The organism is Paenibacillus sp. FSL R7-0302, assembly GCF_038006885.1.
Classification (GTDB): domain Bacteria; phylum Bacillota; class Bacilli; order Paenibacillales; family Paenibacillaceae; genus Paenibacillus_AQ.
In genome coordinates this window covers 4,668,006-4,725,676 of the sequence record NZ_JBBOWB010000001.1, presented here as the reverse complement: position 1 = coordinate 4,725,676, position 57,671 = coordinate 4,668,006, and the positions used below count along the sequence as shown (strand labels likewise).

Annotated in this window: 43 protein-coding genes and 1 tRNA gene (2 of these 44 cut by a window edge); 35 read left to right on the top strand and 9 right to left on the bottom strand. The window is 54.9% G+C overall.

Features of this window, described 5'->3' with window-relative positions; all coding sequences use genetic code 11:
* A protein-coding gene (locus tag MKY96_RS20365) for a beta-galactosidase (protein WP_340942764.1) crosses the window boundary here: on the bottom strand, positions 1–1,280 show its 5' portion. 709 nt of this gene lie to the left of the window's left edge; only the first 1,280 of its 1,989 coding nucleotides appear in the window; the start codon lies at positions 1,278–1,280; its stop codon lies off the left edge, out of view.
* Between the two features lie 515 nt (positions 1,281–1,795).
* On the opposite strand from MKY96_RS20365, the gene MKY96_RS20360 reads away from it, so the two are divergent.
* The 12 genes from MKY96_RS20360 to MKY96_RS20305 all read left to right on the top strand — a co-directional run bounded on the left by MKY96_RS20360 (position 1,796) and on the right by MKY96_RS20305 (position 19,581).
* Positions 1,796–2,767 carry an ABC transporter permease gene (locus tag MKY96_RS20360; RefSeq protein WP_340942761.1) on the top strand — a complete coding sequence of 324 codons (972 nt, stop codon included), beginning with the start codon at positions 1,796–1,798 and terminating at the stop codon, positions 2,765–2,767.
* A 16-nt stretch (positions 2,768–2,783) separates the two neighbouring features.
* Positions 2,784–3,668 carry a carbohydrate ABC transporter permease gene (locus tag MKY96_RS20355; protein WP_036722627.1) on the top strand — a complete coding sequence of 295 codons (885 nt, stop codon included), beginning with the start codon at positions 2,784–2,786 and terminating at the stop codon, positions 3,666–3,668.
* Positions 3,669–3,704: 36 nt separating this feature from the next.
* Positions 3,705–5,312: an extracellular solute-binding protein gene (locus MKY96_RS20350; protein WP_340944665.1), complete on the top strand. Its 1,608-nt coding sequence runs from the start codon at positions 3,705–3,707 to the stop codon at positions 5,310–5,312.
* A 90-nt stretch (positions 5,313–5,402) separates the two neighbouring features.
* Positions 5,403–7,769: an AraC family transcriptional regulator gene (locus MKY96_RS20345; RefSeq protein WP_340944663.1), complete on the top strand. Its 2,367-nt coding sequence runs from the start codon at positions 5,403–5,405 to the stop codon at positions 7,767–7,769.
* Positions 7,770–7,887: 118 nt separating this feature from the next.
* Positions 7,888–10,719, top strand: a complete 2,832-nt coding sequence (locus MKY96_RS20340) for an exo-rhamnogalacturonan lyase family protein (RefSeq protein WP_340942759.1) — start codon at positions 7,888–7,890, stop codon at positions 10,717–10,719.
* The gene (locus MKY96_RS20335) at positions 10,716–11,411 is read left to right on the top strand and encodes a DUF1961 family protein (RefSeq protein ID WP_340942757.1); all 696 of its coding nucleotides are present in this window, start codon (positions 10,716–10,718) and stop codon (positions 11,409–11,411) included. Before MKY96_RS20340 ends, MKY96_RS20335 begins: the two co-directional genes overlap by 4 nt.
* A gap of 99 nt (positions 11,412–11,510) precedes the next feature.
* Positions 11,511–12,311, top strand: coding sequence for a polysaccharide deacetylase family protein (locus MKY96_RS20330; protein WP_340942754.1), 801 nt, complete (start codon positions 11,511–11,513; stop codon positions 12,309–12,311).
* Positions 12,312–12,354: 43 nt separating this feature from the next.
* Positions 12,355–13,620, top strand: coding sequence for a hypothetical protein (locus tag MKY96_RS20325; protein ID WP_340944662.1), 1,266 nt, complete (start codon positions 12,355–12,357; stop codon positions 13,618–13,620).
* Positions 13,620–16,178 (top strand): glycoside hydrolase family 88/105 protein, encoded by a 2,559-nt coding sequence (locus MKY96_RS20320; protein ID WP_340942752.1) that lies wholly within the window; start codon positions 13,620–13,622, stop codon positions 16,176–16,178. Before MKY96_RS20325 ends, MKY96_RS20320 begins: the two co-directional genes overlap by 1 nt.
* A gap of 617 nt (positions 16,179–16,795) precedes the next feature.
* Complete coding sequence (locus tag MKY96_RS20315; protein WP_076086935.1) at positions 16,796–18,118, top strand: IS4 family transposase; 1,323 nt, start codon at positions 16,796–16,798, stop codon at positions 18,116–18,118.
* Between the two features lie 297 nt (positions 18,119–18,415).
* Positions 18,416–18,712 (top strand): transposase, encoded by a 297-nt coding sequence (locus MKY96_RS20310; protein ID WP_340942750.1) that lies wholly within the window; start codon positions 18,416–18,418, stop codon positions 18,710–18,712.
* A complete protein-coding gene (locus tag MKY96_RS20305; RefSeq protein WP_340944661.1) occupies positions 18,709–19,581 on the top strand; it encodes an IS3 family transposase in 873 nt (290 codons plus the stop codon). Before MKY96_RS20310 ends, MKY96_RS20305 begins: the two co-directional genes overlap by 4 nt.
* Positions 19,582–19,725: 144 nt before the next feature.
* Here the strand turns inward: MKY96_RS20305 and MKY96_RS20300 are convergent, their stop codons facing one another.
* Positions 19,726–19,905, bottom strand: coding sequence for a hypothetical protein (locus MKY96_RS20300; protein ID WP_340942748.1), 180 nt, complete (start codon positions 19,903–19,905; stop codon positions 19,726–19,728).
* 202 nt (positions 19,906–20,107) lie between these two features.
* Here MKY96_RS20300 and MKY96_RS20295 point away from each other — a divergent pair, with 202 nt between their 5' ends.
* The 4 genes from MKY96_RS20295 to MKY96_RS20280 all read left to right on the top strand — a co-directional run bounded on the left by MKY96_RS20295 (position 20,108) and on the right by MKY96_RS20280 (position 26,868).
* Positions 20,108–21,493: an MATE family efflux transporter gene (locus MKY96_RS20295; protein ID WP_340942746.1), complete on the top strand. Its 1,386-nt coding sequence runs from the start codon at positions 20,108–20,110 to the stop codon at positions 21,491–21,493.
* Positions 21,494–21,705: 212 nt separating this feature from the next.
* Entirely contained in the window at positions 21,706–25,680 is a 3,975-nt protein-coding gene (locus MKY96_RS20290; protein ID WP_340942744.1) for an endo-1,4-beta-xylanase, read from the top strand.
* A gap of 297 nt (positions 25,681–25,977) precedes the next feature.
* Positions 25,978–26,529, top strand: a complete 552-nt coding sequence (locus MKY96_RS20285) for an STM3941 family protein (protein WP_340942741.1) — start codon at positions 25,978–25,980, stop codon at positions 26,527–26,529.
* Positions 26,530–26,580: 51 nt separating this feature from the next.
* Positions 26,581–26,868: a hypothetical protein gene (locus tag MKY96_RS20280; protein WP_340942739.1), complete on the top strand. Its 288-nt coding sequence runs from the start codon at positions 26,581–26,583 to the stop codon at positions 26,866–26,868.
* Here the strand turns inward: MKY96_RS20280 and MKY96_RS20275 are convergent.
* From MKY96_RS20275 to MKY96_RS20255, 5 genes are all read right to left on the bottom strand, one after another.
* Positions 26,863–27,009: a hypothetical protein gene (locus MKY96_RS20275; RefSeq protein ID WP_340942738.1), complete on the bottom strand. Its 147-nt coding sequence runs from the start codon at positions 27,007–27,009 to the stop codon at positions 26,863–26,865. The genes MKY96_RS20280 and MKY96_RS20275 overlap by 6 nt on opposite strands.
* Positions 27,009–28,055 (bottom strand): MFS transporter, encoded by a 1,047-nt coding sequence (locus tag MKY96_RS20270; RefSeq protein WP_340942736.1) that lies wholly within the window; start codon positions 28,053–28,055, stop codon positions 27,009–27,011. Before MKY96_RS20270 ends, MKY96_RS20275 begins: the two co-directional genes overlap by 1 nt.
* Positions 28,056–28,077: 22 nt before the next feature.
* Positions 28,078–28,977, bottom strand: a complete 900-nt coding sequence (locus MKY96_RS20265; RefSeq protein WP_340942735.1) for an SDR family oxidoreductase — start codon at positions 28,975–28,977, stop codon at positions 28,078–28,080.
* Positions 28,978–29,158: 181 nt separating this feature from the next.
* Entirely contained in the window at positions 29,159–30,097 is a 939-nt protein-coding gene (locus tag MKY96_RS20260; protein WP_340942734.1) for an AraC family transcriptional regulator, read from the bottom strand.
* Positions 30,098–30,204: 107 nt separating this feature from the next.
* A tRNA-Pro gene (locus MKY96_RS20255) sits at positions 30,205–30,281 on the bottom strand.
* A gap of 509 nt (positions 30,282–30,790) precedes the next feature.
* Between MKY96_RS20255 and alaS the strand changes: the two genes are divergently transcribed.
* The 12 genes from alaS to MKY96_RS20195 all read left to right on the top strand — a co-directional run bounded on the left by alaS (position 30,791) and on the right by MKY96_RS20195 (position 45,916).
* On the top strand, positions 30,791–33,424 hold the full coding sequence (gene alaS / locus MKY96_RS20250; protein ID WP_340942733.1) for an alanine--tRNA ligase: 2,634 nt from the start codon (positions 30,791–30,793) through the stop codon (positions 33,422–33,424).
* Between the two features lie 337 nt (positions 33,425–33,761).
* A complete protein-coding gene (locus MKY96_RS20245) occupies positions 33,762–34,037 on the top strand; it encodes an IreB family regulatory phosphoprotein (RefSeq protein WP_036696603.1) in 276 nt (91 codons plus the stop codon).
* Entirely contained in the window at positions 34,037–34,453 is a 417-nt protein-coding gene (gene ruvX / locus MKY96_RS20240; protein ID WP_200869510.1) for a Holliday junction resolvase RuvX, read from the top strand. The genes MKY96_RS20245 and ruvX overlap by 1 nt, the downstream gene beginning before the upstream one ends.
* Positions 34,454–34,466: 13 nt before the next feature.
* Positions 34,467–34,775: a DUF1292 domain-containing protein gene (locus MKY96_RS20235; RefSeq protein WP_036696606.1), complete on the top strand. Its 309-nt coding sequence runs from the start codon at positions 34,467–34,469 to the stop codon at positions 34,773–34,775.
* A complete protein-coding gene (locus MKY96_RS20230) occupies positions 34,768–35,073 on the top strand; it encodes a DUF1292 domain-containing protein (RefSeq protein WP_036722601.1) in 306 nt (101 codons plus the stop codon). The genes MKY96_RS20235 and MKY96_RS20230 overlap by 8 nt, the downstream gene beginning before the upstream one ends.
* A 182-nt stretch (positions 35,074–35,255) precedes the next feature.
* Positions 35,256–36,302, top strand: a complete 1,047-nt coding sequence (mltG, locus tag MKY96_RS20225; protein ID WP_340942732.1) for an endolytic transglycosylase MltG — start codon at positions 35,256–35,258, stop codon at positions 36,300–36,302.
* 47 nt (positions 36,303–36,349) lie between these two features.
* Positions 36,350–37,282 carry a peptidase U32 family protein gene (locus MKY96_RS20220; RefSeq protein WP_340942731.1) on the top strand — a complete coding sequence of 311 codons (933 nt, stop codon included), beginning with the start codon at positions 36,350–36,352 and terminating at the stop codon, positions 37,280–37,282.
* A gap of 252 nt (positions 37,283–37,534) precedes the next feature.
* A complete protein-coding gene (locus MKY96_RS20215; protein WP_036722597.1) occupies positions 37,535–38,857 on the top strand; it encodes a peptidase U32 family protein in 1,323 nt (440 codons plus the stop codon).
* 346 nt (positions 38,858–39,203) lie between these two features.
* Positions 39,204–41,402: a methyl-accepting chemotaxis protein gene (locus tag MKY96_RS20210; protein ID WP_340942730.1), complete on the top strand. Its 2,199-nt coding sequence runs from the start codon at positions 39,204–39,206 to the stop codon at positions 41,400–41,402.
* Positions 41,403–41,595: 193 nt separating this feature from the next.
* A complete protein-coding gene (locus tag MKY96_RS20205; RefSeq protein ID WP_340942729.1) occupies positions 41,596–43,494 on the top strand; it encodes a cache domain-containing sensor histidine kinase in 1,899 nt (632 codons plus the stop codon).
* Between the two features lie 2 nt (positions 43,495–43,496).
* Positions 43,497–44,807, top strand: coding sequence for an ABC transporter substrate-binding protein (locus tag MKY96_RS20200; protein WP_445671451.1), 1,311 nt, complete (start codon positions 43,497–43,499; stop codon positions 44,805–44,807).
* Positions 44,808–44,854: 47 nt separating this feature from the next.
* Entirely contained in the window at positions 44,855–45,916 is a 1,062-nt protein-coding gene (locus tag MKY96_RS20195) for a LacI family DNA-binding transcriptional regulator (RefSeq protein WP_340942727.1), read from the top strand.
* Between the two features lie 139 nt (positions 45,917–46,055).
* Here the strand turns inward: MKY96_RS20195 and MKY96_RS20190 are convergent, their stop codons facing one another.
* Positions 46,056–47,231, bottom strand: a complete 1,176-nt coding sequence (locus tag MKY96_RS20190; RefSeq protein WP_340942726.1) for a glycoside hydrolase family 130 protein — start codon at positions 47,229–47,231, stop codon at positions 46,056–46,058.
* Positions 47,228–48,460 (bottom strand): AGE family epimerase/isomerase, encoded by a 1,233-nt coding sequence (locus MKY96_RS20185; RefSeq protein WP_340942725.1) that lies wholly within the window; start codon positions 48,458–48,460, stop codon positions 47,228–47,230. Before MKY96_RS20185 ends, MKY96_RS20190 begins: the two co-directional genes overlap by 4 nt.
* A 256-nt stretch (positions 48,461–48,716) precedes the next feature.
* Between MKY96_RS20185 and MKY96_RS20180 the strand changes: the two genes are divergently transcribed.
* The 7 genes from MKY96_RS20180 to MKY96_RS20145 all read left to right on the top strand — a co-directional run.
* Positions 48,717–49,481, top strand: a complete 765-nt coding sequence (locus tag MKY96_RS20180; RefSeq protein ID WP_340942724.1) for a response regulator — start codon at positions 48,717–48,719, stop codon at positions 49,479–49,481.
* A 308-nt stretch (positions 49,482–49,789) separates the two neighbouring features.
* A complete protein-coding gene (locus MKY96_RS20175; protein WP_340944659.1) occupies positions 49,790–51,166 on the top strand; it encodes an ABC transporter substrate-binding protein in 1,377 nt (458 codons plus the stop codon).
* Positions 51,167–51,273: 107 nt separating this feature from the next.
* On the top strand, positions 51,274–52,155 hold the full coding sequence (locus MKY96_RS20170; protein ID WP_340942723.1) for a carbohydrate ABC transporter permease: 882 nt from the start codon (positions 51,274–51,276) through the stop codon (positions 52,153–52,155).
* Positions 52,156–52,159: 4 nt separating this feature from the next.
* A complete protein-coding gene (locus MKY96_RS20165; RefSeq protein ID WP_339254863.1) occupies positions 52,160–52,993 on the top strand; it encodes a carbohydrate ABC transporter permease in 834 nt (277 codons plus the stop codon).
* A 66-nt stretch (positions 52,994–53,059) separates the two neighbouring features.
* Positions 53,060–54,085, top strand: coding sequence for a glycoside hydrolase family 130 protein (locus MKY96_RS20160; RefSeq protein ID WP_340942721.1), 1,026 nt, complete (start codon positions 53,060–53,062; stop codon positions 54,083–54,085).
* Positions 54,086–54,305: 220 nt separating this feature from the next.
* Positions 54,306–56,276 carry a methyl-accepting chemotaxis protein gene (locus MKY96_RS20150; protein ID WP_340942720.1) on the top strand — a complete coding sequence of 657 codons (1,971 nt, stop codon included), beginning with the start codon at positions 54,306–54,308 and terminating at the stop codon, positions 56,274–56,276.
* Positions 56,277–56,508: 232 nt separating this feature from the next.
* Positions 56,509–57,671: the 5' portion of a peptidoglycan D,D-transpeptidase FtsI family protein gene (locus MKY96_RS20145; protein ID WP_340942719.1), read on the top strand. It continues 655 nt past the right edge of the window; only the first 1,163 of its 1,818 coding nucleotides appear in the window; its start codon is at positions 56,509–56,511; its stop codon lies off the right edge, out of view.

Below are 57,671 nucleotides of genomic sequence, written 5' to 3'. Positions count from 1 at the left end.
CCCAGATCGAGAATCCGTCTGTAAAAGTCCCCCAGCAGGGAACGGTAGTTCAGCTGCCGGTGCGGCTCCGTGGCCAGGAACGCCTTGGCCCGGTCCGAATAAGTAATCGCCACCTCGGCCTTGAGCGGCCGGGTATTCAGCATGTGCGGCTCGATCCGCAGCCTGGCGGCGGAAGCTGCGCGCACATTGTCATAGCCGAGCGCAGGCTGGCCCCAGGCGCTGATAATCGAGCTGTGCGTCTGCTCGCTGCCCGTGCGCTGCTGCCGCCACAGCCAATAGCAGAACGCTCCTGCCCCCAGCGCGTAGGCGGCCACGGCTTCGGCGGTGAGATAGCCGTCCGGGTGCGGATCGCCGTAGCTCGTGAGCGAAGCGGCATAGGCCGGGCCGGTCTCCATCAGCCAGAAATCCCGCCCGGGCTTGAACCCGCGCCATAGGTCACAATTCAACAGATAAGCGTGCCTGTTCGCCTGAGAGGCGTAGGTGTCGAACGAAGCGAAATCAAGCTCCCAGAACAGCTGCTCATTGTCCAGATGAAAAGGGACATTGCTGTTGTGCGTGATCGGAGCCGCCGAATAGCGGCGGATGATCGCCGCCTGTTCCCCTGCGAATTCCGCAACCTTCTCCATCTGGAACAACCGGTACTGGGTGACGAGCGATGAATTATGCAGGAAAGGCGTAGCCACCGGCTGCGGCACCTGATCGAAACGCTGGTAGGTGTGGCTCCACACGCCGGTTCCCCACGCTACATTCAGCTCGCCGATGCTACCGTAACGGTGCTCCAGCCACTCATGCCACAGGGAGCGGCAGGACGCGCACATGCATTCCGCCACATGCGCCTTCAGCTCATTGTCGAGCTGCCAGGCGACTAGGCCGGGGAGCGGCCCCAGCACCCGGGCCAGCTCTTCCGTGATCAGCGCAGCACGCTGCCGGAAATAAGGGTTATTCGTGCAGACATGCTGTCTGGACCCGTGGCTCATGACCGCGCCGTCTGCCCGGATGTGCAGACGCTCCGGGTGCCCGTGGGTCAGCCAGACCGGCGGGGTCGCGGTCGGCGTACACATGACCGTATCGATTCCGTAATCATGCAACTTAAGGATATGCTCAGCGAACGGCCTGACATCGATGGAGTCTTCCTCCGGCTCCAGCAGCGACCAGATGAACTCGCCCATACGTACCAGATTAATGCCTGTCTCCTGCATGAGCCGAAGATCCTGCTGCCGCTCAGCCTCCCCCCATAGCTCCGGGTACCACGCGGCACCGTAATATAGCTTTTGCTTCATTTTTTTAACCTCCTTGAAAAAGCCCGCACGGGCTCTGTATGATCTTATCTTTCTATTCCCCATCCCTAAGCTATATAGTTTGAACTTGAAAACATAAATTTTGGGAAAAGTGGCGGAGGGGAATTTTGGAGCTGTAGGAGCGGTAGCGTCCGCCTGAGAGCTTTCCGCAGGAAAGCTCGCTTCGGAAGCATCAGCAGTCACCGGATTTCTACCGCGAATAGCGGTTTGATTAAGAGAAATCTGCAGACAACAGCGGCCGGAAGCCCAAAACTTCTCTGGAGTCACGGCTATCCCATACTGAGTACTTACAAGGTTCAATTTATATAGTGTCTGCCCCCCACATGCAATAGTAAAGTTTTGCCGGTTTTGGACTTTATTGCGGAAGCGGCGCTGAAGCCATACAAGGCGCTGTCCAAAAAGTCCGATTGCCGGAAAAACACCCGCCTACCATAATAGAAAGCGCAACCAAAGCAGTGCAGTGCGAAGGCTGCTTATCCATACGGAGGTGAATGTAAATGAAGCAAGGAGCGGCAATGGAGGCAGCAGAGATCAGCGCGGGTACAAGCTTCCGCCGCAGCAGGCGCGAGCAGCGCTTCAGACGTCTGAAGCGGGACAAATGGCTCTATATTCTGCTCAGCCCCGGACTCCTGTATTTCCTGCTGTTCAAATATGTGCCGATGTGGGGAGTGCTGCTCGCCTTTAAGGATTATCAGCCATTTCTGGGCTTCTGGAAGAGCGGCTGGGTCGGCTTGGAGCATTTCCGCACGTTTTTTCAGAACCCTGATTTCTTCATGCTGCTGCGCAATACGCTGGTGCTGTCGCTGTATAACCTGGTTTTCTTTTTCCCGGCACCGATTATCCTGGCCCTGCTGCTGAATGAGATCCGGCTGTCCTTCTACAAAAGGACGATTCAGACGCTGATCTACGTGCCCCACTTCATCTCCATGGTCATCGTCGCCAGTATCTCCTACGTGTTCCTTACGACACAGGGCGGTGCGGTCAACGAATTCCTGTTCGCGGTCACCGGGCGCAAAATTGATTTCCTCGCCAGTCCCGACTGGTTCCGCCCGATGATTATTCTGCAGACCATTTGGAAGGAATGCGGCTGGGGGACGATTATCTTCCTTGCTGCCCTGGCCGGTGTCGATGTGGAGCAATATGAAGCAGCCGTGGTGGACGGGGCCAGCCGCTGGCGCCAGACCTGGCATATTACACTGCCCGCGATCCGCAGCACGATTGTCATTCTGCTCATTCTGCGGATGGGCACGATTCTGGATAACGGCTTCGAGCAGATCTATCTGATGATGAATGCGCTGAACCGTGAGGTGGCTGAGGTCTTCGATACCTATGTGTATGCGCTGGGGATTACCCAGGGAGCGTTCAGCTACAGCACCGCCGTCGGCTTGTTCAAATCGGTCATCGGGGTCGTGCTGGTGCTCGGCACCAACTGGCTCGCCAAGAAGTCAGGCGAATCCGGATTATATTGAAAAGGAGGCCAAGAGTATGGCTAAACGTTACCGCAGCGCCGGAGAAATCACCTTTGACGTTTTTAATTACGTGGTGCTGGGCATCATCGGGATCGCGGCCATCCTGCCGTTCCTGTTTGTAGTCGCCGGTTCCTTCGCCACCGAGGCGGAAATTACGAAGCGCGCTGTCTTTTTGATTCCGACGACGATCTCGCTGGACGCTTACCGGTTTATTTTCTCCACAGATACCATTGTCCGCAGCATCGGGGTCTCACTGTACGTGACGGTGATCGGTACGGCAGTTAATTTGTTCTTCACGGTTACCATGGCCTACCCGATGGCGAAGCGGTACCTGATGGGCCGCAATCTGATCCTCAATCTGGTCATCTTCACCATGCTGTTCGGGGGCGGGATGATTCCCACCTATCTGGTGATCCGCGAGCTGCATCTGCTCGATACGCTGAATGCCCTGATTCTTCCGGGGGCGATCAGCGCCTTCAACCTGATTATTGTCAAAAACTTCTTCCAGGAGCTTCCGGCTGAGATGGAGGAGGCGGCCCGCATTGACGGCTGTACGGAGCTGGGGCTGCTGTGGCGGATTGTGCTGCCGCTGTCGAAGCCTGTGCTGGCGACGTTCACGCTCTTTTATGCGGTCGGACACTGGAATAACTTCTTCTCGGCGCTGCTCTACATTAATGATCCGTCCAAGTGGCCGCTGCAGGTGATGCTGCGCCAGATCGTCATGCTGTCCCAGTCGGCAGCGGGGGATCTCAGCTCCATGGACCCGAATTTCGTGCAGCCGCCGGAGCAGTCAATCAAAATGGCCGTCATCGTGGTCGGCACCCTGCCGATTATGTGCGTCTATCCGTTTCTGCAGAAGCATTTTGCCAAAGGGGTGATGCTGGGTTCAGTCAAAGGGTAACCGGTTAGTCAACATATAAAGGGAGGCCAAGTGATGATGAAGATGAAGCGGAGCAGAGGTTCAAGGTCTGGGAAAAAAGGGTTGTTCATGCTGCTGGCTATGATTATGATTCTAAGTGTATTGTCCGGCTGCGGCGGGAATGGGGAGAATACGGGTGCGGGGCAGAAGGAGTCTGCTGCTGACAGCGGGAAGGCGGACGCTACTACCAAGGCGGAGAAGCCGCTTGAGCTGACGCTGATGCTGCCGATTTTCAAAACCAATTATCCGAAGGACGGCAGTCCGGTCGCCGCCAAGCTGGAGGAGCTGACGAACACCAAGATTCATTTCGAATGGGTGCCGAATGCGTCCTATGCCGACAAATTCAACATTACGCTGGCTTCCGGCAAGCTGCCTGATATTATGTATGTAGGTGATGTGAAGGCCTCCAGCTTCGTGAATGCAGCGAGATCCGGCGCGTTCTGGGAGGTGGGTCCGTATCTCAAGGATTATCCGAATCTCAGCGGGGCGAAGGAGGTCATTCTGAATAACTCGGCCATCGACGGCAAGAATTACGGAATCTACAGAGGCCGGGCGCTGGGACGTAACGGCGTGGTGTTCCGCAAGGACTGGATGGAGAAGGTAGGGCTCGCGGAACCGAAGACCGTAGATGATTTCTATAATATGCTAAAAGCGTTCAAGGAGCAGGACCCGGACGGCAACGGCCAGGCGGATACGTACGGTATGGTGCTGGTCAAGTGGACCGGCCAGTGGGCCAGCGGCTTCGATACGATGAAGCTGTGGTTCGGTTCTCCGAACAAGTGGGGCGTTCAGGAAGGGAAGCTCGTGCCTGAGCATGAATATCCCGGTTATTTGGAAGCGCTTAAATTCATGAAAAAGCTGTACGATGAGCAGCTGATCAACGCGGACTTTGCGGTAATGGACAGCTCCAAATGGAATGATCCGGTCGTCAACAACAAGGCCGGCGTCATTGTCGATGTGGTCGATAACGCGGCCCGGCTGGATGACAAGATTCATGCCGCCCTCCAAAAGGAAGGCAAAGATGAGCCGGAACGCCATTATATGGATGTCATCGGCGGTGTGACTGGAGCAGACGGCGCGCTGCACACCCTCCCGACCTCGGGCTTCTCCGGCATGCTGGCCATTCCGAAGTCTTCGGTCAAAACCGAGGAGGAGCTGAAGCAGGTCCTGGCCTTCCTGGACCGGCTGAATGATGAGGATCTGCAGACGATGCTGAACTATGGTATTGAAGGCGTGCATTACAAGCTGGTGGACGGATATATCGAACGCTCCAGCGATACCGTTCTGCTGGAATCGGAAGTGGAAGGCCTGAACCAGATGCTGCCGTTCATCCCTGAGGACAAGGCGAAGCAGGTGAAGCAGACGCCGCTGCGGCTGAAGCAGACCGAGGTGCAGAAGACGAATGAAACGACAATTGTGACCAATCCGGCGGAAGCGCTGATCTCGGCAGTCTATACGCAAAAAGGCTCACAGCTGGATAACGTAATCAACGATGCACGTATCAAATTCATTGTCGGCCAGATGGATGAGGCCGGGTTGAAGTCCGCTTTTGAGGTATGGCGGAAGACCGGCGGAGATGAGCTGGTGAAGGAAATGAATGAATTGTACGCCTCAGCGGGCAAGTAAAATCCGGTCCTGCTCCAGTCTCCGGCCGGTCAGTGCCCGCTGCGGCTGCATAGCTGCAACTCTAAACTAAGGATTCGGCTGGTGAATGCAATGGAGAATGAAGGGGCAGGAGCACGGAACAGATATACGCGAGGCCGGGCGGGACGCAAGGGCCGTTATTACCGCCATAATCTCATTATTGTGCTGATCGTCTCGTCCATTCCCGGGCTGATCATCGGGCTGCTGGTCTATTTTATGGCCGGGGGCAATCTTGAGAAGGAGCTGCTCCGGATGCATAACCGGCAGATTGAGCAGCGGGCGGACAACATTAATGATCAATTGTCCAATCTGGAGCTGATGCTGGCCCACTGGGCCTTCGATCCGAAGTTCGACTATGGGCTGAGCAACATGGATTTCATCCGCAATCATGAGCGGGCCTGGGATATTACGAAGACGCTGGTAGTCATGCAGGGCTCGAATTCCATGGTGCGGCAGGTTGAGCTGTATCTGGCCGGTAATCAGCCGGTGCGCTTCGGCACGGAGTACGGGACACTGGCTGCGGAGGAGGAAGCGCTGTACTCGAAGCTGCTGAAGCAGGATCGGAGCACGTACTGGACGGAATGGGCTTTTGATCCGGTGAACCCGGAGCAGAAGGAGCTGACGCTGGTGCACCATATCCCCGGCGGCAGCCGGGAGCCCTTCGGGGCGCTGCTGCTGCGGATGGATACAGAGAAGGTATCCGCGATGCTGCGGACCATGACCCCATACAACACGGGGGAGGTGTTCATGGAGCAGAAATCCGGCGGACTGTTCATCTCGGGGAGCGGGATGGATGCGCCCGCGCCGCTGGTTACGGCGCTGCGGACTGCGATTACAGCCAAAGGCAGCCAGGATAGCGGATCATTTCTGTATGACTGGAATGGGGTTACTTATGCGGTGACCTATGGTGACTTCTCGCGGATTGCCAGTGAATGGCGGTATGTGTCGGCTTCGCCGATCTCCAGCGTAACCTCTCCAGTGGTCTGGCTGTCCCGGATGATTATCCTGGTCAGCCTGTGCGCCTTGCTGCTGGCGGCGGTCTTGTCCTGGATTGCTTCCCGCAGAATCTATTCGCCGGTCCGCCGCCTGCTTCAGACGCTGCTCCCTGAGCATGCGGCCTCCGGGGACCGGGTGGATGAGCTGACGCTGATCGAGCGGCACTGGCAGAACCTGCACGGACAGCAGTACGCCCTCCAGTACACGCTCTTGGAGCAGCTTCCGCATGTGCAGCAGAGCTTCCTGCACCAGCTGTTCCAGGGGTATCTGTATGCCTATTCCGAACAGGATCTCCAGAGCCGGATGAAGCAGTATAAGTGGGAAGTGGAGAACTGTACGTTCGTGGTGCTGTATATCCAGCTGACCGGCATCTCCAGCCTGGAGGCCAAGTTCCGCAGCGGCGACGAGAGTCTGGTGTCGTTCGCGGCCGTCAATATTACCTTGGAGCTTGCCCGTGAGCATTTCGGCCGGGCGGAGACGGTCAATCTGCATGACCTTACCTCCGGTGTGCTGCTGATGGAACCGGGAAGCGGCCCCGATCCGGCCCGCGTAGGCGCCTTCGGTGAAGAGCTGGCGGCTACCTTGAGCCGGATGCTTAAGCTTCAGGCCACGGTGGCGTACAGTGCAGGGATCGGGAGCATCTCCGCGATTCCGCGGTCGTTCGAGGCGGCGAAGCAGGCGGCCAGCCACAGCAGGTACGGGGGCGGGAACCAGATCATCAGCCTGGAGCAGCTGGAGCGGGAGGGGCAGGGTACTCCCTTGCCGCAGTATTCCTTCGCGCTGGAGCGCGGGCTGATTCAGGCGCTGCGGACCGGAGAAGCAGAGGAGGCGGACCGGCTGCTGGAGGAATTCCTGGAGACGCTCTCCGCAGGCGGCGCGAAGGTGATCGACGTACAGCAGGGGATGCTGCATCTGCTCGGTGCGATCCTTCATGCAGTGCTGGAGGCCGGGATGGCCCAGAGCCAGCTACTGCGCGGCAGGAATCTGTATGCCAGTCTCTCGCAGATTCATGAGCCGGGCCTGATTCTCTCCTGGTTCCGTACGCAGGTCATCGCCCCCTTCCTGAAGGAGCTGTGTGAACGATCGGACGCCGGAATAAGACGGACGATTGATCAGGCGATGCTGTACATTCAGCAGCATTATATGGACAATATCTCGCTGGATAGCTGTGCAGATGTTACAGGCACCAGCCCTTTTCTGCTCAGCAAGTCGTTCAAGCGGGTCACCGGGCAGAATTTCATCGATTATCTGACGGAGCTTCGGCTCGCCAAGGCGAAGGAGCTGCTGAGGGACACGGATCTGAAGATGAACGATGTTGCCTTGCAGGTCGGCTATCAGCAGAGCTATTTCAACCGGATTTTCAAAAAACAGGAGAACATCACGCCGACACGTTACCGTGAACTGAGCCGACAGGAGGGGGATAAGGAGAACGGGACCCGGTAAGCGGGAACCAGGTGAGAATGCCAGCGGCTCACTTCCCGTGATCCCCCTGTCCGCAGGCCTCCTGCTCCGGGAACGGTTCATTCGTCCGGGTGATGTCTCATAAAGGAGATGACAGAAGATGACCTCTTTATCCTCGGCCCTGCCGGTCCAGTTACGGTGGCTGAACCCGCCTGCTGCGGCTGCGGGGGTGACCTGGGGAGTTCCCTGGTCCAAGGGCGATCTGAAGCGCGGAGAATTGGCTGCGCTATGTCTTGGCGGCGGGGCTGACGATGGCTGCCGTCTGCCGCTGCAGAGCCGCCCGGCGGCGTATTGGCCGGACGGCAGCATCAAATGGTCCCTGCATTCTGCCGTATGCCCTGAAGGGAGTACGGCAGAATATAGGCTGGAACGCTCTGCCGGACAGAGCGTTATGCCCGCAGCCTTCCAGGTATCCGTGGAAGAGACGGAGGAGGCTTATATCGTCGATACCGGCAGCATTCATTGCACCGTGGTCAAGCGTGGTCCAGGTGTGATCTCCCGGATTATCCGCCGGGATACGGCGGAATCCGGGGGACCGGACGAAGATCATGGATATTATGGAGCTGTGGAGGCGGGGGTAGGATCAGGCTCGGGTAAGCTTGTGTGCAGCGGTAGCGAATTGGTCTGTCTCCGCGAGCAGCGGGACATCCTCAGCGGGGAGCTGACGCTGCGGCAGGAGCGGTTCACCGGAGTAACGCTGAAGTCCAGCCTGGAAGAGCGGGGACCGGTGCGTGCCGTGATCCGGCTGGACGGGCGGCATAGAAGCACAAGGGGAGCCAGGGAATGGCTTCCTTATACTTTGCGGCTCTATTTCTATGCCGGGCTTGCGTCCATCCGGCTGGTGCATACCTTCCATTATGACGGCAACCCGCAGCAGGATTTCATCAAGGGACTGGGCCTGCTGTTCAAGGTGCCGCTCAGCGGTCCGCTGTATAACCGCCATGTCCGGCTGGCGGGCAGCGGGGGAATCTTCAGCGAATCCCCCAAGACGCTCCAGACCCGCAGAACCCGGGGCAAATATGCCGATAGGTTCGCCGCGCAGCTTGAGGGGCAGAGCCAGGAATTTGATCCTGTGGAGGATGCCTATTTCACCAGCCTGCTCCAGGACTCGGCAGTATGGGATGACTTCCGGCTGGTGCAGGATTCGTCTGAGCATTATGCCGTGCATAAGCGGACCGGACCGGACTGCACCTGGATTAAAGGGGCGGAAGGCCGGAGGGCCGGAGGACTGGGTTATATCGGCTGTGACGGCGGAGGACTGGCTGCCGGAGTGAAGGATTTCTGGCAGAAGCATCCGTCCGGGCTGGAGATCAGCGGCACCTCCGGCGCGGAAGCGGCGTTAACTGTCTGGTTCTGGACGCCGGAGGCTCCGGCCATGGACCTTCGCCATTATGATACGAAGACGCATGTCGAATCCTCCTATGAAGGCGCGGAGGAGCTGCGGGCAACCCCTTACGGCATCGCCAATACGAACGAGCTGACCTTGTGGTGTACCTTGCGGACGCCGGATTCCGGGCAGCTCCGGCAGATGCAGCGGCAGGCGGATGAACCGCCGCTGCTGGTCTGTGAACCCGAATATTATCACCGCAACCGGGCGTTTGGACTCTGGAGCCTGCCGGACCGGAGCACCCCGGCCAAGGCGTACCTGGAGGACCGGCTGGACGGGATTATCAGCTTTTACCAGAAGGAAATTGAGCAGCGGAAGTGGTACGGCCTGTGGGATTATGGCGACTTCATGCACAGCTATGATCCGGTCCGCCATGTCTGGAATTATGATCTGGGCGGCTGTGCGTGGCAGAACGCCGAACTGGTGCCGAATATGTGGCTGTGGGTGAGCTTCCTGCGGACCGGACGCGCAGATATTTACCGGATGGCTGAAGCGATGGCCCGGCACACGAGCGAGGTGGATGTATATCATTTCGGGGAATATGCGGGTCTTGGCTCCCGGCATAATGTCGTGCATTGGGGCTGCGGCTGCAAGGAAGCGCGGATTGCTATGGCGGGTCTGCACCGCTACTACTATTATCTGACCGGTGATGAGCGGACCGGCGACATCATGGACAGTGTGAAGGATGCGGATTATTCCACGGTGACGCTGGACCCGATGAGGGCTTATTTTCCGAAGGACGAATTCAAGACGCATGTGCGGGTGGGACCGGACTGGGCCGCGTTCAGCTCCAATTGGATGACCCGCTGGGAACGTTATGAGGATACGGCCTACCGCGACAAAATCCTAACCGGCATCGACTGCATCAAAGCAGCCAATCTGCGGCTGATCTCCGGTCCAACCTATGGATACGATCCCGCAACGGGCATTCTCAGCCCAATGGGCGATGACAACTGGGGACGGCACCTGGCGATCTGCATGGGTGGTCCGCAGGTGTGGTTCGAGCTGGCGATGATGCTGGAGGACCCGGAGTGGGAGGACATGCTTGCTGAGTTCGGTGTCTTCTATAACTTGCCGGAGGAAGAGCAGCTGCTTAGATCCGGAGGTGCGATTACAGGCAAGCTGCGCTTCGAGCATCCGGTGCTGAGTGTGGCTATTGCCGCCTACGGCGCTTGGGTCAAGGATGACCGGGCTACGGCGGAACGCTGCTGGAGCATTCTGCTTGAGAACCCGTTCGGCATCGTCAATCTTCAAGCGGAGCTGAAGCAGGTGACTTATACGGAAGCGCTGAATGAGATCGACTGGATGAATACGAATGAAGCCTCGCAGTGGTCGCTGAATACGATCATTGCACTGGAGCTGATTGCCGAAGCTCTGCCTGCAAGGGAAGAAGGTTCCGGGGGAGAAGCCGGAGCCGCTGGAGCTAGAGCTAGTGCAGGAACTGGTGATAAAGCGGATGCAGGAACTGATCCCGTAGCTGGGGGTATTGCACAGGCAGGAGCTAGTGACGGTGCAGGTCGCGGGAAGGGAGCGGATGTCCGATGACGGTGCAGCAGGACTTAGCGATGATTCCGGAAGGCTGGCGCAAGATCTACCGCAATACGCTGGAAGGACCCGTACAGGTGGAAGGCTTCCGTATGGAAGGCGAGGGTGCGTTTACTTTTCCGCAGGGACGGCTGCGGTTGGAGAGCACCCGGAGTGCTGAGGAAGGGCAGAAGGCGAATGTGGTCTTTTGGTGCCCGGAGATCTTCCCCGCCGAGGTTGCCGTATCCTGGAGGTTCCGCCCGCTGCGCGAGCCGGGGCTGGCCATTCTGTTCTTCGCGGCAGCCGGTGTCGGGGGCAAGGATCTGTTCGACCCGTCCCTGCCGGTCCGCACGGGCGAATATGACCAGTACCATCATGGGGAGATGGATGCCTATCATATCTCTTATTTTCGCCGGATGTGGGAGGAGGAGCGGGCTTTTCACACCTGTAATCTGCGCAAAAGCTACGGCTTCCACCTGGTCGCCCAAGGGGCTGATCCGCTCCCGGATACCGCCGATATGACCGCGGCCTACCGGATGCTGGTGGTGAAGCGGGGGGCTGCTGTGACTTTTGCTATCAATGAATTGCCGGTGCTGCACTGGTTGGATGACGGCTCGTCCATTGGTCCACTGCTGGGCGGAGGCCGGATCGGCTTCCGGCAAATGGCACCGCTGATAGCGGAATATAGCGATCTGACCGTATATGCTCCTTGAAGCATGGAGAGGTGGCTGGAGTCACGGCTATCCTATAACAGAAAATATACAAGTAGAATTTATATAGGTACGGACGATTACGAAGGAGGCTTAACTGCAATGCCGGGAGTGTATTACTGCTACCCGCAAGGCCGTCATAAGGCGCTGACCATGAGCTATGATGACGGGCGGCGCGCGGATGAACGTCTGGTCAGCCTGTTCAACCAGCATGGAATCAAGGGCAGCTTTCATTTGAATTCGGGGCTGCTTGGCGAAGGGGATCGCATCAGGGCAGATGAGATTGCGGCTCTCTATCACGGACATGAGGTCAGCGTACATACGCGGAGTCATCCGACGCTGGCGCGTTGCCCGCAGGAGTCAGTCGTGGAGGAGATTATGGAGGACCGCAGGGTGCTGGAAGGGCTGGTCCGCCAGCCTGTGCGCGGCATGTCTTACCCGAACGGCTCGTATACGCAGGAGATCAAGGCGCTGCTGCCGCATCTGGGCATTGAGTATGCCCGCACAGTGCAGTCTACCGGGGGGTTCGCCCTCCCGGAGGACTGGCTGGAGTGGCAGGCGACCTGTCATCATAACCGGGAGCTGCTTGCTCTTGGGGAGGCTTTTGTGGGGCTGCATAAGCGGCAGTATCTGTACTTGATGTATGTGTGGGGGCATAGCTACGAGTTCGACAATGACAACAACTGGGAGCTGATGGAGCGCTTCTGCGCCATGGCGGGCGGACGCGGGGACATCTGGTATGCGACCAATCTGGAGCTGGTGCATTACATGAAGGCTTGCCGGGGGCTGCTGTTCTCGGCGGCAAGGGACTTTGTCTATAATCCGGGAGCGTCTGCTGTATGGCTGGAGGTTGGCGGTACGGTAGTCGAGGTGCCCGGGGGACAGACTGTGGATTTGGGCTGATACAGAACAGGGATAGAGTGAAGGAGGATGTATGGTGAATCATATGGATCATAGTCAAAAGCTGCATCGGCTGGCCGGGTTGGATATCTCTGCCGCCGGTCCAAGATGTAAAATGCTGCTCGGCGATCTGGACGGGGACGGCCGGGCTGAGCTGCTGCTGGTGCAGCCGGATAACCGCCAGGATGTCCGTTATATTCCGCACCAGGTACAGTGTCTGACGGCTTACAATCTGGATGGCCGTCTGTTGTGGCAGACGGGAACGCCGGACCCGGGCGCAGGCAGCCAAGGCTCCGATTATCCGGCGCAGATTACCGATATCGATGGTGACGGGGCGCTGGAGGTGCTGTGTGTGATGAAGGACCAGCTGCATATTCTGGAGGGGGCGACAGGCAAGGTCAAAGCGGTTCACCCGCTGCCGGCGAAGGAGGCTCATGACTGCATCATTATTGCCAACCTGTCAGGCGGGGATTATCCTTCCGACATCATTCTCAAAGACCGCTACCATCAGCTGTGGGCGCTGGATCGGGACTTCCGGCTGCTCTGGACCCATCAGGGCAATGTGGGGCACTATCCTTGGGTGTACGATCTGGACGGTGACGGGCGCGATGAGGTGATGGCCGGATATGATCTGCTGGATGCGGACGGAAATAAGCTGTGGAGCTGCCATGATCTGGACGATCATGCCGACTGCCTGTGGGTCGGTGATGTGAACGGGGACGGGGTACCGGAGCTGGTCATCGGCGGCAGTGTGACGGTGATGTACGACCGCAACGGGCACGAGCTGTGGCGGTACAAAGGCTCTGTCGAGTCGCAGCATCTGGCGCTCGGGCGGTTTCGCCCGGACCTGCCCGGCCTGCAGATTGCCGGTCTTGACCGTATGGTCCGCGAGGATGACGGCAAGGGTCTGCGGGGCAAGGATGCCATGTTCCTGCTGGACTGCTCCGGCCGCGAGCTGTGGAAGGAAGAGCGTACCACTGACGGCTGGCTGACCATTGTCGAAGCCGTCAGCCGATTCTGGCCGGGTGCACCCGACTATATTCTGGCGTACCGCCGGGGCGAAGCGGTGCTTCCCGCACTCTATGACGGCCATATGAATATCGTAGCCGAATTCGCCGAGCAGGGCTACGCCGTGCACGGGGATCTGCTGGGCAGTGGAAGTGAGCAGGTCATTATTTATACGGATGAGCTGGCCGCTGTCTATGCCGGTGAAGCGCTCCCGCTGCAAGCGGCACACCCCGGGCAACAGCTGCCCCAGCCCAAACGGCTGTACAGCTCCACCCTGTACCCCGGCGGTGAGGTGACGTTGTGATGGGGGGCGGGGAAGGGAAAGCAGTGGTGAGCGCAGAGGAAGGACATGGGGTGATAGGTGATGCGGTGCAGGATGGTACTTTGGGGGGGCACGCCGTGAAGGGTGCTGCTATACAGGATAGTGCCTTGGGAGGGGATGCGGTGAAGGGTGATGCCGGGCAGGCCAATGTTCCCGTCTACTTTCATCCGCGTCATTCCATCGTCCGCACAGCCGGAGAGCATACGGAAGCGATGCTTGCCATCATAGCGAACCGCTATATCGGTGCAAATCCGCCGCAGCCTCCGGTCTACCGCGTTCATCTGGAGAACAGCTTCCCGCGCCTGTCGGATTGCCGGTATGAGATGAATCTGAAAGAACGGCTGCCTGAGCTGCGGGACGGGGAATTTGTCTATGCCTGGGGGAAGCTGTGGAGCGATACGGACAGCGAAATACCGCTCGCGCTCAGCTGCTTCGGTCCGGTGACAGTCTATGTTGGCGGCGTTGCCGTTTTCGCTTCCAATCTGAACGATGATGTGTTCCCGGACCGCAAGGTGTTCTTTCGTACCGGGCTGAAGGCAGGCTGGAATCACTTCCTGCTGGAATGTACAGCTGTCGGCACCGGCTGCGGCGGGATTTTTGGCACCGGGAGCGTGAAGGGCGCGCCGCTGCATTTTCTGGCCCCGACTGCGGAGCGCAGCGGCTGTGAGGGCTGGATCTACAGCGCGCCGCAGCAGAGCAGATGGACGCTGCAGCCGGAGGGCGGCGGCGCTCCTGAGGGAGAGGCTGCGGCGCACCGCGCGGAGCCTTCGCAGCGCGGAAGTGTCCGCTGCGGCGAAGCCGCGGAGGCCGCCGAAGCTGAGCTGGCGGCCCGCTGTGCGTGGTATCCGGCGGCCGGATGGCCGGATGACAAGGCGCAGGGCGGCAACCTCGCGCGCGTGCTTGGCGCGGTGCCCGGCGCGGCGGCGCTGGCCTGGAGCCGGCTGGCGGTGACGGCGCCGGGCGGAGCGGACGCGCGGCTGCTTATCCGCAGCCGGGATGTAGCGGCACTCAAGGTCTATGTAGATGGCAGGCTTGCCGCCATCCAGCCCGAAGCGAGTGCCGGCCTTGAATGTGTGCTGCCGCTGGACTTCGGCAGCCATGACCTGCTGGTCGAGGCCGTGTGCGGCGGGCCCGGCTGGGGCTTCCGCCTGGAAGCGGCAGAGGCTGGGAACACATCAGAGGTACAGGTGGAAGCGGAGTGTAGCGCGGCTCTTGCGGAAGCTTCACCCTGCTGCTCTCCGCAGGGAACCTTGAATAAGGGAGCCGGTGCCAGTGGAGTCCACGGCACAGTGAAGCTGGTGGGTCCCTATCCGGTGGAAGGGCAGACCGGTCCATGGCTGTACCTTGGACCGTTTCTGCAATCGGTGGCACCGCTGCCTGCGGAAGCGGCTTCTATGGATGCTCCCTTCGGTGAAGGGGCGGAGGAATGCTTTTGGCGGGTGGACCGTCCTGGCGGGGCAGTCAGGCCATATCTGGAGAGTGCGCTGTACGGACGCTGGAATTATCCGCTCGGGGTAACTCTATATGGTCTGCTGCGTACCGGTCAGACTCTGGGCGATCCTCATTATTCCGCTTATGCCAGAGGACATATTGAGCAGTGTACCCGGCTACATGCGTATTCGCTCTGGGACCGCAGCCGCTATGGTGCTCCGGGTATTAACCAGCAGCTGGCGCTTATGGACTCTCTGGACGACTGCGGCTCCTTCGGTGCGGTGATGCTCGCCGCTCATGCCGAGCAGCCGCTGCATGGAGCGCCCGAAACAGCGGCGTATATCGCCCGGTATATTCAAAATACGCAGTCCCGAGATGAGGATGGGGCGCTCTACCGTACACGGGGCACCACCGATTTCATGCAGGGAACGATGTGGTGCGATGATCTGTATATGAGCACTCCGTTCCTGAGCCGGTATTATCTGTTGACGGGCGATCCCGCTTATCTGGATGATGCAGTGTCACAGTTTCTTCATTACCGTAATCGGCTGTTCCAGCCGGAGCTTGGCATAATGCATCATGTGTATGACTACAAATTCGGCAAGCCGAATGGAGTAGCCTGGGGCAGAGGCAACGGCTGGGTGCTGTTCTCGCTGACTGAGCTGCTGGAGGTACTGCCGGAGCAGCATCCGCAGCGGAAAGAACTGCTGGACTATTACCGGACGCTGTGCGAAGGATATATACGGCTGCAGGACGCCGCAGGATTATGGCATCAGGTTCTGACCGATCCCGGATCTTATGCGGAGGCATCGTGTTCTTCGATGTTCGTATATGCCTTTGCGCGCGGTGTGCGCAGAGGTTGGCTGACAGAGCCGTATCCATATGCCGATGCAGCGCTGCGCGGCTGGATGGCGCTGGCCGAATACTGCATCGACCATCAGGGGAATGTCTACGGCGTCTGCCGGGGATCGGGCTATTCCTTTAACAAACTATATTACAAGGAACAGCTCACCTGGCAGCTCAACGATACTCACGGAATCGGCATTGTGCTGCTGGCCGGTATTGAAGCGCTTGAGCTCACACGGGAGCTGGAGGCGCAGCGTATATAAGAGTTGTATTGTGGAATTGCTGCCGAAAAGAGTAATTTGTCAATCAGAGTCAATCAGAGGCTATGAAAGGGAAAAATCCCATTGATTCAGCTGAAAGTGGATGATAAGCCGAAATGAAAGGGATAAATCCCATTAATGCGGCTAAAAGTGGATGATAAGCTGAAATGAAAGGGAAAAATCCCATTGATTCAGCTAAAAGTGGATGATCAGTCAAAATGAAAGGGAAAAATCCCATTGATTCAGCTGAAAATGGGCGGTGAACGAAAATGAGAGGGATAAATCCCTCTGAGCCGTCAGAATGAAGAGCATTAGTGCACCTGAATTCGCCGAAAGCGGGCGGACAGCGTAAATGAAGAGCAGAAGTGCCCCTGAATTCGTAAATAGTTGGCTGAGCGAACGAATGAGGTGCATTAGTGCACTTGAATTAGCCGAAAGTGGGCGTGGAGAGCGAATGAGGTGCATTAGTGCCAATGTCATTAAGTTAAGATATAGAGCCAAAAACAAGAAAAAGGCAGGTTATCGAAAAGATAGCCTGCTCTTTTTTTGCACAAAAAAATCTTGACAATCCGTAGAAAACGTGTGGCGAAGCCCCTTGAAAAAACGAGGAGGTTACGCCAATGAATGCTTATGCAAATTCGCTGAAAGACAGACTGACATCTCTCATCCGTGAGATGGCGGCTGCCCCCGCGCCTTACGTCAGAAACCCGGGAAAGGATTTTACCCGAACGAAAAAACTACCCTTTGAAATGGTTATGCAAACCCTGATCTTTATGGGCGGCAACAGCCTCTATAAGGAACTGTTGGAATCGCAGGGCTATGACGTTAACACCGCAACTTCTTCTGCTTTTGTTCAGCAAAGAAATAAAATTTTGCCGTCTGCGGTCGAATCTTTGTTTCACACCTTTACCGCGTCCCATACGGAATTCAAGGATTATCGAGGCTATCGATTATTGGCCATTGACGGTTCCGATCTGCATATTGCAACAGATCCTGCGGACCCGTTGACCTATTCTCAAAGTCAGCCCCACTCGAAAGGCTTTAACCTTCTGCACTTGAACGCTGCTTATGACCTCTGTAACCGGCTTTACGTGGACGCCATCCTTCAACCTCGAAAGCTGCGCAACGAAGGAAGGGCGCTGTCCACGATGGTGGATCGGTCCCCTATTCAGGGGAACGTCATTGTGTTGGCGGATCGAGGATTGGAAAGCTACAATACGTTCGCGCATCTGGAACGGAAAGGATGGAAGTACGTCATACGGGTCAAGGATTTGCATTCGAATGGCATTCTTTCGGGCTTGCACTTGACCTTTGAAGGGGCGTTTGATCAGGAGATTCACCTGACGCTGACTAAAAAACGAACGAAAGCGTTCAGGGATCACCCCGAAATCTATAAAATTCTTCCGGCCACCTCTAGCTTTGATTTTCTGGACATGCAAAAGAACCTGTTTTACCCGATTTCCTTTCGGGTGGTTCGTTTCCTCCTGCCCAGTGGCGATTATGAAACCGTCATTACCAATCTACCGGCTGCTGAATTCTCACCGGATGAACTCCGGGAACTGTATCACCTGCGATGGGGGATTGAGACCTCTTTCCGGGCCTTAAAATACACCATCGGTCTGACCCATTTTCACGCAAAGAAGCAAGAGTCCATTACCCAAGAGATATTCGCAAGAATGATCCTCTACAATTTCGCTGAAATGATTACCTCGCACGTAGTCATTTCCCAAAAGGATAAACGGCACCTCTACCAAGTCAACTTCACGGTGGCCGTTCACGTCTGTAGACATTTCCTGCGCTCCAAGGGCGATGGACCCCCGCCTGATGTGGAAGCTTTGATTCGCAAAAATATTTTGCCGATTCGTCTCACCCGTCCTGGGCAAAGGAATACACGCAGAATACGTAGCAAATCCGCCATTAGCTTCGTCTACAGAGTAGCATAATTCGGTTCGCATGAACATTTTTTTAAGTGGATCTTCCATCCGCTTTGTTTGCTATGCGCTTTTTTCCTTCCTTACACCAAAAACAAACGGCATAGGACGTTTCCCCATACCGTTTTGGATTCTCTTTATTAATTCCAAACTTATCTTTGAACTTATCTTAATGACATTGGCATTAGTGCACCTGAATTCATTAAAAGCGGTCCTGGAGCGTAAATGAGGAGCACAACTGCTGTTAGTGTTAAACGTGGACACCCGTTAAGAGAATAGAGATAATAAGTTTAACGAGGAGGTGTCCCTATGAGTGGAACACGGAAAAGCTACAATGAAGAATACAAAAGACAGACCGTCAAGTACATCCAGGAGCAGACGAAATCGGTGGCGGAATTAGCCCTGGAGCTGGACATCCCCGCCAAAACCTTGCATCGCTGGCTGGGCCAGTACCGGCAGTTTCAGGATGAGCCCATCGTAACTCCGGATAAGTACAGAGAGCTGGAACGTCAACTGAAGGAGCGGGAGCAGCAACTCGCAGACCTGAATGAGGAGATGGCGATCCTAAAAAAAGCAGTGCACATCTTCAGCAACCCAAAGAACTGAGATTTCAGTTTATTGAAGATCATCGCTCCAAGTTCCCTGTGGAGAAGATGTGCCGCGTTGTTCAGGTGTCCCGGAGCGGTTATTACAAATGGAGAACAGCCAAGCCTAGCCCCCAAGCCACCCGAAAAGCGTTGCTGTTGAAACGGATCGCCTACCATTTTCATGACTCACAAGGCCGGTATGGCAGCCCCAAAATCAAGGTTCTCCTCCACCGTGAAGGGCACCGGGTCAGTGAACGCACCGTCGGCAAATATATGAAGGAACTCGGTCTGCGCTCTTGTGTCGCGAAACAGTTTCGTGTATGCACTACCGACTCCAACCATCCGTTCCCCACTGCCCCCAACTTGTTGAACCAGCAATTCCACACAGAACAGCCGAATCAGACGTGGGTGGCGGATATCACCTACATTCCCTGCCGGGAAGGCCGGATGTACCTGGCGAGCGTGCTGGACCTGTGTACCCGGGAGATTGTCGGCTGGCGGCTCAGCGACCGGATGACCACCGACCTCGTCCAAGGCGCCCTGGTCGCTGCCTACGAGGCGAAGCGCCCCGGGAAGGGCTTGATTCACCATTCGGATCGAGGCTCCCAGTATGCCTCTGCCGACTACCAGGAACGCCTCAAGACGTACCAGATGACCGTAAGCATGAGCCGCAAAGGGAACTGTTATGATAACGCCTGTATCGAGTCTTTTCACAGCCTCCTAAAGAAAGAGTTGGTGTACTGGAATCGATTTAAAACAAAGCAACAGGCCTACGATGCCATCTTCCAATACATTGAATTTTTCTACAACCGCAAACGAATCCATGGGGCGCTGGGTTACGTTTCTCCGGTTCAGTTTGCAGCCACATTTAAGCGGAAAATGACATAGTCGCTGTCTACTTTCTTGACAGGAGTCCACAACTACCCTTGAATCCTCCATAGGCACGCAAAAAAACCGCAGGCGGGAATTCGCTTCCTGCGGTTTTTTTGCGCGGAGTGCCTTACGGGTATGTAGCACAGGCAGGCTGTGCGGTTAATCCTTATCGATCAGCTCCAGCTTTTCAAGGATCTTAAGGGTGGTAACGGCGGACAATTGCACAGCTAGTTGAATGCTGGCCTGGCTGTTTCCACTCTGCTCCAAGGCAGCTTGGTTCTCGGCTAACACTTCTTCCGTCACCTGCTGGATCAGACTTTTAACGATCTCATTGTTCATAATAGGCTCCTCCTTCCGAATGTAAATACTCTCATTCTATATTTCGGCCGGACCCAGGATTTTACTTAGGGAGCAGGGAATGTTATCCGCTAATCAGAACGAATTCCACTCTTAACACAGACTTGAAGCGGAATCTGTAGTAAACTGGAAGGAATGTATAGTACGCCTGCAATTATTCTACAGAAAAGAATGTGATCAATGTATGCAGCTTCAAGCTCCTCAACCGGCCAAGAAATGGCTGGAAAAATATCTGTCCGGAGACAGCATGGATTACCGGCAAATTATCGCTTTGTTTATCCCGATTCTGATTGACCAGGCCTTCATTATCGGGCTGAACCTGGTCAACACCGCAATGATCAGCTCGTCGGGTATGGCGGCAGTCAGTGCGGTGAATATGGTGGATTCCCTGAATATTTTTCTGATCAATGTATTTGTGGCGATTGCGACCGGGGGGACGGTGGTGGTTGCGCAGTATAAAGGAAGCGGGAATGACCGCATGGTCTCCCAGGCCACGGCCGGATCGGTTACCTCGGTCTCGCTGCTTGCGGTGGGAATCGGTCTGCTGCTGATGTCCTTCCATACGCCAATTCTGAATTTGCTGTTCGGAACGGCCTCCGCCGATGTGCTGGACAATGCCCGGGTCTATATGATCGGCAGCAGCATTTCGTATCTGGGGATTGCCGTGGTTCAGGCTGTATGCGGTGCGCTGCGGGGCGTGGGCCGGACGCGGGCTTCGCTGATGCTGTCGCTGATTATGAACGTGCTGTACGTTATCCTCAACGTTGTCTTTATTAACCTGCTGGACATGGGTGTGCTGGGTATGACACTTGCGGTCAACATTGCGCGTTATGTGGGGATGGCCTGTGCCTTGATCTATCTGTTCAAGTTCGATTCGGTGCTGCGTGTGCAGTTCCGCGACCTGTTCCATGTACCACTTACGATGTTGCGCAAAATTATGTTCATCGGCGTACCGTTCGCCGCAGAGCAGATGTTCTTCAACGGCGGCAAGCTGCTGACGCAGATCTTCATTGTCAGTCTGGGCACGTATGCCATCGCCACCAATGCGATTGCCGGATCGCTGGCGATGGTCTTTCAGATTCCGGCCAGTGCGCTGTCGCTGACGATTGTAACCGTGGTCGGCCAGTGTATCGGACGGGGGGATGTAGCGGATGCCCGGAAGTTCATCAAGTCCTTCCTGTGGATCGGTTCCGCCTCTTACGCCCTGGTGGCCTTGATCCTGATGCCGCTGTTCCATCCGCTGGTGTCGATCTTCTCTCCGCCTGCGGAGATCATCGATGATCTGTTTGTGGTACTGCTGGTGAATGCGATTGCCCAGATTCCGCTCTGGGCCTTCAGCTTCATTCTGCCGTCTGCCTTGCGGGCAGCGGGAGATTCCCGCTTCACCTCAATTGCTTCAATGCTGACCATGTGGCTGTTCCGGGTGGTCTTCGGTTATATTCTCGGGATCGTGCTGGGCTATGGAGTGCTGGGTGTATGGCTGGCGATGAACTGCGAATGGGCAGTGCGCGGAGCGGTGTTCCTGTGGCGCTTCCGGGGCAAGAAGTGGTATGCGCACAAGCTGATATAGATACTGACGGTTAGAAGACTCCTAATTCAGGGGTCTTCTTTGCTATGCAGTCAGCCGGAATCATCTATAAAAAGCACGGTACAACCTTTAGTTTCAGGTAAGACGCACTTTGGTCCATATGCTACGATTTGGGTGGTGAAGGGGGAGGCTTCCACATTAACTGTAAGCGCTTAACTCATTGAAACCCAAATTCATACAGAGGAGTGCAACGCATGAAGAGAATAATCAAGCAGGTCTCTCTGGTGCTGCTGGCAGCCCTTCTGCTTCTTCCGGCAGGCGGATATCTTCCGGCTGCTCAGGCAGCCGAGGCACAGACCACGGTATATCACGAAACGTTTGCGAATGGCGCAGGTAAGGCAGTTCAGTCGGGAGGCGCCAAGCTGGAGACGGTTAAGGGCGTTGTTTTTGACGGAAATAGTGATGGGGCAGCGCTGTATGTCAGCAACCGGAAGGATAGCTGGGATGCGGCTGATTTCAACCTCTCGGATATGGGCATGAAGAAGGGCAGCACCTATACCGTAACAGCGGTGGTCTATGTGGATGGCAGCGTAACTGTGCCGAAGGACGCACAGGCAGTGATGCTGACACTGGACGGTTATGGCAATTACGCCGGTGGCGAATATCATGCGGGTCAAGCCGTGACTCTGACCAAGACCTTTACGGTGGACGCAGAGCAGAAGCTGCGCATCCAGTCAGACGATAAGGGAGCCACAGTACCCTTCTACCTTGGCGATCTTCTGATAACGACAGAGTCCACTCCGGGCGGCGGGGAAGAGCCTGTGCGTGAACCGGCTTTGCCGTTCAGTACAGTGACTTTTGAAGATCAGCAAGAGGGCGGCTTCACCGGCAGAGCCGGAACCGAGACGCTGACCGTAACGAATGAAGCGAATCATACCGAGGGCGGTTCATATTCCCTGAAGGTCGAGGGCAGAAGCAATACCTGGCACGGGCCTTCCCTGCGTGTGGAGAAGTACGTGGACAAGGGCAGCGAATATACCCTTTCTGCCTGGGTGAAGCTGATCGAACCGGTGAGCGCACAGCTCCAGCTGTCTACACAAGTAGGCACAGACAGCAGTGCAAGTTATGTGACCCTGTCCCCTAAGACGATCAGTACGGCTGACGGCTGGGTGAAATATGAGGGCAGCTACCGCTATAACAGCGTGGGCGGCGAATACCTGACCTTGTATATTGAAAGTTCCAATAATGCAACCGCTTCCTTCTATATCGATGATATTAATTTCGAGCATACAGGTACCGCTCCGGTGGATATTCAGAGAGATCTGATTCCGCTAAAAACAGCCTACCAAAATGACTTCCTGATCGGCAACGCGCTATCCGCCGAGGATCTGGAAGGCGTACGGCTGGACCTGCTGAAGATGCATCACAACGTTGCTACCGCAGGTAATGCCATGAAGCCGGATGCGCTGCAGCCGGCCAAAGGCAATTTCACTTTTACAGCAGCGGATGCGATGGTGAACAAGGTGCTGGCTGAAGGGATGAAGATGCATGGGCATGTACTGGTATGGTATCAGCAATCGCCTGACTGGATGAACTTGACCACGGATGCAGCAGGCAAAAGCGTTCCCCTGGGGCGTGACGAAGCACTCGCTAACCTGAGAGCCCACATCAAGGGAGTCATGGAACATTTCGGAGACCGGGTCATCTCCTGGGATGTGGTCAACGAGGCAATGAATGATAACCCGTCCAATCCTTCGGACTGGCAAGCGGCGCTGCGCAAGGCTCCGTGGTATGAAGCCATCGGTCCGGATTATCTGGAGCAGGCATTCCTGGCGGCCAGAGAAGTGCTGGACCAGCATCCGGAATGGGATATCAAGCTGTATTACAATGATTACAATGACGATAACCAGAACAAGGCCCAGGCCATCTACAGTATGGTCAAGGAACTGAATGACAAGTACGCGCTGACTCATCCCGGCAAGCTGTTGATTGATGGTGTAGGGATGCAGGCGCACTACAATATCAATACGAATCCAGATAACGTCAAGCTGTCGCTGGAGAGGTTCATCTCCCTTGGCGTAGAGGTCAGCATTACCGAACTGGATATTCAGGCCGGCAGCCAGAATACGCAGACAGAGAAGGAACGGATTGCCCAAGGCTATCTGTATGCGAGGCTGATGGATCTCTTCAAGGCCCATGCCGACCATATTGCGCGGGTAACCTTCTGGGGCATGGATGACCGCACAAGCTGGAGAGCGGAGTCAAGCCCGCTGCTGTTCGACAGGGATTTGCAGGCGAAGCCGGCTTACTACGCGGTCATTGATCCGGCCAAATTTATGGCTGAGCATGAGCCGAATACGGCAGAAGCCAACGTGTCAGAGGCAGTCTACGGCACGCCGGTTATTGACGGAACAGCGGATGGAATCTGGGCCTCTGCGCCTGAGATGGCTGTGAACCGTTATCAGATGGCCTGGCAGGGCGCAAGCGGAACCGCACGTACCCTATGGGATGACCAGAATCTGTATGTGCTGGTTCAGGTCAGTGACGCCCAGTTGGACAAGAGTAATGTGAATGCATGGGAGCAGGACTCTGTCGAGATTTTCGTGGATGAGAATTTCGGCCGCACGACCTTCTATGAGAGTGATGACGGACAATACCGGGTCAATTACGACAATGAAGCCTCTTTCAGTCCCGCAGCCATCAGTGCAGGCTTCGAGTCGGTAACCAAGGTTAACGGAACCAACTATACGCTCGAAATGAAGATTCCGTTCAAAAAGATTACGCCAGCCGGAGGCGCCAAAATCGGCTTCGATACCCAGATCAACGATGCCAAGAACAGCGTCCGGCAAAGTGTGGCCGCCTGGAATGATACCACCGGCAACGGCTATCAGGACACCTCCGTCTTCGGCGTGCTGACGCTTAAGGCCAAAGACGGCGGCGAACCCTCAACGGAGCCGACGCCAACGCCGACGCCGGAACCAACACCTGCGCCAACGCCAACATCGGCACCGGATTCCGGCGGCACCAGCTATACCAGCAGCACACCTGCGCCTAAGCCTGCACAGTTTGATGTCAAGGACGGCGTAGTGACGATCAGACCTGAGGTGAAGACCGAAGGCACAGCGGCCAAAGCCACTGTGACGGGCGAGCTGTGGCAGCAAGCCTTGAAGCAGGCGGCCCCGGCAGCAGACGGGCGGAAGCAGATCATCATCGATCTGGCGAACCAGACAGGTGTGGCCTCCTATGAAGCCCAACTGCCGCTTCAAGGCCTGAAGACGCAGGAGAAGTTCCTGCTTGTCCTCCAGAACGGCTTTGCTACGCTGTCCATTCCAAGTGAGCAGCTCGCAGGGATTACAGCAACCACTGAATATGTCAGCATCCGGGTCAAGCATTCCACAGCCGAAGGCCTGAATGCCGCTGCTCTCCAGCAGACCGGCAGCCGTCCGGTGGTGGAGCTGAGTCTGCTTGCAGGCGGGCAGAAGGTAGCCTTGTCTGGCAGCGGCACGATAACCGTCTCTATTCCTTACAAAGCGTCAGCAGCAGAGCTTGGCAGCCTGGAGTCCCTTCTGGTCCGTTCGCTCACCGGCAGCGGCGCGTGGTCTGCTGTGGTGAACAGCCGTTATGATGCAGTGAAGGAAGCGCTGGTGTTCCGTATTACAGAGCTCGGCACTTTTGCCGCAGCCTTCGCTCCGCCAGCCTTTACAGATCTCGGCAGCCTGTCATGGGCGAAGCAAGCAGCCTCTGCCATGGCTGCCCGCAGTATCATCCCGGACGGGAACAGCCTGTTTGCTGCGGACCCTGTGAACAGGGCAGACTTCACCGCCTCCCTGGTGAAGGTGCTGGAGCTTAAGGCTGCTGCTGAAGCAGTTGCAGGCTTCAGCGATGTCCAGAACAATGCGGCATACAGCAAGGAGCTTGCGGCCGCGAAGCAGCTCGGTATCGTCACAGGCTATGCGGATAATACCTTCAAGCCAGCGGGCGTCATCACCCGCCAGGAGATGATGGTAATTGCGGCGCGTGCCCTGAAGGCGGCCGGAATCATCGCTGAAGGCAGCGGATCGATAGCATCTTACACCGATGCCGGTCAAATCTCTGCTTATGCCAAGGACAGCATATCCGCCCTGCTGAAATACGGCGTAGTGAACGGTAAGAACAACAAGCTTGCTCCGGGGGACACCCTCTCACGCGCGGAAGCAGCGGTAATTCTGTACCGGATCTGGAAGCTGTAGCCTGAGTGAGAGGCTGAAATTATTGAAGAAAGTAACTGGACAGCGGTGCACCCACTACGGGGGCACCGCTGTTTCGTATTACGCCCAGCGCCCAATGTAATCGAAAAACCGAATACATTCTGGTGGTTTCCAGAGCAAGAACACCCCTTTGCAGCGTGCCGCCTGGCGTAAGCTATTACGGAGATAAGGAGTTACGAACGTCAATTTTTTGGGTAAACAATATGGTTAGATTGTGAAGAAACGTAGAGGACCCCCGCGCCGAAGTTTGGCGTCAGGGTCTTGAAGGAGGGACACAACATGGGCTATCCGCCGTATAACGATGGAGGTTACCAGCCGTTCGTAGTGGAGGCCTCCCGAGTGAAGCAGCTTTTGCTGTTCACGGGATCGCTGCTTTTTATGCTCTTGGGGGTCCTGCTGCTCAAAACGTCCGGGGAGGTGACGCAAGATCCTGCCATCCTTCTGCGGACGCTGGGAATCGTCTTCACCGTGCTGTTCGGCCTGGGGGTAGTGGTCTATCTCTTCATGCTGCTGCGCCGTTCACCGCTGCTTGTGGCAGATGCCCAGGGCATCGATGACCGCTCTTCTGCAATTCCCGGAGGACGGATCATGTGGGAGGACATTAAGGATATTCGCCTGATCCGCTTCTCCGGACAAAAAAACATCTGCGTCTACCTTGCTGATCCCAAAGCGTATCTGGCCCGGCAACGCGGAGTGAAGCGGTGGCTGATGGCTATCAACCTCCGTCTCGTCGGCACTCCCGTGAATATTGCGAGTCAGGCCATGCGGCTGCCGCTGGAGCGGGTATATGAAGAGCTGGAGCTGAGAAGACGGCTGTGGGCTGGGCAGTAGAGCGGTTCGGGGGCCGGAGAACGTGGCTGTTCTCACTGTGCATGTTCTTCCTTGGCTCGGTGCTGTGTGTTCCTGCCGGTTATGGCTTCAGCCTATGTGGGCCTGACTTCCGGGCAGATTCCCCATGCCAGCAGCACCACCCGGATTATGCAGCAGATCGGCGGCGCTTTTGGTGTTTCGGTGATCGCAGTTATTTTGCAGAAACAGCTTCATGCTGTGCTGTCGCATGAGCGGGCTGCTACGGTTATTGCCTTCGACCATACGTTTATGTGGACGATTGCCTTCTCTGCGGTAGCATTGATCCCGGCGGCGTTCCTGCCCGGAAGAAGAAGCTCATAGCTCAGGTGTCCGGATGAAGCAGGAGATCCCGAAGGCGGCAAGCAGAAGTGCAGCCAATGCTTCAAAAGCCGTCAGGCCGCCGCCTGCGTGCATAAGGCTCAGTGCCACCTGTGGACCAGCAGAGGCCCCGGTGAACAGCATCAGCGAATATATGGTGATAGCCGGCCCGCGCCGCTCCCCTGCAAGGAGGCGATCAGTGAGATCAGCACCGGAATCAGGATGGAGATTCCCGCAATATACACAATGCTCATCCCGACCAGCAGAGGCAGGGTACTGCTTAATCCTGCGGCGGCAAGGCCTGCGGCGGCGAGCAGAAGGCCGGCCTGGAGCATCCGCTTGGAGCCGAACCTGGCGGAGAGAAGTCCCGCGAACGGCGACAGGATCATCCCCGCGAGTCCTGCGGCTCTTACCTGCATAAGCTGGGCGGCAGTCAGAGCAAAGGGGGGCTTCGTCAACTCCTCCTGAAAGATTGTGTACATCCCGACAAAAGACAGGAGAATCGTCAGGCAGATCAGATAACACAGCACCAGCCGTTTGTTCAGGAATTGTGCGGGCAGCTGTCTGTAGAGTGCGGCCAGGCTTGCCCGAGTCCGCACCGTTTTGCCTCTTGGAACGAAGAGGCCAGTCAGTAACGCAGCCGCCAGGCATAAGCCTCCGTGAATATAGAAGACATAACGCCAATCCCAATATCCGCTAACTGTGCTGCTGAACAATTGTCCGGCGATGGCCGAGACGAGAAATCCGGTGCTGATAAGTCCCATGGCCGCCACCCTGCGCTGCGGCGGGAAGCTCTCGGTGATGTAGATCATCACCGTCGGTGCGAAGGTTGCTGCGGCCAGTCCCTGTACGGCGCGGAGCGCAATAAGAATAGAGAGATCCTGTGCCAGTCCCAGCAGAGGGGTTATGAGGCCTAACGCAAGCAGTCCCCAGAACATGACCGGCCAGCGGCCGAGACGCTCGGAGAGCGGGGCGAACAGCAGGAAGCCCAAGGCGTAAGCCAATGTAAAAGCGCTGCTTGCCCCTGCTGCCCGGGCTGGTGATGCCTGAAAGGCATCAGCCAACAGGGAGCCTAACGGCAGCGTCACATAAATGCCTGATACAACAACAAGCGAGCATAGGACCAGAACGGCGGTTATCACGGAATATTGTGCAGTGAACGTACTAGGTTGCTGAACAGGTTCTGCCATTCGAATCCTCCATTCTTCTCAGTTATTCGTTGCAAAAATATGGATCACGGTTAAGGTCGGCCAGAAGCGCCGGATGTACAGGCTGCCAGCCGAGCAGCGCCCGGGTTTTATCGCTCGAAGCCGGGATATCCAGGGAGACAAAATGCGCCAGCCAGCCGAAATGCTCCGCAGCTTCCTTAACGGGAATGCTGGCGGCCGGCAGTCCGAGCCGGCGGGCAATCACACCGGCGATCTCAACAAGCGGCACTCCTTCGTCGCCGGTCGCATGAAGTATGGTCCCAGCAGGGGCTCCTTCAAGTGCCAGACGGTACAGACGCGCAGCGTCCAGCCGGTGCACAGCAGGCCAGCGGTTTAAGCCATTGCCTACGTATGCAGATATGCCTGTGCGGCGGGCAAGCTGGATTAGGCCCGGAACAAAGCCGGTATCGCCATCCCCATGCACCGACAGCGGAAGCCGCAGCACAGATACCCGGACGCCCTCGCTGGCGAGGGCAAGCGCAGCTTCTTCAGAACCGGCGCGGTGCTTGACTGAAGCGTCCGGATCGGGTGCCGTATCCTCCGTGGCCAACTGCCCCGGGGTAAGATGCCCGATGACGGAGGTTACGACCAGCGATCGGCCGGACCCCGCGAGCTCGGCACCCATAGCCCCGATTGCCAGCCGGTCTGTCTCGCCCGCAGCAGTGAGATCAGCATAGTTATGGATGAAGGCGGCATGAATCACGCCATCCGCTTCCGCCGCTCCCCGGCGCAGGCTGTCCGGATCATCCAGAGCGCCGCGGTGTACAGCGGCTCCTGCCGCTATAAGTGCTGCTGCGGCCTGATCCGAACGGGCCAGGCCGGTGACCATATGCCCCGCGTCTATCAATTCCCGTACTACAGCCGAGCCGACAAAACCGCTCGCCCCTGTGACAAATACATGCATAATCATTCCTCCTCTATCGATTACATTCATTATAATTTGCGCGGCGGCAGCAGCTTTGCCTGTTCCTGTTCGCTTTTTGCCCGATCCTGCAAGAATTGCCGCGGGTCCATGGACGACGAAGATTCACTGCACACGCAAATAAGCCCGCAAGCCGTGACGGCTGCGGGCGTTCAATTGATGCTTATGGTGTACTTTGGGCCGGCTGGCGCAATCTGGCGATATCCCTGCTGGGCGGACAGCCGAAGAACCGGCTGTAATCCCGGCTGAACTGGGAATCGCTCACATAGCCGACAAGCCGGCAGGCTGCTGCTGCATCCATGGAGGAGTTCAACATCAGCCGCCTTGCTTCATGAAGACGCAGCGCCTTCTGGTATTGCAGCGGACTCATGGAGGTGACCGATTTGAAATGCACATGAAACGAAGAAGCGCTCATATGTGCCAATTCAGCCAGTTCGGCCACCTTGACCTGCTGGGAGAAATGCTTCTGCAGCCAGGTAATTACCTTCGTCACCCGCTGAACATCCGACGCAGCGAGGCAGGTCAGGGCCAGCCGGGCACCGACCGGACTGCGCAGAATCCGCAGCAGGAGCTCATCTGCTACCAGCGGAGCAAGCAGTTCCACATCAGCGGGATGCTGGAGACATTCGAGCAGCCGGACCACAGCATTCAGAATCGCCGGATTGGCATCAGTCATGTACGGGTTGTCCGTCTGACTTACCGCTGGGAGTCCCCGGGGATACAGCTTCAAGACCCAATCGCCAATCTTCTGCGGATCAAGCTCCAGCTTAACGCCCAGGTAAGGCTCAGACGGGCTGGCTTCCGTAAGCCGCATGGCCACCGGCAGGGCAACAGGCAGCAGGATCATCTGTGTTTTGTCAAAATCATAAAGCTTCTGCCCGATCGTGATCCGCTTTGCCCCTTGGACTACGATTATCAGTGAGGCGGAATAGAACGTTTTGATCGTGTCTGCATCTGCTGATGAATAGCGGCTGACATACACACCGGGGATGGGCTGGCTATATATGCCGTCGCCAGGAGCAAGAGCAGAGATCAGGCGCACCAGCCTGGCCTGCTCAGCCTTCAGCGCTTCACCTGCATATTGCTCTTGAATTGTGTTCATCAGGCCACGGCTCCTTAGATAGTCAAATGCGAAAAACAGCAACCCTCCAACATGGGAGAATCACTGCTCTGCTTGAATGTATGGTAGACTTTAGGTTTAACAGAATATGGTCGAGACGACAGGATTCGAACCTGCGGCCTCTTACTCCCGAAGCAAGCGCTCTACCAAGCTGAGCTACGTCTCGACACTATGAATAATGTAAATTATACGCCTGTCTGTAAGCGCTGTAAATATACTTTTTCGCACAGGCTATCCGCCTTGTCCATCAATTTCCCGGTACTTGATTGACAGATATCCACCCGCTGGCTATACTTGAAATGTTAAAAAGCAAATCGGACAAAGCGTTGATGAAAACAAGTACGCCGGAGAATGCTTCATCAGAGAACAGGTTCCTTTGCGGATGGTCCGCATCGGGTGTGAGAACCTGGGAGACAGACCGGCCGAAAGCTGATTTCGGAGTGCGGGGACAATCCCGCCGGGGGCACCCGTTAACAGCCGCACAAGGCGATCGTCTGCAGTTGTCCGTGATTCACGGATCAAGGCGATAACCAGGGTGGTACCGCGATAATCATCGTCCCTGAATATATATTCAGGGGCGTTTTTTGTTTTTGATTTTTCGTGTAACGGTTACGGCAAGAATGTGTTTTCCGGCCAGCGTGCCGCATTTTAATGAAGAGACGGGAGCTGTACATGATGAAAGCAAGTGAAATCCGTTCGAAATGGCTGCAGTTTTTTGAGAGCAAGAACCACCGTATTGAGCCGAGCGCCTCGCTCGTACCCCACAATGACCCTTCGCTGCTGTGGATTAACGCAGGGATGGCGCCGCTGAAGGCCTACTTCGACGGCCGGGAGATTCCGGAGAATCCCCGCCTGACGAACTCGCAGAAATGTATCCGCACCAATGATATTGAGAATGTGGGCAAGACGCGCCGCCACCATACGTTCTTTGAGATGCTGGGCAACTTCTCCATCGGCGATTACTTCAAGGAAGAGGCCATCAGCTGGGCTTGGGAATTCCTGACCGGCAAGGAGTGGATCGGCTTCGACGGCGACCGGATCTCCGTGACCGTGTATGCTGAGGACGAAGAAGCGTTCAAGCTGTGGAATGAGAAGGTCGGCCTGCCCGCAGAACGCATCATCAAGCTGGGCGACGAGAACTTCTGGGATATCGGCGAAGGCCCGTGCGGCCCGTGCTCGGAGATTTTCTATGACCGCGGTGAAGCGTACGGCAGTGATATGAGTGATCCGGAGATGTATCCGGGCGGTGAGAATGAGCGCTGGCTGGAGGTCTGGAACCTCGTATTCTCGCAGTTCAACCATAATAAGGACGGCAGCTATACGCCGCTTCCCAACAAGAATATTGATACCGGCGCAGGCCTGGAGCGCTTCGCTTCCATTCTCCAGGATGTGGATTCCAACTTCGATACTGATCTGTTCCAGCCGATTATCCAGAAGACCGCCGGGCTTGCCGGTGTAACCTACAAGGATAATGTTGAACAGGATATCGCGTTAAAAGTTATCGCCGACCATGTGCGTACCGTTACATTTGCAGTGGGTGACGGCGTGCTTCCTTCCAATGAAGGACGCGGCTATATCATCCGCCGTCTGCTCCGCCGCGCCGTACGCTACGGCAAGACGCTGGGACTGGACCGCCCGTTCCTGCATGAGCTGACTGAGACGGTTGGAGAGATTATGGGCGTATATTATCCTTCCGTGGTCGAGAACCGTGACTATATCGCCAAAATCATCCGTCTGGAAGAGGAACGCTTCCACGAGACGCTGTCCGATGGTCTGGCGATCCTCGGGGAGATCAGTGCCAAAGCCAAAGCGGACGGCCTGAGCACCATTGCCGGTGCCGATGCGTTTAAGCTCTATGACACCTATGGCTTCCCGTTTGACCTGACCGAGGACTTCGCGTCCGAGCAGGGGCTTGCCGTTGACCGCGCCGGCTTCGATGCCGCGATGCAGGAGCAGCGTGAGCGGGCCAGAGCTGCCCGTCAGGACAGCGCCAGCATGAAGATTCAGGGCGGTGCGCTCGCCGAGCTGACGGTTAAAAGTGAATTTGTTGGATATAATGACACGGTAACAGAGTCCAAGGTGCTGGCAATTGTGGTAGACGGTGCGCTTCAGGATACAGTAAGCGAAGGCGCCGAGTGCCAGGTGATCCTGGAGACAACACCGTTCTATGCAGAGAGCGGCGGCCAAGTCAGCGACACCGGTGTTCTGACCGGCGGATCGGTGACCGCTAAGGTAACTGGGCTATTTAAAGCACCGCACGGACAGCATGTTCATCTGGTTACGGTGGAAGCAGGCGATCTGAAGGTCGGCGATACCGTCCGTGCCGAAGTGAACCGGGCGGAGCGCGAGGATATCGTGAAGAACCACACGGCCACTCACTTGCTGCACAAGGCGCTGAAGGAAGTGCTCGGCAGCCATGTGAATCAGGCAGGTTCTTTAGTAGAAGGCTCACGCCTGCGGTTTGACTTCTCGCATTTTGGAGCCATCACTCCAGAGGAGCTCAGCGATATCGAGCAGCGGGTGAATGCCCAGATCTGGCGCAGCCTTCCTGTAGTCATTGAGAATAAGCCGATAGATGAAGCCAAAGCCATGGGGGCGATGGCCCTCTTCGGAGAGAAATACGGCAATGTTGTCCGTGTCGTTCAAGTCGGCGACTACAGTCTGGAGCTGTGCGGCGGATGCCATGTGTCTAATACAGCGCAGATCGGAATCTTCAAGCTGCTCAGCGAGAGCGGAATCGGTTCCGGGGTGCGCCGGATTGAAGCTGTGACTGGCCGTTACGCCTATCAGTTCACGGAGAGCCAGCTGGACCTGCTGAAGCAATCGGCAGCCCTGCTGAAATCGTCGCTGACCGATGTGCCGAAGCGGATCGAGGCGCTGCATGCCCAGGTACGCGAGCTGGGCCGCGAGAATGAATCGCTTCAGTCCAAGCTGAGCGCAACCTTCGCAGCAGAGCTGACCAGCAGTGTAGTCACAGTAGGCGGAGGAACGCAGCTTCTTGCGGTTTCTGTGCAAACCGGCAATATTGATGCTTTGCGCTCGACAGCGGACGAACTGAAGTCCAAGCTCCCGGATGCCATACTGGTGCTCGGTGCTGCAATGGAGGACAAGGTGAACTTCGTGGTCGCCGTGCCTCAGGAGCTGGTGAAGAAGGGCTTCCACGCCGGCAAGCTGGTGAAGGAGATCGCTGCCGTCTGCGGCGGCGGCGGCGGCGGACGTCCGGATATGGCGCAGGCCGGAGGCAAGGACGCTTCCAAGCTGGGCGAAGCCCTGAAGAAGGCAGAGGAACTGGTAGCCGCACAGGCTTAAGCAGTATGCAGTAATTCTTGTCTGTAAGAAACTGTAGATTTCTATCAAGGGTTGGGAAGCAGCGGTGCTGAGGGCAATTTCTCGGTGCCGCTGCTTTATTCACACAATGTATATTTTTTGGGGTTATTCATTATTGACCCAGGGCTTGCAATAGCTTAAAACCCAAAAAAACATCTGGTTTTGTAGACAAAATGCCAAAAAAAGCGCTTTAACCAAGGCAGGATTTCCTCGTTGGGGCATGAATATGTTATGATGAGGGCAGCAAGTGAGCTGTACAGCAGCAACTTTGCGAAGCCGCCCGAATCAGGGTGATTTTGCAGAAGGAAGGTGTCACCACATGGACTCCATGGACAAAACGGTCAAATTTAATGTGAAGGGCGACGAAAAGGAAGCCTCTCCCCAGGAAATACTGCTCGCCGTGTACGACGCGCTGGTGGAGAAAGAATATCATCCGATCAATCAGATCGTAGGGTATCTTCTTTCAGGAGATCCGGCTTACATTCCCCGCCACAACAATGCGAGAAGTTTGGTCCGGAGGAAAGAGCGTGATGAGCTGATCGAAGAACTGGTCCGTTTCTATCTGGCCAATCATCGGGTGGACCAGCCCAAATGATGAAGAAGCTGGGACTGGATTACGGCGACCGCAGAATCGGTGTCGCCACAAGCGATATTTTCGGATGGACAGCACAATCTCTGGAGACTATTGAGCGGCGCGGAAACGGCAATGAATTCGAACGTATCCGTGAACTGGTCAAGGAGTACGAAATCGGCGAGATTGTTGTCGGGCTGCCGAAGAACATGAACGGCTCCGTAGGACCCCGTGGTGAAATTTGCATCGAATTCGCAGATAAGCTGCGGGAGCAACTCGATTTACCCGTACACCTTTGGGATGAGCGTCTGACGACGGTATCTGCTGAGCGGGTGCTGATAGACGGGGACGTCAGCCGGAAGAAACGCAAGGGGCTGGTGGACAAAATGGCCGCAGCGCTGATTTTGCAAAATTTTTTGGATGCTAACAGTAAAAGGTGAGGGGTGTGCGGATATGACAAACGAACAGATCGGCCAAGAAGAGGAACCGGAAATTATCTATATTCCCGATGAGGAAGGTAATGAAGAGGAATTCGAGGTCATCATGAAGTTTGAAGTGGACGGATCGGATGCCAAGTATATGATGGTGGTTCCGCTTGATTCCGAGGATGAGGAGACAGATGAGGTCTACGCGTTCCGCTATGAGGAAGACGGCGACGATCTGCAGCTCTTCATGATTGAGAACGACGAGGAGTGGGCCATCGTAGAGGAGACCTTCAATACCTTGGTTGACGAGCTGGATGGAGGAGCAGAGAATGACTGAGTTTTCCGCTGATCAAGCGGTATGGACTTCTAAGCTCAAGGAAGTATATGGAGAAACAGTAGAACTGGAGGATGAGCAGGGCAAGTCTTCCGTTTACGATATTATTGCAGAATTTGCTGTGGGTGACCGTGCTTATGCCGTTCTGGCCGGATCGGGAAGAGCTGCGGAGCAGGAAATTCTGCGCATCGTAGTTTCTCCGGACGGACTTCCGGAACTGGAGAGCATTATGGACGATGAAGAGTGGGAGGATATTTCCGAGCTGTACGATGAGCTCACCTTCCCTGCGGATAGCGAGTAGGCGTCTGTGGCAACTTCATGTATGGCAGATACGGAAGAGGGCGGAATTTTTCCGCGCTCTTTTTGCTTATGAGGAGCGGAAGGATCTTTCCGTTTGCCTGAAAAAAGCTTATGCTATAAAAATAGGTTGAATTTTGGACAATACAATTTTATACTTTATAGTCGGAAAGTGAGGCGTAACATTTGAAAGCCGTGATCCGCACTGTGCTTATCTTAATTCTGGTCCTGGCAGCAGCTGCAGGAGGAGGAGCATGGTACATCTGGAATGGAATGCAGCCGGTCAAGCCCGCAGGGCCGGCCGTAACGGTTACGATAGAGAAGGGTATGGGAAGCTCGCAAATCGCCGACCTGCTTGAGCAAGAGGGCATTATCAAGCACAGCCTGTTCTTCAAAGGCTATCTGAAATGGGTCCAGGAAGGCTCCAGCTTCAAGGCCGGCACGTATCAGGTAAACCCCGGCGACTCCTACGATACGCTGATCAGCCGGTTGAATGCCGGAGATGTTGTGAAGGAAGCTACCGTTACTTTTACAATTCCTGAAGGGTATACTGCGGTCCAGGTGGCAGAGAAGCTGGCCGCTGCATGGAATCAGAAGCCGGAGGTCTTCCTTGCGCTGATTGATTCCGGTAAGGGCATGGAAGCCGTAAGCAAGCTGGAGATTCCGGACAATCCGCTGCTGCGCCACCGGCTGGAGGGGTACCTTTTCCCGGAGACCTATGAACTGGCTAAGGACAGCACCCCGCAGGAAGTCATCGGGGCGATGCTGGAGCAGCTGGTGAAGAAGCTGGACACGATTCCTGAGTGGAAGGCCAAGCTGGCGAACCGCGGGCTCTCCCTGCATGAGCTGCTGACCGTAGCTTCACTGGTGGAGCGTGAGGTGGTAGTAGACAAGGAACGTCCGCTGGTGGCCGGTATTATCTATAACAGATTGGATAAAGGGCAGAAGCTGGAGATCGACGCTACCGTCCAGTACTTACTGGACAAGCAGAAAGAGCGGTTGTATGAGAAGGATCTAAAGGTAGATAGTCCTTATAATACGTATAAGCAGGCAGGCTTGCCGCCTGGACCGATCAGCAGCCCCGGGCTGGCGTCGATTGAAGCAGCTATGACGCCGGAGGTCTCGGATTATTTCTTCTATGTCACTAAGAAGGACGGCTCACAGGGGCATTTATTTGCCAGAACCTACAAGGAACATTTAGCCAATATTCAAAAAAGCAAACAAAATCCGTAAGAACCCGCTACAATAGTAAGGATGAGCAATGCACAGGAGGTAACACGATGAATAACACACCGGAGCTGCTGGCGACAGCGGCTTCTCTGGAAGAAGCTGCAGCGCTGCTGGATGCAGGAGCGAGTGCGCTGCTGGTTGGCGATGACCGCTTTGGGATGCGTCTTGCCGGACATTTTACACTTGAAGATACCGCCGCAGTAGTTAAGCTGGCACATGCACGGGGCGGTAAGGTATATGTAAGCATCAATGGATTGATTCCCAATACGATGCTGGAGGAGCTTCCGGCTTATGTGAAGGCGATCGGCGGGCTCGGTGTGGATGGGATAGAGTTCGGTGATCCCGCCGTACTGGCGGCCGTCAAAGCCGAAGCGCCGGGAATGAAGCTGCACTGGAATGCGGAAATGACCTCGACCAACTATGCTACAGCCAATTACTGGGGCCGCAAGGGAGCTTCGCGGGTCGTTCTGGCCCGTGAGCTCAATATGGATGAGATGACCGAAATGGTTCCTAATCTTGAGGTGGAAGCCCAGGTCCAGGTGCACGGCATGACGAATATCTATCATTCCAAGCGCAAGCTGGTTGCAAGCTATATGTCCCACCAGGGCCGTCCAAGCGATGGCGGAAGCCTGGGTAAGGAGCGCGGGCTGTTCCTGATTGAAGCGGAGCGTCCGAATGAGAAGTTCCCGATCTATGAAGACGAGAACGGCACGCATATTATGAGCTCGGATGATATTTGCATTCTGGAGGATCTTCATTTCTTGTTAAAAGCTGGCGTACACAGCCTGAAGATCGAGGGTCTGCTGAAGCCGGTGGCTTATAACGTGGCTGTCGTTAAGGCTTACCGTCATGCTATGGACATCTACGCCGCTGATCCCGCTGAATATGCATTCGAGGAGTCTTGGCTGGAGGAGGTCCGGTCTTTGCAGGACCCTGAGCGTGAACTGTCATTCGGCTTCTTCTACAAAGAGCAGGTATATTAATATAAAAGGTATTGTCTCAGCTCTTGTAAGGTTTATCCCATCATCATTGGGTTCAGCGGCGGAGGGGAATTTGGAACTGTAGGAGCGGGTAGCGTCCGCCTTTAGGTTTGGATTTCGACTGCGACTGCAGATTAAAATGAAGAAATCCAAACCTAACAGCGGCCGAAAGTCCAAATTCACCGCAGCAGCGTGTACCACCCGATGTATGCTTTGAAATCTTGCAGAAGATGAGACACAGAAAGGAGAACAGGAATGGGAACCATGACCAAGCCCCAGTTCAAGGGCAAGCGTTACCGTCTGGACAGACCGGAGCTCCTGGCTCCGGCAGGAAACTTAGAGAAATTGAAATTCGCCGTGCATTATGGCGCGGATGCAGTCTATATCGGAGGGCAGAAATACGGCCTGCGCTCGGGAGCGGATAACTTTACCTTCGAGGAAATGCGCGAGGGTGTTGAATTTGCCAAGAAATATGGTGCCAAAGTATTCGTAGCCACCAATATCTATGCTCACAATGAAGATGTCGCGGGGATTGAAGAATACCTGCGTAATTTATATGAGGCCGGAATTGCAGCGATTATCGTAGCCGATCCGGTGATTGTCGATACAGCCCTGCGCCTGGTGCCGGGTCTTGAGGTGCACCTAAGCACCCAGCAGTCCACGCTCAACTGGCAGGCAGTGTCCTATTGGAAGGAGGAAGGTCTGCCGCGCGTAGTATTGGGCCGGGAGACTAGCCTGGAGGAAATCGCCGAGATCAAGCAGCATGTGGACATTGAGATCGAGAGCTTCATCCATGGCGCTATGTGCTCCTCGTACTCCGGACGCTGTGTGTTATCCAACCACTTCACCGACCGTGACTCCAACCGCGGGGGCTGCTGCCAATCCTGCCGCTGGAAGTATGATCTGTTCGAAGACGCCCGTCCCGAAGGGAACTGGGTATCCGAAGAGGAGCAAGCTGAGGCGCCTCAGGCCTTGCAGCCCGGAATTACCCAGCTGCCGCTGCATCAGCCCGAGGACAACCCGTTCACGATGGGATCGAAAGACCTGTGCATGCTGGAGAGTATTCCCGACCTGATTGAAGCCGGGATCGACAGCTTCAAGATTGAGGGCCGGATGAAATCGATTCACTATGTGGCGACCGTAGTGAATGCCTACCGCAAAGCCATAGATGCTTACATGGCCGACCCGGAAGGGTATGTGCTGAAGCCCGAATGGCTGGAGGAGCTGCAGAAGGCGGCTAACCGTCCGCTGAATACAGGCTTCTTCTACGACACACCGGACCATGAGGACCACATCTATGAACCGGAAGAGAAGGCGGCTCCGTATGATTTCGCGGGACTGGTGCTGGAGTATGACGCAGAGAGCGGGATGGCGCTCGTTCAGCAGCGCAATAACTTCAAGCCGGGACAGGAAGTGGAGTTCTTCGGCCCGGATGACACCTTCTTCAAGCAGACCGTAGGAGAGCTATGGGATGAGGCCGGCAATCCGCTGGATGTGGCCCGTCACCCGCTTCAGCGTGTGCGGATGAAGGTAGATCAGCCTGTTGCTTATTTTGATATGATGCGCAAGCGAAAATAATGGCTTTACAAACTAAGGGATGCCCGTTTACACAAGGGCATTCCTTTTTTTTGCATGCTAAAAAAGGAGGTGTTTTGGGGCCTCCGTAAAGTATCTGAGTAAACATCGATGCTAAAGCTCCACTTTGTGGGGTAATTATATGCCAAATTGCTTATGCAATTCGACAAAAATATATGAGTATTGAAGCAATTTGCAAATAATGCTAAGAAAAATGAGACTTTGTGCCGATATATAGGGCAGGTAACGCTTACATACGTCTTCCAATCTAAGGGATGGGCAGGTGATGGTTATGGGAGCTCCCAATCCGGACAACAAGACAGATAAACCGAAGGAGAGTAGGATAAAAGTGGCGAAAAACAGTAAAAAGCCAAAGAGCACACAAAAGGCTAAGGCCCAGAAGACAGAAGCTTCACAGATAACAAGCAACACGGCAGAGAAGAGAAATTACAAGACAGTATTGAACGGCTCGCTACGTCAGGTGAAAAGGGTGAACCCGACCAAATCCGTAGGGGTGAAGCTGTTCCTGATCTTCTTATCTTCTATTGTGGTGGTGGTCCTGTTCTTAGGACTTCTGTCTTACAACAAAGCGAAGAATACCATTAAAGATAATGTGTCTGAAGCGAACAGGCAGACGATTATTCAGACCTCAGAGAAGCTGGACATTACCTTGAAGCAGTATGAGAGTCTCGCACTTCAGTTATATTTTGATACACAGATGCAGGCGAATCTGACAGAGCTGTCTTCGGCGAAGAGCAGCTACGATAAGTTCGTGGCTACGGATGCGATCAGCAAGAAGCTGTCCAGCCAGACTACAACAGATGCCAATATCGTCGCAATATCACTCATTCCGGAGGACCCTGAGATGGGGATCGTCTCCAGCGGAAGCACCGGTCTCGCGGGCGAGGATGTGAGAGCGCAGGAATGGTACAAGACCGTGGTCAAGAATTCAAGCTCTTATGAGCCTTATTATACGGCAGAAGCCAAATCCGCCCAGAACTACTGGTTCCCTACTGCCATTGAAGGCAGCGGCGGCAAGAATCTGGCGATGGTCAGAACGCTTAAGAATCTGGGCTCCAATGCCTCATATGTAGTCATGCTGGAGCTGAAGAGCACCCTGCTGGAAGAAGCCTTCAAGAGCGTAGAGCTTGGCGATGGCTCGCGGATTCAACTCGTTGCCCCGGATGGAACGGTAGTAGCTTCCTCGCAGCCTGAAGAGGACGGCAAAGCCACCGCACTGAATTTCATCAAGGACAGCAAGGTGAACAATGAAAGCACGGAAGCGAAGGATGAGAACGGCAAGGATATCCTTGCTGTATACAACCCGATGCAGAAGGCAGACTGGAAGCTTGCCGGTGTAGTTCCTACGGGAGAACTGGTTCAAGCTGCCACGCCGATTCTGTTTACCACCTTCCTTGCTGCCGGAGCGGCAGCCCTGCTTGCCATGATTGTCGGCTTCTGGATGGTCCAGATGATCGCCAAGCCGCTGGCACGCCTCAAGGACCTGATGCTGGAGGGAGCCGAAGGCAACCTGAGTGTCCGCACGCAGTATGTCTCGAAGGATGAGATCGGCCAGCTGTCAGCCTCCTTCAATATGATGATGGGTAAGATTACGGAGCTGGTAGCCCAGACTACAGATACAGCCCGCGAAGTCCTTGAGACTGCGGGTGAGCTGGGGGATGCCTCGCGCAAGACGGCGATCTCCGCCAAGGAGATTGCTGCGGCCACGGAAGAGATTGCCGGCGGTGCCGGAAGTCTGGCCCAGGAAGCCGAGCGCGGCAATGAGCTGACTGACCTGATTGCTACGCAGATGCAGAGTGTTATTGCAGCCAACTCTGAGATGGATCAGGCAGCCCGTGGAGTTGGGGAAGCCAGCGGACAGGGTGCTGTACAGCTGGAAGAGCTGCTGGATCAGACCGGACGCACAGGTGAAATGACCTCTGCTCTGGTGGATAGAGTCAATAACCTTAAGGAAACGGTATATTCCGTAATCAAGGTGCTGGATGTGATGAAGAATATTACCCAGCAGACGAACATTCTGTCTCTGAATGCAACGATTGAAGCAGCGAGAGCAGGCGAAGCCGGCCGTGGCTTCATGGTAGTCGCAGGGGAGGTCCGGCAGCTTGCCGACCAATCCAAGCAATCCATTGCTCTGGTCGCCGGAATTACAGATAAGATCGTAGCGGAGATGGATGAGACGGTTGCTGTCCTGTCTGAAGTGGCTCCGCTGTTCAAGCAGCAGATGGTGTCCGTGAAGAGTACCAGTGAGATCTTCGTATCCGTGAAGGGTCAGATGGAAGACTTCATTATGAGTCTGGAGTCTGTAACAGGGGCCATCGACAGTCTGAACCATTCGCAGGGTGTGCTGTCCGATGCTATGGGGAATGTGAGTGCGGTAGCGCAGCAATCCTCGGCAACCTCGGAAGAGGTGGCATCCCTCAGCAGTGAGCAGCAGAATGTCAGTGACCATCTGGTAGCCTTGTCGAACAAGCTGCAAGGGGCTTCCACCCAGCTGGAGAGCAAGCTGTCGCTGTTTACGATCAAATAATGTCAGAACTGTTCTGATTCAAGGGCGTCACGCAAGCCGCATTCGGCTGCGTGACGCCCTTTTCGTCTCGTTGGCCTTGCAGGGTTATAGGTCCTTGTACATCCTTAAGCGAATGCGTATAATGGTTTTGTTAGGTTTTTGTTATTGTTGTTTGCTCGATTAGTTATGTAATTTGAACCAGGGAGAAGGCCGAATGAGAGCAGCACGCAATCACAACTGGTGGTCTTATATCGAGGACATGTCCATGGAGCGCAAGCTGTTCCTGGTATTTCTGGTCATTATTACGCTCCCGCTGTCCTTCATCAGTGTGATCAGCTTCAAGAGCTATTCCGAATCCATCCAGGCGAACACGATCGCCTATTCCGAGAAGCTGATTGATCAAATGATGGATTCCATCGATGATTACATAGAAGATATGAAACGGATTTCTTCCATGCCCGCCTACGTCAATGAGATTAAGCAGAACCTGATCCGCTCGAACCGCTATTATGAGCAAAAGCAGATGATGGAAGGCAAGCGGGACACGGCTCAGGTGGCTCCCGGCGATTTGGATCTCCTGCTGTCCATTCAGCGCGGCATCGAAGAGAATATATCATTTATTAACAATATTAAGCGGGGAACCAATTCGGTCTATATTTTTGATGCCTACGGGAATGGTTATTATTCTGCCAAGGATGGGGGAGTCCGGCTGGATTTGCAGCAGAGCTACAGGTTCTGGAGCGAGCAGGTAAAGGGCTCCGGCGGAGAAGCGACCCTGCTGGGAACACAGGCATATACAAGCAATTTGCAGAGTACCCGATATGCCTTTACGGTGGTGCGTCCCATTCTGGACGGGCTATGGAAGCCAGCCGGCCTGATCGCGGTGGAGGCTAACTTCAGTAATCTGGAGAATCAGGTGGCGGAGCTGGACAAGGTGACCCGGGGGAAATCTATCCTTGTGGATCAAGCCGGCAAAGTCATCTATGACAGTGAGCAGAAGCTGCTGACTGCGGATATTTCCCGGTCCTCCTTATTCCGAGCTGCGCAAGGGAGCTCCGGGAGCTTTTATGACACCGTATCCGGCAAAGACCGGCTTAATATTTATTCAAGCTCAACCAAGACGAACTGGAAGGTGATTATTTCTATACCGGTGGACGAATTGACCCGTGGAGTGAAGCTGACCCGCAATGCAACTATAGGCGCTACTCTAATCATCATTGTGCTGGCCCTCATCATCTCGCTCATTCTGTCGTTTGCCCTGACCAAGCCGCTGACCCAAATGATCCAGTTGATGAAAAAAGTGCAGGGCGGCGATCTCGATGTGACCTTCCGCATTAAACGCCGTGACGAGATTGGTCTCCTGGGGCATCAATTCAACCGTATGCTGGCCCGAATTCGTCAATTGATCCAGGATATTTACCGGATTGAGGAACAGAAGAAGGAGGCAGAGCTGCAGGCGCTTCAGAGCCAGATCAATCCGCATTTTATCTATAACACGCTTGAAACCATCCGGATGACCGCAGAGATTAATGATGATGTGGAAGCCGCTGACATGATCTCTATCCTGGGGAAGCTGCTGCGCTACAGCACCAGTGACTTGAGCGGCTGGGCGACGATGAAGCAAGAGCTGCTGTATGTGCGTAACTACGTGGAGCTGCTGGGCAGCCGGTATCCTGGCAGATTTGAGCTGACGATTGATGTTCCCGAGACGCTTGACAGCTATTCCATGATTAAGCTGGTGTTTCAGCCGATTATTGAGAATGCTGCTTATCACGGGCTGGATGATACCAAGTCCCGGATGCAGCTGAGCATCAAGTGTGAGTATACAGAGCAGAAGCTTCTGTTCCATATCCGTGATAACGGCTGCGGAATGGATCAGGTTACACTAGATAAGCTAAGGGAGCGGCTCCGGCACGAGCTCCCCCCGAAGAAGGGCATTAATGGAGGGATTGGCATGGCCAATGTACACCAGCGCCTTCAGCTTCATTACGGTCCGGCCTATGGGATTGAGGTGTTCAGCAAGCTGGGCGAGGGTACGGATGTAATCTTGTCATTGCCGCTGCCGGGGCTTGCCGCCGGGAATGGAAGGGAAGATCCTTTTAAGGAGGAATGAGCTTGAGACGGAGGATTGTACGCTTTCCGGTGTATGCTGTACTGCTGCTAATGCTGCTCCTGCTGGCAAGCGGCTGTAGCAGCCGGAGCAGCACAGGGCCGGAATCGGTCCCGGCTGCTTCTGCCGGAGAGGAAGCGGTTTCCGGGCTGTCCGGGACCATCGTGATGCTGACGAACCGGATTGACCTGATTGAGAATGGGACCTTCAGGGACTACGCGGATGAATTCAGGAAGCGGTATCCTGAGGCGCATGTGGAATTCGAGGGGCTGTCTAACTATGCCACGGATATCCTGGTTCGCTTGTCCACCAAGGATACAGGGGATGTCCTGTTGCTGCCGGTCAATCTGCCTGCGAAGGAGCTGGAGCTTTTCTTCGAGCCTTTGAGCGGGGAACTGGCGGCGCAGGAGCGATTCACAACCTTTGCAACCTTTGGCGGCAAGCGATACGGTCTGTCTACAGGTACGACTACGAGCGGAATCGTCTACAACAAGAAGGCTTTTGAGCAGGCGGGAATTGAGCAGGTACCGCAGACGCTGGATGAGTTCTACGCGGCCTGTGCCAAGCTGAAGCAGGCGGGCATTATCCCGCTGTATATGAATTACGGGGCAGTCTGGCCGCTGCGGGAGTGGGGCAATAACCTGGTTAATTATATGACGGGTAACCCTGATTATTTGAATGATATGGTCCATGAGGACAGCCCCTGGCAGATCGGTAACGAATGGGGGCAGGCTCTGGGAATTGCCAGGACGATGCTGGCCAAGGGCTATGTCGAGGAACAGCTATTCTCCAACAGCTGGGAGATCTCCAAAGCCAGGCTGGCCAAAGGGGAAGCGGGCATGTATCTCCAGGGGAACTGGACCATCCGGCAGATTATGGATGCAGGTGCTTCACCGGAGGATATCGGCTTCTTTCCTTTTCCCTATGATAATCACCAGGTCCACTATGCTGCGCTGAATCCCGACTGGTTCATGGGGGTCAGCAGGTACAGCCGCAATAAAGAGCTTGCGATGGCTTGGCTGGAGTATTTCATTACAGAAACGCCGTATGCGAGAGACTGGGGGTTTCTTCCGGCGAAGGGTTCGGACGAACCCGCTTTACAGCAATACAGCGAGTTCCTCTCCTATCATCCGAAGCTGGTTGAGGCTACGGTGCAGACGGATGCGTTCATTGATCTGGCGAACCGGACGAAGCTGAGCTTCTGGTCGGGCGATTATATTCAAGATGTGCTCGCGGCACCGGATCTGCAGAAGTCCTTTGACCAGTTGAATGCGAAATGGAAGGAAGCGCGTATGAGTCAGCAGTCTGCTCCGTAACCGCCGGGGGCTGCGAACAAGCAAGATCAAATTCTGGAGGTAGTGTTGTGGCCAAAAAAGTAACGATGCAAAAAATAGCCGATCATCTTGGAGTCTCCAAGTTCGTCGTATCCAAATCGCTCTCCGGCAAGGACGGGGTCAATGAGACCACCCGTGAGCGGGTCATTCAAGCCGCCTCTCAGCTTGGATATTTCACCCAAAAAAACGCCTATGTGCAAAGTCCCAAGCGCCGTTCCCTGTCTGGAGAGCAAGACCGCAATAAGCAGTCCGTGCTGGTGCTGATGCCCAATATCCGCTCTCAGACCCAGGATTCACTATATTGGGGCAAAATCGTCGATGGCATTGCGCTGGCGCTGGATCAGGAGGGGCTGGGCATGGTGATTATTTCAGAGCACCGGGCTGATAATTTCGTTAATGTGCTCAATCCTGACGGCCTGCTCGGTCTGATCGGAGTAGGGCAGATCTCCACCTCACTCCTGCTCGAAGTGCACCGGATCGGGCTTCCGCTGGTCATGATCGACCATGAGGATGCTTTAATTCCGTGTGATACTGTATTTGCGAATAACATCGATTCGATGACCCGGCTCGTCAATCATCTGATAGGCACCGGACATTCTCTATTTCACTTTATCGGCAATATCCGTTACTCCCGCAGCTTCCGTGACCGCTGGATCGGGTTCCGCAGCGCCTTGGAGGAGAATCATCTGAGGGTCCCGGCCATAGGTGACGAACTGCTGCTGGAGGGAATGGATGACCAAATGCTCCGCGACGAATTCAGACGCTGGGTAGCCACCCGGAAAGAATCGGATACGCTGCCTACGGCAATTGTGTGTGCCAACGACTTTACAGCCCTCGACGTCAGTGAAATGCTGCGGGAAGCCGGGCTTAGTATTCCCGCTGATATTTCGGTCACAGGTTTTGACAATATCGAGGATTCCCTGCGGGGGGTTACTCCGCTTACAACCGTGCATGTTCCTAAGGAGGCTATGGGCCGGGCAGCTGTAGAGAAGCTGCTGAACCGTATCCAGAATCCCGCTGTACCGCTGGAGAAAATTCTGATCTCGGCAGATATCGTCCACCGGGACTCTGTAGGCAAACCCCGGTCTTGAAGCAACAAAATAACCCCGCAAAGTGGAGCTTTAGCTGAAATATAAGAATTTATATGTTGCACACGATAACTTATCCTTCTATTTCTCGCTAAAACGGTACCGTCCTCTAAAAGGACGGTACCGTTTCCGCTTGTTTGCGTTATTTCAATTGTAAATTCCGGTCGATCAAAGCGATGCGCTGCTGAACGCAAGCATAGGAACGAAGCGGATCTTCAGGAGTATTCATGACATAATCGAGCAGTTGGTCTACGGTGGTGGTAGCTACATGGATACGGGTATCGGAGGAGGCGTAGTAAATGAATACCTCTCCGTTCTCACGGGCGATTACACCGTTGCAAAAGACAACGTTGGATACGTCACCGACGCGTTCTTCGCCGTCCGGAGCAATGAAATGCCCGCCTGGGGCATGAGTTACGCGGTTAGGCTCCGCAAGGTCAGACAGGAAGGCATACAGCACATAGCGCAGTCCGGCAGCAGTGCCCCGGACACCATGGGCGATGTGCAGCCAGCCGAGCGGAGTTCTGATCGGGGCCGGGCCTTGGCCGTTCTTCACTTCTTTGATGGTATGGTAGTAGCGCTGGTCGATAATCGTCTCACGGGTGATTACAGCGTGCTCAATCTGCTCCGATAAGCCCCAGCCGATGCCGCCGCCGGAACCGGCGTCGATGAACCCGTCCTGCGGGCGCGTGTAGAAGGCATACTTGCCGTCAACGAACTCTGGATGCAGGACCACGTTGCGCTGCTGGGCGGAGCCGGTCTTGAGATCGGCGAGCCGTTCCCAGGTCTTGAGATCCTTGGTGCGGGCAATCCCGCACTGCGCAACGGCGCTGGATAAATCACCAGGGAGAGCTTCCGGGTCCTTGCGTTCGCTGCAGAACAGGCCGTAGATCCAGCCGTCTTGATGCTTCACCAGTCGCATATCGTAGACGTTAATATCCGGGTCTGCAGTCTCGGGAAGCACTACCGGGTGATCCCAGAAGCGGAAGCCGTCCACTCCGCTGCTGCTCTCGGCAACGGCGAAGAAGGATTTGCGGTCATTGCCCTCTACACGGGCAACGAGGTAGAACATGCCATTCAGCTCAATGGCGCCGGGATTGAATACGCCGTTCACTCCGATTCTCTCTGCGAAATAAGGATTGCTCTCTTCATTGAAGTCGTAACGCCAGATCAGGGGGGCGTGCTCCGCAGTGAGCAGGGGATACCTGTAGCGGTCATAAATACCGTTGCCGTAAGGCAGCTTCTCATTGGTGCGGCCGATGAGCGCTTCATAGCGCTGCGTCAGCGCCTGCTTCCGTTGTTCAAAGATTGTGCTCATTCAATAATCTCCTCTACATGTAATGGTTCGCCAAGCCGTCTAATCATCTCGAAGCAGGCCCGGCTGTTATGATAGGGACATTTCCAGGCGCTCACCTTGGGTGCATGGGCCAGCGGCTGCAGGGATTCATCCACACCCCAGTGCCATTCGCCCAGCTTATGATCAATAATATATTTCTCTGTGAAGCTCCATGAGTTCTCAGCGGCTTCCAGGAACCGCGAATCTCCGGTTAACTGATACGCATTGTAGAATCCGACCATGGCTTCAGCCTGCGGCCACCAGTCTCTGGACTCATGGGCTTTATCGATGAAGCCGCTACGATCGGCCTCGTTCCAGATTCCGCCATCCACTTCAATCCCCTCTGCCAGCGCGGCTTCGGCCATCGACAGGGATGCCTTGCGCACCCGTTCAAGCAGGGCCTGGTCTCCAAGTACTTCCGCAGCTTCATAGAGCAGCCAGCTTCCCTCTATGTCGTGGCCGAAGGAGATAAGCTCTGACTTCACCCGCCACTCTTCATCCATGAACAGATGGAAGTGCTTGCCGTCCGAATCCAGGATATGCTCCAGCATGGTTTCGATCAGCTCAGCGAGCTTGTGTCCCAGCACTTCTGATTTCCATACCCGGTACAAACCGGTATACCCTTCCAGCACATGCAAATGCGTATTCATGGATTTCTTCTCATTCATGTCCTTCGAACTGAGGCTTAGGGAGTCGGTCATCTCCCACTCCCGTGACAAGGCTTCGATATACCCTGTGTGAAGAGGGTCATAACCGTGCTTCTCAATTAAATGGAACAATTGGGTGGCTTGGCGCAGGACGTCTTCCCGGCCGGTGGCATGATGGTACTCAGCCAAGGCATAGATGACAAAAGCAAGTCCGTAGATTTGCTTCTTAGGCTGGGAAGCAGCACCGTGTTCATCCACCATCCAGAAGAATCCGCCAAATTCGGGATCTGTGAAATGCTGAATGAGATAATCATAGGCGCGTTCCGCCATAGTCAAATATTCTGCCGTTCCATAGATTCTGTAAGCACTTGCAAATGTCCAGAGAATCCTTGCATTCAGTACAAGGCTTTTGTCTGCACCGGGTATCACCTGCAGCTTGTTGTCCATCTCACCGATAAAGCCGCCATGAGTTTCGTCGACAGTCTGCTTCATCCAGAAGCCGAGAATATTGTCTTTCAGCTCTGCTTCCAGCCGGGTGCGCCACACTTCGGTTGCATTGTTCATCCTGTTCTGTTCACTCCTTAATATTGCTTGCTGGTATGGGAGTTGTCTTTTTTATAATTGTTATGATTATATTAGTATATAATAATAACTATATATAACCATGTTATAACCCTTTTCGGGCTGGAATTCAAGCGGGAAATGGATGAAGTAAATTGAAGACTATAAAAGTGGATATAGACACATTTTCTATTGGATCTGTAAAGTTTATAATTATTGATAACGCTATCATTGCGGATAAAATGACGGGGGCGATAGGGTGGTAATCCGGATCATGATTGCGGATGATGAGGAAGTGATCCGCCGCGGGCTTGAGAAGATTGCTTCCAGAATGGATGTGGAAGTCAGGGTAATCGGCTCATACGGCAACGGGCTTGAGGCCTGGAACCATCTGCAGGAGCTAAGCCTGGAAGAGATCGATCTTCTTATTACAGATATCAAGATGCCGAGAATGGATGGATTCAAGCTGATTGAAGAGGCGAGAGCGCATCTCAAGCAGCTGCCAATAGCTGTACTGAGCGGCTTCAGTGAATTCGACTACGCCCGTAAGGCGATGCGCTTCGGGGTACTTGATTATCTGCTGAAGCCCATTGATAAGGCACAATTATATGATCTGCTCAAAAGTGTAGAAGCTACCCGGCAGACGCCTGCGGCTGCTCTCCCGGATGAAGTGCTGCATCAGCCTTCTGAAGGCGGGGAGCATTATGTGGTAGAGCAGATGAAGAGTATTCTTCAACTGGAATACGGGCTTAATTTCGAGCTTGAGCGGCTGGCTGAGGCCGTGGGAATGAATGCGAGTTATATCAGCAGGCTGTTCAGGCATAAGACAGGGCAGACCATTACGGACTACCTGATCGGCATCCGCATTGTGGAGGCCAAGAAGATGCTGCTCCATCATCCTGACCTGAAGAATTATGAGATTGCTGACAAAGTCGGCTACAGTGATCCGGTCTATTTCAATAAGCTGTTCAAAAAGATGTGCGGCATGACACCCAAGGAGTATAAAGACCGGTACAGATCATGATATGCGTCTCTTAGAATGATACGAACACACTTGCACTGCCCTTCACCTCCTCAGAGGTGATTGAGCAGTGTTTTTCTTTACTGTATTTCTTATATAACAAAAATAACAAATTGAAGACCAGAAAAAGCAATTTAAACCATCGTTTTAAGCATTATAACGGTCTATAATGGCAATGTAAGCGATAACAACATGCAATTTAAGTGTATTTTGGAATGGTTAGGGTTCTATTTGTTGGGTGGATCATTATGTTGTTATTGTTTTGTTATTGTTCTATGACGTTCCAAATGAAGAGAGGGGTCAGAAATATGATGAAAAAAACCAAAGCAGTTACCGGGTTGGCAGCGCTGACACTGATGGCCGGGCTGTTCTCCGGCTGTGCATCTGACAACAATAATGCCACTAATGCGGCAGCAACCAATGCAGGCGGCAACACAGGTACCACTGCGGAGGCAACAGCCGCTCCAGAGGGAGATGCCGCGAAGGAGCTCAAGGGTGATATTACAGTGATTACGCAGCGGACGGATATTGTGGATACCGTGTTCAAAGACTACGCCGCCAAGTTCAATGAGAAATATCCGAATATTAAAGTGAATTTCGAAGCCTTATCCAACTATGAGGATCAGATCAAAATCCGCATGAGCACCAGTGATTACGGGGATGTTCTGCTGCTGCCTACCAGCGTAGCGATCAAGGATCTGCCGGACTTCTTCGAGCCGCTGGGTAAAAAGTCTGACCTGGAGCAGCAATATACAGGCCTGGAAGAGCGGACAGTAGACGGGATTTCCTACGGCATTCCGATTACGGTTAATTTCTCCGGCGTGATCTACAACAAGCAGGTCTTCAAGGATGCCGGAGTGACCGAGGTTCCAAGAACCTTTGACCAGTTCTCCGCCGCACTGAAGAGCATCAAGGAGAAGACGGATGCGGTCCCTCTCTACACGAACTATGCTGCGGGCTGGACGCTGACCCAGTGGGAAGGGGATCTGGCTACCGTTGCCGGAGACCGTGAATATGTCAACATCGGCCAGGTGGCCTCCGACGATAACTTCGTTCCAGGCCAGCCGCACTACGAGCTGTACAAGGTAATGTACGATGCAGCCAAAGACGGTCTGATCGAAGAGGACCCGACGACTACAGACTGGGAATCCTCCAAGGCAGATCTGGCGAACGGTAAAATCGGTACGATGATGCTTGGCTCCTGGGCCATCGGTCAGATTAAAGGGCTGGCTGCCAGCCCGGATGATATAGGCTTCATGCCATTCCCTACCAACGCCGACAAGATCCTGGTGCCTCTGTCTGACGACTATAATCTGGGGGTTAGCCTTCACAGTAAAAACAAAGAGGCCGCCAGAGCCTGGGTAGACTGGTTCATCAATGAATCCGGTTACCCGACTACTGAAGGCGGGGGCATGAGCCCTGTAAAAGGAGCGGAATTGCCGGAAATTCTCAAGCAATTTGCAGGCACAGACATTACCTTTGACACGCTTGCTCCAGCCAAAGCCGGTGAAGAGGGCTGGGTGGATGCCATTGATAAAGAAGCTGAAATCGGTCTCTGGCAGCCTGACTTCAAGAAAGTAATCATCGAGGCGGCGATTGGCAACCGCAAGCAATCCTATGATGACATTATGAAAGAACTGAATGATAAATGGAAAGCAGCCAGAGCCAAAATTGTGACTGCCAAGTAAATTAAAGAACTAAGGAAAGGGGAGATGCCGGTAACGGCATAATCCCCTTCACTTTTACGGGGATGGAAGCGGACTTAAGAGCAGTAAGTTTTCTGGAGGTGTGGAGAGTGCCCAAATTGTCTAACATGAGCTATAAAAATCAACGGATTCTGATCATCTTTTTATTTTCGCTAGTACCTGTAGTTCTGCTGCTGACGTTCTCCTATTTACCTGTGCTCAAAATGTTTCAGTACAGCTTCACCAGCTGGAACGGGCTAAGCAAAAATATGGAGTATATCGGCTTCGATAACTATAAGACGATCTTTACCAAACCGGAGTACTTCGCCGTGTTCAAGGTCAGCTTGTATTACTTTTTTGCCACCTTTGTCCAGATGGGGCTGGCGCTTTATTTTGCCACGATTCTGAGCTTCAATGTCCGGATGAAGAACTGGTTCAAGGGGATTCTGTTCTTTCCGACCTTGCTGAACGGTGTGGCGATCGGGTTCATCTTCCTGTTCTTCTTCAAGCCGGAAGGCACTCTTAATACCATTCTTGATCTGCTTGGACTCGGGGCGCTGCAACAGAAATGGCTGCTGAATCCGCAGCTCATTAACATCTCTCTCGCTTTTGCCTCGGTATGGAGGTATATGGGGATGAACTTTATTATCTTCCTGGGCGCAATCTCCTCGATCGGCAGCGATATCTATGAAGCCTCGGAGATAGACGGCGCTAACCGCTGGCATCAGTTCCGGCATATTATCATCCCAAGCATCAAGCGTATCCTCCAGCTCAATCTGATCCTCGCGGTTAGCGGGGCGATCGGGGTGTTTGAAATTCCGTACGTTATGACCGGCGGCTCCAACGGCAGCGGCACTTTTGTCATCCAGACCGTCGATGTGGCCTTTAAATACAGTAAGCTGGGGCTGGCTTCGGCAATGGCTGTGGTCCTGCTGGGCATCGTTGTTCTGGTTACCATTCTGCAGCGCATTCTGATCAAGGAGGAGAAATAGAGCGATGCATACCTTGAAATACAATCTGGCGGCCTTCTTCAAATATCTCTCCCTCGTGCTGGGTGCGCTGATGGCGCTGATCCCGATTGTCGTTGTCTTCTTCGCCTCCCTGAAGACCAATGCTGAGTACGCTTCAACCGGTCCGCTGACCCTGCCGGAGAACTGGCTGAATTTCGCCAACTACACCAAAGCCTTCGTAGACGGGAACATGCTGCTCGGCTTCATGAACACGATTATTATCGTGTTGATCTCCATCGCCGGCGCCACTCTTACCGGTTCGATGATGGCTTATATTCTGGCCCGGTTCAAATTCAGAGGCAGCAAGGCGCTGATGGGGGCTTTTCTGCTGGCTACGCTGATTCCCGGAGTAACTACCCAAGTAGCAACTTTTCAGATTATCAATGCTCTGGATTTGTTCAATACCCGCTGGGCGCCGATTCTGATGTATCTGGGGACCGATATTATCGCTGTCTATATCTTCATGCAGTTCCTGGACTCGATCTCTGAATCGCTGGATGAATCCGCAATGCTGGATGGTGCCTCCTACTGGACGATCTACTGGAGAATCATTCTTCCGCTGCTGAGTCCGGCCATTGTGACGGTGATCATCGTGAAGGGTGTTAATATCTACAATGACTTCTACACCCCGTTCCTGTATATGCCCAAAAGCAGCCTGCAGGTCGTATCTACCGCACTGTTCAAATTCAAAGGACCCTACGGCTCCCAGTGGGAGGTTATCTGCGCCGCGATTATGATCGCCATCATTCCGACGCTCATTGCGTTCGTCGCGCTGCAAAAATACATTTATAACGGCTTCGCCCAAGGGTCGGTCAAATAAAACGGATGCCGTACACTACACTTATCCGCAGCGACTGCTGTATTTAACATTTGGAGGGATTCTATTATGAGAGAAGTAAAGCTGACTGGCAGCCACAGCCTGCCGAATATACCATGGCAGGACAGACCTGCCGGGAATGATAATCCGGTCTGGAGGCATAGCGATAACCCGGTGATCAGGCGCAATCCGGCCAAAGGGGTCGCCCGTATCTTCAACAGCGCCGTGATTGCTTATGAAGGCAGCTTCCTGGGAGTCTTCCGCGTGGAAGATCACACGACCCGCCCCCATCTGCGGATGGGCCGCAGCGTGAATGGCCTGGATTGGGTCATTGATGAGCAGCCGATCCAATTCACAGACGAGACAGGTAACCCTTACATGCCTCGTTACGCGTACGATCCCCGTCTGGTGAAGGTGGAGGATACGTATTACATCATCTGGTGCACAGACTTCTATGGAGCAGCCATCGGTGTAGCGAAGACACAGGATTTCAAGCATTTCATCAGCCTGGAGAATCCGTTCCTGCCGTTCAACCGCAACGGCGTGCTGTTCCCGAAGAAAATAGGCGGCAATTTCGTCATGCTCTCCCGTCCAAGCGACAGCGGACATACGCCGTTCGGTGATGTCTTCCTGAGCGAGAGCCCTGACTTCGTATACTGGGGCAAACACCGTCATGTCATGACCAAGGGCGGACAAGGCTGGTGGCAGAGCACCAAGATCGGCGGCGGACCTGCGCCCATTGAGACCTCGGAAGGCTGGCTGATGTTCTATCACGGGGTTACAGGGACCTGCAACGGTCTCGTCTACAGCATGGGCGCTGTGATTCTGGATGCGGATGAGCCTTCGAGAGTGAAATACCGCTCCCGGAACTTCGTGCTGACCCCGGAAGAGTGGTATGAAGAAAGAGGATTTGTCAACAACGTGCTCTTCCCTTGTGCTGCGCTGAACGATGCGGATACCGGCCGGATTGCTATCTATTACGGGGCTGCGGATACCTATGTTGGTGTTGCCTACACTACTGTCCAAGAGATTGTTAACTACGTAATCGATACTCATGAAGAGGTTGGCGATGATGCCGGTCCTGGTAAGATCTAGACCTGTCCGCCATCCGACGCAATTTGCTGCATACAACAAAATCACAGCCACCAAGGAGCTGATGGTATATCATGAATAGGATCATGAATATCAAGAATACATAGAATCTGGCGGTGGTTTTTTGAGCAGTTTAACAGTTCGCAGTAGCTCTATTCTTTCTCGGCTGCATCCCTCCAAGTCGCTGGGGATGCGGCTCTTTCTGGTTTTTTTCATCGCGACCATGGGTATTGTGCTGTCTCTGGGGTATATTTCCTACGCTGTGGCGAGACACACGATTGAGAACAATGCATTGTCCGCTAATCAGCAGACCGTGGAGCAGACGGCAGAGAAGCTGGATGTGAGCCTGCTGCGCTATGAAGATAATCTGGGTCAGCTGTTCTACAATGAGGATATTCAACAGGCTATTGCCTTGGAAGGTCTTGCTGCCGCAGATTCAGCGAAGCGCACGGAGCTGTCCGGGACGATTAACGGGGAGCTCGGTCAATGGCTCTCGGCCGTGCCTGGGGTGCAGGCAGTGTATCTGGTTCCGCTGGATGAAGCGTTGCCCGCTGCCGGAGCCGGTGAAGTGGACAATGATTTCCTGGCGGCTATCCGTGATGCAGCATGGTACAAGCAGCTGAGGGATAAGCCGCAGAGCCAGTGGATTACTGAAGCGTTGAAGCAGGGACAGGCCGCAGGAGTAGTGCGTTTCGCTAAGTCTGTGGCGGCGGAAGCGGGTCACACCGGTTATCTGGCGGTCTGCGATATTAAGACTACAGAGCTTGACAGCCAGCTGAAAATGGTTGATCTGGGCCAGGGTTCCTACATCCAGCTGCTGACGGCCGCAGATGAGCTGATCGCCTCTTCCCAGCAAGAGGAGACGGACACCTATCTGCGCCTGGGCGGCACTCTGTTCAAGGGCTTAAGCGACACCTCCGGCTCTCTGCCGACCAAAGATGAGCAGGGCAAATCCATTCTTGCGGTCTACGGCACGCTGCATACCTCCGGCTGGAGGCTGCTCGGTGTGGTGCCTTCCGGCAATCTGACCAAGGACGCGGGACGGATTCTTAACACGACCTACCTGGCGGTTGCCGCCGCTGCCGCGGTTGCCGTACTGATTGGACTCTGGATGGTACGGATGGTCTCGCGTCCGCTCTCACGGCTGCGGGATCTGATGGTTAAGGGGGCAGACGGGGATCTGCGCGTACGCACTGATGTCGTCACCCGTGATGAGATAGGCCAGCTGTCCGGCTCCTTCAACCTGATGATGGAGCAGATTACAGAGCTGGTCGTCCACACCAATGAGACCGCGCGTGAGGTTACGGAAGCAGCGGAAGCCCTTGGCAATGCCTCGCGGGACACAGCGGTGGCAGCGAAGGATATTGCCGCAGCCACGGAAGAGATTGCCGGCGGTGCCGGCAGCCTCTCACTGGAGGCGGACCGGGGGAATGAGATGACGGCTCAGATCTCGGAGAAGATGGAAGCTGTCATTGCAGTAGCCCATGAGATTGGCGGAACTGCGCATAGTGTGGAGCAAGCGAGTGCAGAGGGGGTAGTCAAGCTGCAGGAGCTGCTGGGCAGAACGCAAGAGACTGGCGACAGGACAGGCAAGCTGGTCCTTAAGGTGAATGAGCTTAAGGATACTGCCTCATCGGTCATTCAGGTGCTGGAGGTCATGCAGAGCATCACCCAGCAGACCAATATCCTGTCGCTGAACGCCACTATTGAAGCGGCGCGGGCAGGGGAAGCGGGCAAGGGCTTCACGGTTGTCGCTGATGAAATCCGCCAGCTGGCGGAGCAGTCCAAGCGTTCCATTGCCGTGGTGGGCGAGATTACGGACCGGATCATGCGGGATATGCATGAGACGGTAGACGCCTTGTCCGAGGTTGCGCCGCTGTTCGGGGAGCAGATGGACTATGTTCAGAACACCAGTGAGATCTTCATTAGTGTACAGGGGCAGATGCATCAGCTGATTACCAGGCTGGATTCGGTATCTTCTTCGATTGACGGCCTGAACCACTCGCAGCAGGTCTTGTCAGAGACGATAGGCAATGTCAGCTCCTTCGCCGAAGAATCCTCGGCCGCCTCTGAAGAGGTAGCTTCCCTGACCGGAGAACAGGAGAATGTCAGCGAATATCTGGTTACGCTCTCCGGTAAGCTGGAGAATGCTTCCTCCAGATTGCGGGAGCGATTATCCAAGTTCAACGTGTGATCTGTTCATAAGCGCCGCCTTTCCCTAGAGGGAAGGCGGTTTTTTGGCATGTAAGCTAAAAACCGAATACAGTGTGCTGGGCTCCTCCCAAAAGTGCAACATTACCATTACTGCTCCTTAAAAGCGACCAGAGAGAGGCATTAGCATCGTTCACCCGCAGGGTTATTTTGCTTCATGAGGTGGGCATAATATTAGCCATGGTTCTGCAGCCCACTGGATGGAGGAATAGCAATTGCACAAGCTGATTCATAGACGTATCTTTTGGGGATGCCTGATCCTGTGTATGCTGCTGGCGGGCCTGATGATCAGGCTGGCCTGGGTACAGCTGCTGCTGAAGGATAGTGTTGTAAGTGGTACCCGTTACACAGTAGCTCAGATGGCAGAGCTGCAAAGTGAACGGGAGACGGTGCTGGACAGCGGAAGAGGACGGCTGTATGACAAACACGGAAGAGCGCTGGCTGGAGAGACGGTCTGGACCGCTGCGCTGTTCCCGCCGGAGGAAGAGCTTCACCGGCATCATGGTGCCGGTGAATATAACGATGACCAGCAGCTTCACCGTCTGGCGGAGATTCTTGGCGTCAGCTACAGCCAACTGCAGGCAAGACGGCTGGGGCTGAAGGAGCCGCTGCTCTGGCCTTCCGGCCAAGGCACGGGACCGCTGGCCCTGACTCTGCCGCAAGCCAGAGAAGTGGAGGCGCTTGCGATCGAAGGTGTCCGGGCGCTGCCTTTTGCCCGCAGATATAACGGGTCTGCATCCGGCCGACAGTGGCTCGGTTATCTGTCTGAAGCTTCAGGCGAAGCTGTCACTCAATCCCCTACAGGGCTGAGAATTCCAAGAACCGGTACAGACGGGCTGGAGAAGACGCTGGAGCCGCTGCTTCAGGGCGTGGGGCACACGGAGGCTGTTGCCCAGGTAGACGCGCGCGGCAAACGGGTTCCGGGAAGCCCGATCACAGTCAAGGCGCCGGGCAACCCCTATTATCCGTTGTCTCTATATACCACAATTGATCTGAAGCTTCAGGAGAGCATTGAGCAGCTGGCGGCGGAAGCCGGGGTGAAGGAAGGGGCGATTGTGGTAATGGACAGCCGGAGCGGTGATATCGCAGCGATGGTCTCCTTGCCGTTCTACAATCCGCAGCAGGTCTCACCGCAAGGTGGAGAATGGAACAACCGTGCTCTTCAAGCGGCCGCCCCGGGCTCCATCTTCAAAATTGTGACGGCCGCTGCCGCACTTGAAGCCGGGCTGACCACACCGGAGGAGCCCTTCTTCTGTGCTGGAGCATATGGGAAATACGGATTGTCCTGTCCCCACGGCAAAGGACACGGCGCCCTTACGCTTAAGCAAGGGTTCGCCGTGTCCTGTAATACTGTATTTGCTACGCTGGCCGAGCGGCT

What these genes read in the sequence shown, in the direction of transcription:
- MKY96_RS20360 (WP_340942761.1), top strand. Translation starts at nt 1,796, where the DNA reads ATGAAGCAAGGAGCGGCAATGGAGGCAGCAGAGATCAGCGCGGGTACA.
- MKY96_RS20355 (WP_036722627.1), top strand. Translation starts at nt 2,784, where the DNA reads ATGGCTAAACGTTACCGCAGCGCCGGAGAAATCACCTTTGACGTTTTT.
- MKY96_RS20350 (WP_340944665.1), top strand. Translation starts at nt 3,705, where the DNA reads ATGAAGATGAAGCGGAGCAGAGGTTCAAGGTCTGGGAAAAAAGGGTTG.
- MKY96_RS20345 (WP_340944663.1), top strand. Translation starts at nt 5,403, where the DNA reads ATGGAGAATGAAGGGGCAGGAGCACGGAACAGATATACGCGAGGCCGG.
- MKY96_RS20340 (WP_340942759.1), top strand. Translation starts at nt 7,888, where the DNA reads ATGACCTCTTTATCCTCGGCCCTGCCGGTCCAGTTACGGTGGCTGAAC.
- MKY96_RS20335 (WP_340942757.1), top strand. Translation starts at nt 10,716, where the DNA reads ATGACGGTGCAGCAGGACTTAGCGATGATTCCGGAAGGCTGGCGCAAG.
- MKY96_RS20330 (WP_340942754.1), top strand. Translation starts at nt 11,511, where the DNA reads ATGCCGGGAGTGTATTACTGCTACCCGCAAGGCCGTCATAAGGCGCTG.
- MKY96_RS20325 (WP_340944662.1), top strand. Translation starts at nt 12,355, where the DNA reads ATGGATCATAGTCAAAAGCTGCATCGGCTGGCCGGGTTGGATATCTCT.
- MKY96_RS20320 (WP_340942752.1), top strand. Translation starts at nt 13,620, where the DNA reads ATGGGGGGCGGGGAAGGGAAAGCAGTGGTGAGCGCAGAGGAAGGACAT.
- MKY96_RS20315 (WP_076086935.1), top strand. Translation starts at nt 16,796, where the DNA reads ATGAATGCTTATGCAAATTCGCTGAAAGACAGACTGACATCTCTCATC.
- MKY96_RS20310 (WP_340942750.1), top strand. Translation starts at nt 18,416, where the DNA reads ATGAGTGGAACACGGAAAAGCTACAATGAAGAATACAAAAGACAGACC.
- MKY96_RS20300 (WP_340942748.1), bottom strand. Translation starts at nt 19,905, where the DNA reads ATGAACAATGAGATCGTTAAAAGTCTGATCCAGCAGGTGACGGAAGAA.
- MKY96_RS20295 (WP_340942746.1), top strand. Translation starts at nt 20,108, where the DNA reads ATGCAGCTTCAAGCTCCTCAACCGGCCAAGAAATGGCTGGAAAAATAT.
- MKY96_RS20290 (WP_340942744.1), top strand. Translation starts at nt 21,706, where the DNA reads ATGAAGAGAATAATCAAGCAGGTCTCTCTGGTGCTGCTGGCAGCCCTT.
- MKY96_RS20285 (WP_340942741.1), top strand. Translation starts at nt 25,978, where the DNA reads ATGGGCTATCCGCCGTATAACGATGGAGGTTACCAGCCGTTCGTAGTG.
- MKY96_RS20275 (WP_340942738.1), bottom strand. Translation starts at nt 27,009, where the DNA reads ATGCTGTTCACCGGGGCCTCTGCTGGTCCACAGGTGGCACTGAGCCTT.
- MKY96_RS20270 (WP_340942736.1), bottom strand. Translation starts at nt 28,055, where the DNA reads ATGGCAGAACCTGTTCAGCAACCTAGTACGTTCACTGCACAATATTCC.
- MKY96_RS20265 (WP_340942735.1), bottom strand. Translation starts at nt 28,977, where the DNA reads ATGCATGTATTTGTCACAGGGGCGAGCGGTTTTGTCGGCTCGGCTGTA.
- MKY96_RS20260 (WP_340942734.1), bottom strand. Translation starts at nt 30,097, where the DNA reads ATGAACACAATTCAAGAGCAATATGCAGGTGAAGCGCTGAAGGCTGAG.
- alaS (WP_340942733.1), top strand. Translation starts at nt 30,791, where the DNA reads ATGAAAGCAAGTGAAATCCGTTCGAAATGGCTGCAGTTTTTTGAGAGC.
- MKY96_RS20245 (WP_036696603.1), top strand. Translation starts at nt 33,762, where the DNA reads ATGGACTCCATGGACAAAACGGTCAAATTTAATGTGAAGGGCGACGAA.
- ruvX (WP_200869510.1), top strand. Translation starts at nt 34,037, where the DNA reads ATGAAGAAGCTGGGACTGGATTACGGCGACCGCAGAATCGGTGTCGCC.
- MKY96_RS20235 (WP_036696606.1), top strand. Translation starts at nt 34,467, where the DNA reads ATGACAAACGAACAGATCGGCCAAGAAGAGGAACCGGAAATTATCTAT.
- MKY96_RS20230 (WP_036722601.1), top strand. Translation starts at nt 34,768, where the DNA reads ATGACTGAGTTTTCCGCTGATCAAGCGGTATGGACTTCTAAGCTCAAG.
- MKY96_RS20220 (WP_340942731.1), top strand. Translation starts at nt 36,350, where the DNA reads ATGAATAACACACCGGAGCTGCTGGCGACAGCGGCTTCTCTGGAAGAA.
- MKY96_RS20215 (WP_036722597.1), top strand. Translation starts at nt 37,535, where the DNA reads ATGGGAACCATGACCAAGCCCCAGTTCAAGGGCAAGCGTTACCGTCTG.
- MKY96_RS20205 (WP_340942729.1), top strand. Translation starts at nt 41,596, where the DNA reads ATGAGAGCAGCACGCAATCACAACTGGTGGTCTTATATCGAGGACATG.
- MKY96_RS20190 (WP_340942726.1), bottom strand. Translation starts at nt 47,231, where the DNA reads ATGAGCACAATCTTTGAACAACGGAAGCAGGCGCTGACGCAGCGCTAT.
- MKY96_RS20185 (WP_340942725.1), bottom strand. Translation starts at nt 48,460, where the DNA reads ATGAACAATGCAACCGAAGTGTGGCGCACCCGGCTGGAAGCAGAGCTG.
- MKY96_RS20175 (WP_340944659.1), top strand. Translation starts at nt 49,790, where the DNA reads ATGAAAAAAACCAAAGCAGTTACCGGGTTGGCAGCGCTGACACTGATG.
- MKY96_RS20165 (WP_339254863.1), top strand. Translation starts at nt 52,160, where the DNA reads ATGCATACCTTGAAATACAATCTGGCGGCCTTCTTCAAATATCTCTCC.
- MKY96_RS20160 (WP_340942721.1), top strand. Translation starts at nt 53,060, where the DNA reads ATGAGAGAAGTAAAGCTGACTGGCAGCCACAGCCTGCCGAATATACCA.
- MKY96_RS20150 (WP_340942720.1), top strand. Translation starts at nt 54,306, where the DNA reads ATGGGTATTGTGCTGTCTCTGGGGTATATTTCCTACGCTGTGGCGAGA.